At 56.7% G+C, this 57,671-nt stretch carries 45 protein-coding genes (2 of these 45 only partly in view); 22 read left to right on the top strand and 23 right to left on the bottom strand.

Translation table 11 applies throughout. The features are described 5' to 3' along the window. From EDB95_RS10935 to EDB95_RS10920, 4 genes are all read right to left on the bottom strand, one after another. On the bottom strand, nucleotides 1–101 hold the 5' end (the start) of the coding sequence (locus EDB95_RS10935) for a hypothetical protein (RefSeq protein WP_133993515.1). 733 nt of this gene lie to the left of the window's left edge; 101 of the gene's 834 nt are visible here — the first part of the coding sequence; the start codon lies at nucleotides 99–101; its stop codon lies off the left edge, out of view. A 62-nt stretch (nucleotides 102–163) separates the two neighbouring features. Then, nucleotides 164–820, bottom strand: a complete 657-nt coding sequence (locus EDB95_RS10930) for a hypothetical protein (protein WP_133993513.1) — start codon at nucleotides 818–820, stop codon at nucleotides 164–166. Between the two features lie 135 nt (nucleotides 821–955). Next, nucleotides 956–1,759, bottom strand: a complete 804-nt coding sequence (locus tag EDB95_RS10925) for an acyl-CoA desaturase (RefSeq protein ID WP_211352076.1) — start codon at nucleotides 1,757–1,759, stop codon at nucleotides 956–958. Nucleotides 1,760–1,854: 95 nt separating this feature from the next. Then, on the bottom strand, nucleotides 1,855–3,498 hold the full coding sequence (locus EDB95_RS10920; RefSeq protein ID WP_133993511.1) for an ABC transporter substrate-binding protein: 1,644 nt from the start codon (nucleotides 3,496–3,498) through the stop codon (nucleotides 1,855–1,857). A 13-nt stretch (nucleotides 3,499–3,511) separates the two neighbouring features. Between EDB95_RS10920 and EDB95_RS10915 the strand changes: the two genes are divergently transcribed. After that, on the top strand, nucleotides 3,512–5,209 hold the full coding sequence (locus tag EDB95_RS10915; RefSeq protein WP_133993509.1) for a M1 family metallopeptidase: 1,698 nt from the start codon (nucleotides 3,512–3,514) through the stop codon (nucleotides 5,207–5,209). A gap of 18 nt (nucleotides 5,210–5,227) precedes the next feature. After that, the gene (locus EDB95_RS10910; protein WP_133993507.1) at nucleotides 5,228–6,739 is read left to right on the top strand and encodes a polysaccharide biosynthesis C-terminal domain-containing protein; all 1,512 of its coding nucleotides are present in this window, start codon (nucleotides 5,228–5,230) and stop codon (nucleotides 6,737–6,739) included. A 4-nt stretch (nucleotides 6,740–6,743) separates the two neighbouring features. Here the strand turns inward: EDB95_RS10910 and EDB95_RS10905 are convergent, their stop codons facing one another. Continuing rightward, on the bottom strand, nucleotides 6,744–7,166 hold the full coding sequence (locus EDB95_RS10905; protein WP_162852550.1) for a C40 family peptidase: 423 nt from the start codon (nucleotides 7,164–7,166) through the stop codon (nucleotides 6,744–6,746). A 316-nt stretch (nucleotides 7,167–7,482) separates the two neighbouring features. On the opposite strand from EDB95_RS10905, the gene dnaE reads away from it, so the two are divergent. From dnaE to EDB95_RS10890, 3 genes are all read left to right on the top strand, one after another. Continuing rightward, complete coding sequence (dnaE, locus tag EDB95_RS10900) at nucleotides 7,483–11,124, top strand: DNA polymerase III subunit alpha (RefSeq protein WP_133993503.1); 3,642 nt, start codon at nucleotides 7,483–7,485, stop codon at nucleotides 11,122–11,124. Between the two features lie 72 nt (nucleotides 11,125–11,196). Next, complete coding sequence (gene trxA, locus EDB95_RS10895; protein WP_133993501.1) at nucleotides 11,197–11,517, top strand: thioredoxin; 321 nt, start codon at nucleotides 11,197–11,199, stop codon at nucleotides 11,515–11,517. Between the two features lie 226 nt (nucleotides 11,518–11,743). Beyond that, nucleotides 11,744–12,754 (top strand): hypothetical protein, encoded by a 1,011-nt coding sequence (locus tag EDB95_RS10890; RefSeq protein ID WP_133993499.1) that lies wholly within the window; start codon nucleotides 11,744–11,746, stop codon nucleotides 12,752–12,754. Nucleotides 12,755–12,827: 73 nt separating this feature from the next. Here EDB95_RS10890 and rpiA read toward each other — a convergent pair whose 3' ends face one another. Beyond that, nucleotides 12,828–13,520, bottom strand: coding sequence for a ribose-5-phosphate isomerase RpiA (gene rpiA / locus EDB95_RS10885; protein WP_246073603.1), 693 nt, complete (start codon nucleotides 13,518–13,520; stop codon nucleotides 12,828–12,830). Next, on the bottom strand, nucleotides 13,517–14,761 hold the full coding sequence (locus EDB95_RS10880) for a nucleoside permease (protein ID WP_133993497.1): 1,245 nt from the start codon (nucleotides 14,759–14,761) through the stop codon (nucleotides 13,517–13,519). The genes rpiA and EDB95_RS10880 overlap by 4 nt, the downstream gene beginning before the upstream one ends. Nucleotides 14,762–14,813: 52 nt before the next feature. Here EDB95_RS10880 and mqnE point away from each other — a divergent pair, with 52 nt between their 5' ends. Then, nucleotides 14,814–15,989 carry an aminofutalosine synthase MqnE gene (gene mqnE, locus EDB95_RS10875; RefSeq protein ID WP_133993495.1) on the top strand — a complete coding sequence of 392 codons (1,176 nt, stop codon included), beginning with the start codon at nucleotides 14,814–14,816 and terminating at the stop codon, nucleotides 15,987–15,989. Between the two features lie 5 nt (nucleotides 15,990–15,994). Then, complete coding sequence (locus EDB95_RS10870) at nucleotides 15,995–16,381, top strand: hypothetical protein (protein ID WP_133993493.1); 387 nt, start codon at nucleotides 15,995–15,997, stop codon at nucleotides 16,379–16,381. A gap of 4 nt (nucleotides 16,382–16,385) precedes the next feature. On the opposite strand, the gene EDB95_RS10865 is transcribed toward EDB95_RS10870, so the two are convergent. Beyond that, entirely contained in the window at nucleotides 16,386–17,816 is a 1,431-nt protein-coding gene (locus tag EDB95_RS10865) for an L-serine ammonia-lyase (protein ID WP_133993491.1), read from the bottom strand. Further along, entirely contained in the window at nucleotides 17,813–18,160 is a 348-nt protein-coding gene (locus EDB95_RS10860; protein ID WP_133993489.1) for a hypothetical protein, read from the bottom strand. Before EDB95_RS10860 ends, EDB95_RS10865 begins: the two co-directional genes overlap by 4 nt. 81 nt (nucleotides 18,161–18,241) lie before the next feature. On the opposite strand from EDB95_RS10860, the gene EDB95_RS10855 reads away from it, so the two are divergent. Then, nucleotides 18,242–19,177, top strand: a complete 936-nt coding sequence (locus EDB95_RS10855; protein ID WP_133993487.1) for a hypothetical protein — start codon at nucleotides 18,242–18,244, stop codon at nucleotides 19,175–19,177. A 66-nt stretch (nucleotides 19,178–19,243) separates the two neighbouring features. On the opposite strand, the gene groL is transcribed toward EDB95_RS10855, so the two are convergent. Together groL and EDB95_RS10845 are read right to left on the bottom strand one after the other, a co-directional pair. Continuing rightward, nucleotides 19,244–20,884: a chaperonin GroEL gene (gene groL, locus EDB95_RS10850; protein WP_133993485.1), complete on the bottom strand. Its 1,641-nt coding sequence runs from the start codon at nucleotides 20,882–20,884 to the stop codon at nucleotides 19,244–19,246. Between the two features lie 18 nt (nucleotides 20,885–20,902). After that, nucleotides 20,903–21,184: a co-chaperone GroES gene (locus EDB95_RS10845; protein WP_133993483.1), complete on the bottom strand. Its 282-nt coding sequence runs from the start codon at nucleotides 21,182–21,184 to the stop codon at nucleotides 20,903–20,905. A gap of 1,124 nt (nucleotides 21,185–22,308) precedes the next feature. Between EDB95_RS10845 and EDB95_RS10840 the strand changes: the two genes are divergently transcribed. The 3 genes from EDB95_RS10840 to EDB95_RS10830 all read left to right on the top strand — a co-directional run bounded on the left by EDB95_RS10840 (nucleotide 22,309) and on the right by EDB95_RS10830 (nucleotide 25,961). Next, a complete protein-coding gene (locus tag EDB95_RS10840; RefSeq protein ID WP_133993481.1) occupies nucleotides 22,309–24,735 on the top strand; it encodes an ABC transporter permease in 2,427 nt (808 codons plus the stop codon). Nucleotides 24,736–24,794: 59 nt separating this feature from the next. Beyond that, a complete protein-coding gene (locus EDB95_RS10835) occupies nucleotides 24,795–25,247 on the top strand; it encodes a hypothetical protein (protein ID WP_133993479.1) in 453 nt (150 codons plus the stop codon). A gap of 75 nt (nucleotides 25,248–25,322) precedes the next feature. Continuing rightward, on the top strand, nucleotides 25,323–25,961 hold the full coding sequence (locus EDB95_RS10830) for a hypothetical protein (protein WP_133993477.1): 639 nt from the start codon (nucleotides 25,323–25,325) through the stop codon (nucleotides 25,959–25,961). A 76-nt stretch (nucleotides 25,962–26,037) separates the two neighbouring features. Here the strand turns inward: EDB95_RS10830 and EDB95_RS10825 are convergent, their stop codons facing one another. From EDB95_RS10825 to EDB95_RS10800, 6 genes are read right to left on the bottom strand one after another with little or no spacing between them, the layout of a single operon-like run. Continuing rightward, complete coding sequence (locus tag EDB95_RS10825; RefSeq protein WP_133993475.1) at nucleotides 26,038–28,002, bottom strand: cellulase family glycosylhydrolase; 1,965 nt, start codon at nucleotides 28,000–28,002, stop codon at nucleotides 26,038–26,040. Between the two features lie 14 nt (nucleotides 28,003–28,016). Beyond that, nucleotides 28,017–29,213, bottom strand: coding sequence for a family 16 glycosylhydrolase (locus EDB95_RS10820; protein WP_133993473.1), 1,197 nt, complete (start codon nucleotides 29,211–29,213; stop codon nucleotides 28,017–28,019). Nucleotides 29,214–29,229: 16 nt separating this feature from the next. Beyond that, the gene (locus tag EDB95_RS10815; RefSeq protein WP_211352075.1) at nucleotides 29,230–30,702 is read right to left on the bottom strand and encodes a glycoside hydrolase family 30 protein; all 1,473 of its coding nucleotides are present in this window, start codon (nucleotides 30,700–30,702) and stop codon (nucleotides 29,230–29,232) included. 34 nt (nucleotides 30,703–30,736) lie between these two features. Further along, entirely contained in the window at nucleotides 30,737–31,591 is an 855-nt protein-coding gene (locus tag EDB95_RS10810) for a hypothetical protein (RefSeq protein ID WP_133993471.1), read from the bottom strand. 18 nt (nucleotides 31,592–31,609) lie between these two features. Then, a complete protein-coding gene (locus EDB95_RS10805; protein WP_133993469.1) occupies nucleotides 31,610–33,112 on the bottom strand; it encodes a RagB/SusD family nutrient uptake outer membrane protein in 1,503 nt (500 codons plus the stop codon). Between the two features lie 19 nt (nucleotides 33,113–33,131). Beyond that, nucleotides 33,132–36,272 (bottom strand): SusC/RagA family TonB-linked outer membrane protein, encoded by a 3,141-nt coding sequence (locus EDB95_RS10800; protein WP_133993467.1) that lies wholly within the window; start codon nucleotides 36,270–36,272, stop codon nucleotides 33,132–33,134. 269 nt (nucleotides 36,273–36,541) lie between these two features. Between EDB95_RS10800 and EDB95_RS10795 the strand changes: the two genes are divergently transcribed. The 5 genes from EDB95_RS10795 to coaE all read left to right on the top strand — a co-directional run bounded on the left by EDB95_RS10795 (nucleotide 36,542) and on the right by coaE (nucleotide 41,850). Further along, on the top strand, nucleotides 36,542–39,418 hold the full coding sequence (locus EDB95_RS10795; RefSeq protein ID WP_162852549.1) for a triple tyrosine motif-containing protein: 2,877 nt from the start codon (nucleotides 36,542–36,544) through the stop codon (nucleotides 39,416–39,418). Nucleotides 39,419–39,458: 40 nt separating this feature from the next. Then, nucleotides 39,459–40,382, top strand: a complete 924-nt coding sequence (gene nusB, locus EDB95_RS10790) for a transcription antitermination factor NusB (RefSeq protein ID WP_133993463.1) — start codon at nucleotides 39,459–39,461, stop codon at nucleotides 40,380–40,382. Between the two features lie 23 nt (nucleotides 40,383–40,405). Continuing rightward, entirely contained in the window at nucleotides 40,406–40,819 is a 414-nt protein-coding gene (locus EDB95_RS10785) for a DUF1573 domain-containing protein (RefSeq protein WP_162852548.1), read from the top strand. A 25-nt stretch (nucleotides 40,820–40,844) separates the two neighbouring features. Then, the gene (yajC, locus tag EDB95_RS10780) at nucleotides 40,845–41,186 is read left to right on the top strand and encodes a preprotein translocase subunit YajC (RefSeq protein ID WP_133993459.1); all 342 of its coding nucleotides are present in this window, start codon (nucleotides 40,845–40,847) and stop codon (nucleotides 41,184–41,186) included. 61 nt (nucleotides 41,187–41,247) lie between these two features. Then, entirely contained in the window at nucleotides 41,248–41,850 is a 603-nt protein-coding gene (coaE, locus tag EDB95_RS10775; protein ID WP_133993457.1) for a dephospho-CoA kinase, read from the top strand. On the opposite strand, the gene EDB95_RS10770 is transcribed toward coaE, so the two are convergent. The 4 genes from EDB95_RS10770 to EDB95_RS10755 form a co-directional block, all read right to left on the bottom strand. Beyond that, the gene (locus EDB95_RS10770; protein ID WP_246073602.1) at nucleotides 41,819–42,760 is read right to left on the bottom strand and encodes a class I SAM-dependent methyltransferase; all 942 of its coding nucleotides are present in this window, start codon (nucleotides 42,758–42,760) and stop codon (nucleotides 41,819–41,821) included. The two genes, coaE and EDB95_RS10770, sit on opposite strands and share 32 nt — an antisense overlap. After that, nucleotides 42,760–43,950 carry a pyridoxal phosphate-dependent aminotransferase gene (locus EDB95_RS10765; protein WP_133993455.1) on the bottom strand — a complete coding sequence of 397 codons (1,191 nt, stop codon included), beginning with the start codon at nucleotides 43,948–43,950 and terminating at the stop codon, nucleotides 42,760–42,762. The genes EDB95_RS10770 and EDB95_RS10765 overlap by 1 nt, the downstream gene beginning before the upstream one ends. An 83-nt stretch (nucleotides 43,951–44,033) precedes the next feature. After that, the gene (locus EDB95_RS10760; RefSeq protein WP_133993453.1) at nucleotides 44,034–44,783 is read right to left on the bottom strand and encodes a DUF4397 domain-containing protein; all 750 of its coding nucleotides are present in this window, start codon (nucleotides 44,781–44,783) and stop codon (nucleotides 44,034–44,036) included. A gap of 46 nt (nucleotides 44,784–44,829) precedes the next feature. Beyond that, nucleotides 44,830–46,029, bottom strand: coding sequence for a serine hydrolase (locus tag EDB95_RS10755; RefSeq protein ID WP_162852547.1), 1,200 nt, complete (start codon nucleotides 46,027–46,029; stop codon nucleotides 44,830–44,832). A gap of 106 nt (nucleotides 46,030–46,135) precedes the next feature. Here EDB95_RS10755 and secDF point away from each other — a divergent pair, with 106 nt between their 5' ends. The 3 genes from secDF (at nucleotide 46,136) to EDB95_RS10740 (ending at nucleotide 51,934) form a co-directional block, all read left to right on the top strand. Further along, on the top strand, nucleotides 46,136–49,165 hold the full coding sequence (secDF, locus tag EDB95_RS10750) for a protein translocase subunit SecDF (protein WP_133993449.1): 3,030 nt from the start codon (nucleotides 46,136–46,138) through the stop codon (nucleotides 49,163–49,165). 182 nt (nucleotides 49,166–49,347) lie between these two features. Beyond that, on the top strand, nucleotides 49,348–51,378 hold the full coding sequence (locus EDB95_RS10745; protein WP_133993447.1) for an OmpA family protein: 2,031 nt from the start codon (nucleotides 49,348–49,350) through the stop codon (nucleotides 51,376–51,378). A gap of 52 nt (nucleotides 51,379–51,430) precedes the next feature. Beyond that, entirely contained in the window at nucleotides 51,431–51,934 is a 504-nt protein-coding gene (locus EDB95_RS10740; protein WP_133993445.1) for a DUF7935 family protein, read from the top strand. Here EDB95_RS10740 and EDB95_RS10735 read toward each other — a convergent pair. After that, the gene (locus EDB95_RS10735) at nucleotides 51,903–53,222 is read right to left on the bottom strand and encodes an O-acetylhomoserine aminocarboxypropyltransferase/cysteine synthase family protein (RefSeq protein ID WP_133993443.1); all 1,320 of its coding nucleotides are present in this window, start codon (nucleotides 53,220–53,222) and stop codon (nucleotides 51,903–51,905) included. The two genes, EDB95_RS10740 and EDB95_RS10735, sit on opposite strands and share 32 nt — an antisense overlap. Before the next feature lie 118 nt (nucleotides 53,223–53,340). Between EDB95_RS10735 and EDB95_RS10730 the strand changes: the two genes are divergently transcribed. The 3 genes from EDB95_RS10730 (at nucleotide 53,341) to EDB95_RS10720 (ending at nucleotide 57,465) form a co-directional block, all read left to right on the top strand. Next, on the top strand, nucleotides 53,341–54,579 hold the full coding sequence (locus tag EDB95_RS10730) for an acyl-CoA dehydrogenase family protein (protein ID WP_246073601.1): 1,239 nt from the start codon (nucleotides 53,341–53,343) through the stop codon (nucleotides 54,577–54,579). 65 nt (nucleotides 54,580–54,644) lie between these two features. Then, nucleotides 54,645–56,159, top strand: a complete 1,515-nt coding sequence (locus EDB95_RS10725; RefSeq protein WP_133993439.1) for a serine hydrolase — start codon at nucleotides 54,645–54,647, stop codon at nucleotides 56,157–56,159. Between the two features lie 4 nt (nucleotides 56,160–56,163). After that, the gene (locus EDB95_RS10720) at nucleotides 56,164–57,465 is read left to right on the top strand and encodes an amidohydrolase (RefSeq protein WP_133993437.1); all 1,302 of its coding nucleotides are present in this window, start codon (nucleotides 56,164–56,166) and stop codon (nucleotides 57,463–57,465) included. Here the strand turns inward: EDB95_RS10720 and EDB95_RS10715 are convergent. Next, nucleotides 57,462–57,671, bottom strand: the 3' portion of a protein-coding gene (locus EDB95_RS10715) for a YggS family pyridoxal phosphate-dependent enzyme (protein WP_133993435.1). The gene runs 423 nt beyond the window's last position; the window shows 210 of its 633 coding nt (coding positions 424–633); its start codon lies beyond the right edge, outside the window — the gene reads right to left on this strand; it ends in the stop codon at nucleotides 57,462–57,464. The two genes, EDB95_RS10720 and EDB95_RS10715, sit on opposite strands and share 4 nt — an antisense overlap.

Below are 57,671 nucleotides of genomic sequence, written 5' to 3'. Positions count from 1 at the left end.
GGCGCCCGCCGCTGGACGGCGATTCCTCCCCTTTGCCGGGAAACGGCGTCGGCTACCGACCGGCTTTCTCCGCCGGCCGCGGCATGGGCATGTTGCTGCATTCCTGAATATAAAAAAAAGCGGCCAGGGTATGGCCGCTTTTTTTATGTACAATATCTTCTACTTATTGCACCGTATACGACTTCAACGTCTGCGTGAAGCTCAGATTCGTGTGCGTCAGCGTACTATCCGATTCATAGTCTTCAATCCGAACGACGCCGACACCGGGGGCGATATACGTGTTGATCTGCTCCACGGTGAAGTTGTTACAGTTGAGAGCGGTCTCGACGTTTCTCAGACAGGTATGGCCGTTGACCACGACGCTGGTGGCAAATCCGTAAAGGTCGTAGGTGATCGGACAGGAGGGGTTGGTCGTGTTGTCCTCGCTGGACCCAAGGACTTCACCGTCCTGGGTGGCGGTCCCGAAATAGACGTAAGCGTTGGCATTGAGGCTGTCGAGGCCATAAACGACCGTATTGCTAGGATCGACACCTAAGTAAGAGCTCCCAAACCAGCCGGTGGGGTCATTCAGCTGATAAAATTCCACCGTTCCGTTGGGGCCGGTAAATTCGGCCGTTTGGCCGGTCAGGCTTACGGAATCGGTCCAGGCGGTGTCAAATGCCCCGCCGTTATTGTTGTTGAATACCGAATCGACGTAAATCCATGAGTTCCCCGACGTTAGGGGGATAAGGGGTTGAGAGGGCGTTCCGGTATTGTAGTGACTACTGGGCGTACAGGCTGCTGCAATCAAGAGCGGCAGGACGAAGATCAATTTCCGCATATGGGTCATTTTAAAAAAGGGTTTTTCCGGAGTTGGACCGTAAAAACCGGCAATCGTTTAACGCCTTGTAACGCCTATTATTGCGCACGCCGCGGGGGGCACCCATGCCGCGGGTGCTCGCGCACCGCAGGGGGCTTATCGCGCATGCCGCCTGGGCGTCCACTGCCGCACCACGCCCTGCTGGAGCCCTCCGGCCACCGGCTGAAGGACGGGCTTGAGCCGGATGATCCGTACCGAATGCATGGCCCGCATCACCAGGAAGGTGGGATCGAACTCGAACCACTTCTTGGCAAAATTGGGGTTGGTACCGTACTTGTGGTGGTTGTTCTGAAAAAGCTCGCCCATCAGGATGATCCCCCAGGGGGTGGTATTTTTCGATTGGTCGCCGTTGCTGAAGTTGCGGTAACCGTACTTGTGGCCGCACCAGTTGACGATGGCGCCCTGGACGGGGCCCATCAGGAAATGGATCGGCAGCAGGAGGAACCACCAGAAGCTGGGGGCAAAATACCAGTAAAAGGCGATATATCCGAGCATAAAGCTGATCCTGACGATCATGCGGTCTCCAAACCGGTCGAGCTTTTCCCAGACGGGGATATAGTCCTTGGTGAACTGGGGATCGACCACGAGCTTGCCCGTCCGGTATCCGTCGTACATATTCCGCGTATGCCACATCATCTGCCAGACGTCTTTGAAAAAGTGGGGGCTGTGGGGGTCCTTCTCGGTGTCGCTATAGGAGTGGTGCATGCGGTGCATCACGGCGTAAGCCCGGGGAACGAGGTAGGAGGAGCCCTGGGCGAACCAGGTCAGGAAATAAAAGATCTTTTCACGTTTGCTTCCGGTGGTATACATCTGGTGGGAAGCGTATCGGTGCAGGAAAAAAGTGTGGAAGAACAAAGAAACAAACCAGTGCCCCACAAAAAACAAAAGGATCGCGATCATCACAAAAATTTACTATATGTGCGCCCGCGCCGTTGAGAATATGCGCTTGCGCCGTGAGAAATATCGGGCGCAAAGTTAGGGGTGGAAAATGGAATTCACTTGTTAAAATGTGCGGCCTTGTAGCAGTACCTCAACTCCAGGAGGTTTAACCCATTGGGATATAACCCCTGCACGCCCGGACGGACCAGCCGGAGCGCTTCGTCGTACCACAACGGCACCACGGGCGCCCGTGTCATGACGAGGCTGTCCATGCGGTTGTACAGCAGGCTGCGGGAAGACGAATCCCGTTCGGCGAGCGCCTGTTCGTACAGCCTGTCGAAATAAGTGTCATGAAAACGCGTATAGTTGGGCGGGGCGGGGTTTTTTGAATAAAAAACGCTTAAAAAGTTTTCGGCGTCGGGGTAGTCGGCCACCCAGCTCCCCCGGAAAAACAACGCCTGGGACTTGGCGGTCTCCTCCAGGAGGAGGCTTTTTTGGACGACTTCCACCTGGATCCGGATGCCGACCTCCTGTTCCTGGCGGGCGATAAAGGAGGCGAGGTCGGCGTATGTGGGGATGGTCAGCAGGTGGATCACGGGCAGGCCGGCGCCACCGGAGAAGCCCGCGGCCGTCAAAAGGGCGGACGCCTTGTCCGGTGCATAGGTGTACCCGGGAACCGCGCCAAACCCGGGCAGGGCAGGCGGAACAAATCCATGCTCCGCGGGGATACCGATGGAGTTCCGGAGGTACAACAACATCTTCCGCCGGTCAAAGGCCATGTTGATCGCCTGCCGGACCGCCTCCAGCCGGAGGGGGGACGCCTTGACGAGCGGGCTTGCTGTGTCCACGAGGATCCCCAGGTACTCCATGTCGAGCTGGGCGTGGCGGCTCAACACGATTTTGCCGTTCCATTCGGGCCGGAGCGTGCCCTGGCGGGTCAGCACCTCGTCTTTATACGCGGGATCTATGTCGTTGACCATGTCCAGTTGCCCCTGGAGGAACTCCAGGAATTCCGTGGCCTTGCTGTCAAGAAAGGTGATCTTTACGGCGTCTAAGTGGGGCAAGCCCTTTTCGAAATAGTGCGCGTTCCGCACGAGGATCAGCGCCTGGCCCTCGTCCCAGCTGTCGATCCGGAAAGGTCCGGTGCCCACGGGGTGGCGGCGGAAGTCGGCCCCATACCGCTGGATCGCTTCGGGGGGAATGACCGAGCAATATTCCATGCTGAGGATCCCAAGGATGGGCCGGAAGGGTTGGGTCAGGGTCAACACAAAGGTGCTGTCGTCGGGCGCGCGGAAGCCGGTGTCGGGGTCGACGTGTCCTTGGAAGATCCAGGCACCGGGGCTGGCGGTGGCGGGGTCCATCAACCTGCGAAGGCTAAAGACCACGTCGGAGGCTTTCAATAAGCGGCCGCGTCCTCCGGGGAAACAGGGGTCATCCTGGAAAAAAACGGAGCGCCGTAAAAAAAACGTATATCGTTTTTGGTCCGCGGACACTTCCCAGCGCGCGGCCAGGGAGGGCACGAGGTGGAGGGCCGTGTCGGTTTCCACGAGGGTGTTAAAGAGTTGGTGGGTCGCCCACTGGATGGCCTCGTTCCGGGCAAAGGCCGGGTCGAGGGTGGCGATCCCTTCGGATTGATTGTAGCGAAAGACCTGTCGCTCCCCGGACGGCTGCCGGGCGCAGCCCAGCCACCCAACCACGCATATCCACCACAGGTGGAAATAGCGTCCGCCCGGGAAGCAAAGTCTTTTATCATTACGCATCGAAGTCAAAACTATGGTAAAACTGTCAGTTGCCCTTTTACTGTGTGCCGCACCGGCGCTTTCCAACGCCCAGCTCATGGCCCCGAAGACGACCTTTACCCATGCCGATACGTTGCGGGGAACCATCACCCCCGAACGCGCCTGGTGGGACCTGCTTCACTATGACCTCCGCGTCGAACCGGACCTGGCGGCCCACACGATCCAAGGCAGCAATACCATTACCTATAAAGTCCTCAAACCCTACCAGGTCATGCAGATCGACCTCCAGGCGCCCCTGACCATCGACAGCGTCCTGCAAGACGGCCGGAACCTGCAGTGGACCAGGGACGGGAACGCCTGGTTGATCCACCTGGTGGAACCCCAACGGACCGGCGGCAAAAACAGCCTCACCATCTGGTACCATGGCGTCCCCCGGGCGGCGGTCCACGCCCCCTGGGACGGTGGCATCGACTGGAAAACCGATTCTTTGGGCAATCCCTGGGTCAGTTCCGCCTGCCAGGGCATGGGGGCCAGCACCTGGTGGCCCACGAAAGACCACCAGTATGACGAACCCGACAACGGTTGCGACATGTACGTGACGGTTCCCGACAGCCTGATGGATGTGTCCAACGGCCGTCTCATCGGGGAAGACCCCGCCGGACCTGGCAAACACACCTATCACTGGCAGGTGAAGAACCCGATCAACAACTACGACATGTCCATCAACATCGGTAAATACGCGCATTGGAGCGATACCCTGATGGGCGAAAAGGGTGTCCTGGACCTGAACTTCTATGTCCTCGCCTACAACCTCGACCGCGCCAAAGAACACTTTGCCGCCAACGTCAAACCGATGATCCATTGCTTCGAATACTGGATGGGCCCCTACCCCTTCTACGAAGACGGATACAAACTCGTCGAAAGCTATAACCTGGGGATGGAGCACCAGAGCGCCACCCAATACGGGAACCGTTTTGTCAACGGCTACCGCACCACGCACCGGGACGGCACCTACGAAGGCATAGACCTTTCGCACACCGGCTGGGGCCTCAAATGGGATTTTATCATCATCCACGAGAGCGGCCACGAATGGTTTGGCAACAACATCACGTCCAAGGACCTCGCCGATATGTGGGTCCATGAAGGATTTACCAACTATTCCGAAACCCTTTTCGTCGACTGTCAGTACGGCAAAGCCGCCGGAGACGCCTATTGCCAGGGGACCCGTAAGAACATCCGCAACGACCAGCCCATCATCGGCCCCTACAATGTCAACAAGGAAGGCTCCGGCGACATGTACTATAAGGGCGGCAACCTGATCAACACCATCCGGTGCATCATCGGCGATGACGAGGCCTTCCGGCAGATCCTCCGGGGCCTCAACAAAACCTTTTATCACCAGACCGTGACCACGGCCCAGATCGAACATTACATCAGTGAAAAAAGCGGGATAGACTTTTCCAAAACCTTTGACCAGTACCTCCGCACGACAAAAGTGCCGGTCCTGACCTATACGATCAAAGACCAGGGGGGCAAAAGCGTCCTGAACTGCCGTTGGAGCAACTGCATAGAGGGCTTCGACATGCCCGTCCGGATCGACCTCCCGAACGGCCAGACCCAGGTGGTCAAGGTCACCGCCGTCGGGGTGTCCACCACCTTGCCCTTTGCGGCCGGCGACCTGCCGAAGACCCTGGTGGATTCCAATATTTATGTCACCGTTAAAGCGGAGTAACCCTATCTTTGGGTTTGCATGGGCCAGATCCGCCGTCAAACCATTCTTTCCAGCCTTTCGACCTATTTCGGCTTCCTGATCGGGGCCCTGAACACCTACTTTTTTGTATACAACGGTTCCGTTTCCTTCAGCGCGGATCAATACGGCCTTACCCGGATCTTTACCGACGTGGGCGCCATGATCTACGCCTTTGCCAGCATGGGCACGCCCAGCGTCTTGTACAAGTTTTATCCTTACTACAAGGACAACCTGTCAAAGGAAGACAACGACCTGCTGACCTGGGCGCTCGTCCTTCCGCTCGTGGGTTTTGTTTTCGTCGCCATAGGCGGCTGGGTGTTCGAACCCCTGATCGTCCGGAAGTTCTCCGAGCGTTCCGCGCTGTTTGTCGTGTATTACAAATGGGTCTTCCCTTTCGGGCTTGGTTTTTTGTTGTTTTCCGTCCTGGAGGCCTTTGCCTGGACCGTCAAACAATCGGTCTTTTCTACCTTTTTGCGAGAAGGCGGCGTCCGCCTCTTTATCCTGCTGCTCATCATCCCGTACCTCCTCGGGTGGATCCCCTTCGACGTCTTCATAAAGCTTTTTACCCTCCAATACATCCTGGCCGCCATCGCCCTCTGGGTCTTTCTTTCCAGACGTCACCTGACCAATGTCCGCTTCAAGGTCAGCCGGGTCACCCGGCGTTTTCGCAAAAAGATCGTGTCCATGCTCACGCTGACTTACGGGGGCATCATCATCAGCATCGTCGCCCAGGCCTTTGACGGCGTTCTTATCGCGGGGTTCATGGGTCTTAAATACGCCGGGATTTACGCCTTCCTGCTCTATATCGCCAACGTGATCCAGGTTCCGCAACGCAGCGTCCAGGCCGCCGCCATCCCGCACCTGGCACAAGCCTGGAAGGACAAGGACTACGGTCGTATCGACCGCATCTACCACCGGACCTCGATCAACCTGTTGCTGATCTGTACCACCCTGTTTTGCCTCATCGAATTGTGCGCGCCCGCGGCGGGGAGCCTTTTCGGCATCAAAACCGAGTACCAGGCGGGACTGGGGATGTCCGCCCTTCTTTTGCTGGGCATTGCCCGCATTGTCGATGCCGGTACCGGTGTCAACGGGCAAATCATTGGGACCTCCGTCTACTGGCGTTTTGACTTTTTCACCGGCGTGATCCTCCTGGCCCTTCGCATCCCCCTCAATGTCGTGCTCATCAAGGCATACGGCATCAACGGCTCGGCGACGGCCGACCTCATTTCCCTGGTCGTCTACAACGCCGTCCGGATGATCTACCTCGCCCGTAAATACAAGATGCAACCCTTTAACTGGAAAAGCCTGCTCGCCGTGGTGTACGCGATCGTCGCCTATGCGGTCGCCTTTTTCGCCAGCCGCTCCCTTCACGGCTGGACAGAATTAGTGGCCAGGGGTGTCATTTTCGTGGCGCTTTACGGCGGCGCGGTATTGCTGTCGAACCTGACGCCCGATACAAAACAAGTGTGGGATGGTGTGCGAAAAAAGTTCGGGGCGCACGTCCCCTAACGCCTTACCCGGGCATGCGCCCCCCGCCCCTGAAGCGTTGCGCCCAATATTCTTCCCCCAGGTCACTGATCATCACCCCGAAAGAGGTGGAGGCGTGGACGAATTTGTTGTTCATGAGGTAAACGCCGACGTGCGTGATCCCTTTTTTGGTCCCGAAGAAAACCAGGTCTCCTTCCTGCAACTCCGGCACGGGGATCTTGTGACAGGCCGCGTATTGTTCCCGCGATGTCCGCGGCAATTCGAGGTGAAAAATCGTTCCTTCCAGTTGCTGGCTAAACCCCGAACAATCCACCCCGTCACGGGTCGTACCACCCAGGTGGTAAGGCGTGCCCCACCAGTCGTCGATAAAATGATACAACGGGAGGTTGGTAATCAGCTCCACCGGAACGTCCAGTTGCTCCGCGTACTTGAAGTTCAACGCGTCCACAAACTCGATGTCCAGCCCTTTGGTGTTGACGTAATTGTACCCGGGATTGGTCAGGGGTTGGCCAATGACCCTTTCCCTGTAGACCGTCGTCCCGCCCGCAGGGGTCCGGTGAAGGGAAGGCGGCGGCGCAGCGGGGGTCGTGCGCGCGCGTCTGGACGCACTGCAACTGGCCAGGAGCAGCGCCAGGCAGAAGGTATATAGGGTCTGGCGTTGAATGAATTAGTAAGTTTTACGGGGTAAAATTAAGGAATTTCCACCGCCGGTGGATAACACGCTGGCGCGCGGGCGGCAAAACTTTCGGAAATTTGCCGTTACCATGAAATTTTCCCACCTACATACCCACACCCAATATTCCCTCCTGGACGGTGCCGCGAGCATCAGCTCGTTGTATAAAAAGGCCATCAAGGACGGTATGCCGGCACTGGCCATTACAGACCACGGGAATATGTTCGGGGCGTTTGAATTCGTGAGCGAGGCATACAAGCACAAGAACGAGGATGGGTCGCTGAAGGTAAAGCCGATCGTGGGCTGTGAGTTCTACGTCGTAGAAGACCGGACAAGAAGGACGTTTACAAAGGACCAGAAGGACGAACGCTTTCACCAGGTGCTGTTGGCCAAAAACAAAACGGGGTACCAGAACCTGATCAAGCTGACCTCGGCGGGGTACATGGAAGGGATGTACGGAAAGTACCCGAGGATCGACAAGGCACTGCTTGACCAGCACAGGGAGGGGTTGATTGCCACCACGTGTTGCCTGGGGGCGTATGTACCCCAAACGATCATGCAGAAGGGCGAAGCCGCCGCAGAGGTGGAATTTGCCTGGTGGCTGGAGCGTTTTGGCGAGGACTATTATGTGGAGCTGCAGCGACACGGGTTGAAAGAACAGGACCAGGTGAACGAGGTGTTGCTGCGTTTTGCAAAAAAGTACAACGTAAAGGTCATCGCCTCCAACGACAGCCACTATACGGACAAAGAGGACTACGACGCCCACGACATCTTATTGTGTATTAATACGGGGGAAAAGAAGGCGACGCCGGGGTATGACGACTTCGTCAACGACGACGTACAACTGAAGAACCGCCGCTTCAAATTCCCGAACGACCAGTTTTATTTCAAGGATACGCGGGAAATGACGGCGTTGTTCAGCGACCGGCCGGACGCGATCGACAATACAAACGAGATCGTGTCGAAGGTGGACGTGCTGAACCTTAAAAAGGACATCCTGCTGCCGAACTTCCCGGTACCCCTGGAATTCCAGGTGCACGCGGACAGCACGCTCAACCAGTGGGAGTACCTCAAGCACCTGACGTACGAGGGCGCGCGCAAACGGTATAGCGAATTGACGCCCGAGATCACGGAACGGCTGGACTTCGAATTGTTTACGATCAAGACGATGGGGTTTGCGGGGTACTTCCTGATCGTGAGCGACTTTATCCGCGCGGGCCGGGAGCTGGGCGTGTTCATTGGACCGGGTCGCGGCTCGGCGGCGGGAAGCGTGGTGGCGTTTTGCATCGGGATCACCAACATCGACCCGATCAAATACAACCTGCTGTTCGAACGCTTTCTGAACCCGGACCGGAAGAGCATGCCGGATATCGATACGGACTTTGACGACGCGGGTCGCCAGAAGGTGATCGACTACGTAGTGCAAAAATATGGCCGCAACCAGGTGGCGCAAATCGTCACTTATGGTACGATGGCGGCGAAAATGAGCATCAAGGACGTGGCCCGGGTGATGGACCTCCCGCTGGCGGAAGCCAACGCCCTGGCCAAGCTGGTGCCGGAAAAACCGGGGATAGAGCTCAAACGCGTGCTCCACGCGCCGCTGACGGAAAAGGACGGGGAAAAATCATTGTCGGAAAAAGAGGGCCTCATCCCCGACGACCTGGAGAACGTCCGGAAGATCCGGCAGGTCTACAACGGCAACGACCTTCACGCCAAGGTGCTCCACGAAGCGGAACGCCTGGAGGGGTCGGTCCGCAATACGGGGTTGCACGCCGCGGGGATCATCATCGCCCCCGATGACCTGATGAACATCATCCCGGTTTGTACCGCCAAGGACTCCGACCTTCTCGTGACCCAGATCGAGGGCAGCATCATCGAAGAAGCGGGTGTCATCAAGATGGACTTCCTGGGGCTAAAGACCCTGACCATCCTCCGGGATGCCCTCAACCTGATCCGGGAGAACCATGGGGTCGACATAGACCTAGACACCATACCGCTGAACGATGCCGATACTTTTGCGCTCTACCAGCGTGCCGATACGATCGGTACGTTCCAGTTCGAAAGTCCCGGGATGCAAAAGTACCTGCGCGAGCTCAAACCCGACCGGTTTGACGACCTGATTGCCATGAACGCCTTGTACCGCCCGGGTCCCCTGGAATACATCCCCAACTTTATCGCCCGTAAACACGGGACGGAGGCCATCGTCTATGACCTTCCCGCCATGGAGGAGTTCTTGAACGAAACCTACGGGATCACCGTCTACCAGGAACAGGTCATGCTCCTCAGCCAGCGCCTGGCCGGCTTTACAAAGGGAGACGCCGACGTCCTCCGGAAGGCGATGGGGAAAAAACAGAAGTCCGTCCTGGACAAAATGAAAGGCCAGTTCCTCAAAGGCGCCGCCGAAAAAGGCCACCCTGCCGACAAGCTGGAAAAGATCTGGACCGACTGGGAAGCCTTTGCCCAGTATGCCTTTAACAAATCACACTCGACCTGTTATGCCTTTGTCGCCTATCAGACGGCGTTCCTGAAGGCCCACTATCCCAGCGAATACATGGCCGCGGTCCTCAACAACGCCGGCTCCATCGAAAAGATCACGTTTTTCATGGAAGAATGTAAACGAATGGGGCTCAAAGTATTAGGACCCGATATCAACGAATCCAAGGCGGGTTTTGCCGTCAACAAAAAGGGAGAGATCCGGTTTGGCCTGTCCGGGCTCAAAGGCGTGGGCGAGGCTGCGATCGACTCCGTCCTTGAAGAAAGGGCCAAAAACGGGCACTTTGCCGACATCTGGGACCTGGTCAAACGCACCAACCAACGTACGGTCAATAAAAAGTCCCTGGAATGCCTTGTAAAGGGCGGCGCGTTCGACTGTTTCCCCCAATTCCACAGAGCGCAATTCTTTTTCGTCGCCCCCGGCGAACAGCTCAACGGCCTCGAAAGGATCATCCGTTTCGGGAACCAATATCAGACCACCCAGACCTCCCAGGCCAATACCCTTTTCGGGGATATGAGCATGCCCGCCGTCCAGCCGCCAAAGCTGCCGGACAGCGAGCCCTGGACCCTGACCACGCTCCTGGAACACGAGAAGGAGGTGACCGGGATCTTCCTAAGCGGTCACCCACTGGATCACTTCCGCTTTGAGATGCAGCACTACGGCATCACGACCATCGCCGAGTACAACGAATTCAAGGAAGGCATCACCCTGCAGCCCAATCCGTTCCGGCCTTTCCGCCTGGCCGGCCTGGTCGCCGACGCCCAGCACCGGATCTCCAAAACCGGGAAGCAGTTTGGCATTTTCGGCGTGGAAGATTATACGGGGAAAATGGAGGTGCCGCTGTTCGGTGAGGACTACATCAAATTCAAGGACTACTTTACGCCCGGGACGGTTATTTACCTGACCGGCAATTTCAAGAACCGGTTCAACAAGGCCGACGACTATGAGTTCAAGTTGGGCGGCATCCTGCTCCTGGAGACCATCAAACGGACCATGACCCGGCAACTCCAGCTTGACATTCATCCCATGCTGCTGACCGAGGAGATCGTACTTTTCCTCGAAAAACAGATCGAAAAATACCCCGGGAAAACCGCCCTGCGCATCCAGCTCAAGGACGATAAAGCCCAGAGAAAGATCGGGTTACAGCGCATCGGCGCCGGCCTGGAAATGAATGACGAAATGACACAGTTTCTCTTGTCAAACCCTGACGTAGAAGTCAATGTCGTGACAACGGCATGACGGTCGGATGCCAATTTATCAACATATACCGATTGGTCGTATCTTTGCACCATACAAACAAACCTATACTATATGGCACAAGAATTCACAGACAGCAATTTTCAGGAAACCGTTTTGGGTTCCGATAAATTAACGGTGGTAGACTTTTGGGCAGAGTGGTGTGGACCCTGTCGTGCGATCGGGCCGGTCATCGAAGAACTCTCTAAAGACTATAACGGTAAAGTAAACGTGGGCAAGGTCAATGTGGACAACAACCCTCAGGTAAGCATGAACTATGGCATTACGTCCATCCCCGCCATCCTCTTTATCAAGGACGGTAAGGTCGTGGACAAGCTGGTGGGCGCACAGCCGAAAAGCAACTTCGTAAAGAAGATCGAAGCGCACCTGGCGTAATCAACACGCAGTTTTTTTGTAAACATAAAGGTTCAAGGCCGTCCTTTTTTCAGGGACGGCCTTTTCAAATTCAGTAATGAAGGTTACTGAAACTCAAATAGGTCGCATTTTCCCTCCGGAATCTGGCATCCGTATTTATACTGATTTCTTTGTGAAGAAATCATGTATTGACATAAACGGCCTGTTAAGTCAATAGATTTGAACTCCAAACATTAAACTTTAACTTATGAACCTGAAATCGTTCCTGTCCCCGGCGGCCGGCCTGGTCCTGCTGGGTTGTTTTTCTTTTGCCAGTTGCTCTAAAAAGGCGGAATCCACGACGCAGCCTCAATTACCGCCCTCCCCCAGTGCCTTCCCTGCGGGGACCAATCGTAGCGAGGTCTGGGACATCACCTTACCGGCCACGGCGACCAGTGGAGCCATGGAAGTAACCGAATGGGTTTCTTACCAATACGGGGAGATAAACCTCGGTGTCACGACCAGCGTAGACCCCGGCTATGTGATGGTCGGCGGCGGGGCACAGGTAAGAGATCCGAACAACACCCCCAACAACGTGGACGCCGTGTTGACCGCAGCCTACCCGGTCCCCGACGGGAACTTTGCCACTTACGCGGCTTCCGACAAGGACCATGGGGGGATCTTTTACAATTCCGACCTGTATGTCTATGTCATCGGGATCAAGCTGTTTAGCCAATCCGGCACCGTCATTCCCACGTCTTCCATTACAAACAACTTGGCTATTATATCCGGCACCTCGGGTTCGGCCGAGCACCCATTTATCACGCTACCGGTCACTTCCGGTTATACCCTCATATCTGGCGGCGCCCAGGACAACTATGGTACGGGGTATGGAAACCTGTTGACGGAGAACAACTATGACGACGGGGCCTCTTATGCGGGCGGCAAAGACCAAAAGGAGCCGGATCCTTGTACGATTACCGCTTACGCGCTGGAATGGAACAACCAACCTATTCCGGGCTATGGGAGTTTCCTGCTGACCTATCAAAACGGACAGGCTATTGTCAATCAACGCCTTATGAGTTTGTCTGTCGGCGCCCTGGGGGGCTGTGCCGTGGCGGGCGTAGGCGGCGTCTCCACCTATACCGGATACGGACGGCTTTTGTATGGTGTCTATTCCCCTGCTTATAATGTCGGGGAGTTCCAGAGCAAGGACCAGGACGTCAGTGACATTTCCGGCGCCCTTGGCGGGGTCGTAACTTCCATTGCGCCCAAATAGCGGTCTTGAACCTTTCTACATAAAAAGGGCGTCCCACCTTCCAGGGACGTCCTTTTTGTATTTTAACGGCGGGCTATTTTCGCAGCTCCTTGACCGTACCGTCGGCATAGCCCACCAACACCTCGGTGGCGAGCCCGATGAACAACCCGTGCTCCACGACACCCGGGATCTCGTGCAACGCATGACCCAGCGCCGGTGCGTCGGCAATCGCGCCGAAGTGGGCGTCGAGGATGTAGTTGCCGTGGTCGGTGATCCAGGGCTTGCCGTCGCGCTGACGGATCTCGCTGGAAGGGCAGCCCAGGGCGGCCACGCGGCGTTGAACCTGTTTCCAGCCAAAAGGGATGACCTCTATGGGGAGGGGAAATTTGCCGAGGCGGTTGACCAGCTTTTGTTCATCTGCAATGACGATCATCCGGTCCGAAGCGGCGGCGACCATCTTCTCCTGGAGGTGGGCGCCACCCCCACCCTTGATCAACTGGAAGGCAGGGTCGACTTCGTCCGCCCCGTCGATGGTGAGGGCCAGCCGGTCGACGTCGTTTAGGGTGGCCAGGGGGATGCCCTGGGCCTGGGCCAGCTCGACAGTCGCCCTGGAGGTGGGGACCGCGGTGATTTGGAAACCTTCGCGAACCTTGGCGCCCAGCGCCATGATCATCCAATACGCGGTGGAGCCCGTACCGATACCGATGGCGGTACCGTTTTGTATAAACGTGGCAGCGTACTCGCCCACCTTTTTCTTCATCTGGTCTTTATCGGAAAGTGCGGTCATACGTGTTTGGGATAGGCAGTTTCGGGGGTGTGCTTGTAACGGAATACTAGCGGGAACACGATGCCGAGGAGCAATGCGTAACCGGCAAAAGTGAACCAGATCGGGGACCAGTGACGGACGCCGGCCACGGTAAAGTGATCGATCACCCAGCCGCTGCCGTAGCCGCCGATATACGCCCCGATACCGTTGGTCATGATCATGAACAAGCCCTGGGCGCTGGCGCGGATGCGCATGTCGGCTTCGCGTTCGACGAACAGGGACCCGGAGATATTAAAGAAGTCGAAGGCCATGCCGTATACGATCATCGACAGGGCGAGCAGGGGGAAACCCGTGCCCGGATCTCCAAGTCCGAAAAGGCCGAACCGGAACACCCAGGCAAAGATGCTCAGGAGCATCACGCGCTTGATCCCAAAGCGTCTTAGGAAAAAGGGGATGGCCAGGATAAACAGGGTTTCCGACACCTGCGAAACAGACACGAGGATGTTGGGGTGCTTCACCGCGAATGAATCGGGGTACACCCCTTTGAAATCTTCCAGGAAAGTCGTCGCCCAGGCATTCGATATCTGTAACGCGGCACCAAGAAGAAGGGCGAACAGAAAAAACAGTGCCATCTTTTTGCGCCGGAACAATACGAAGGCGTCGAGTCCAAGCGCCGAAGACAGGGAGCGCTTCTCGCCCGTGCCTCCGGGCGGAGCGCAGGCGGGCAGGGTAAACGCGTATACACCGAGCACCGCAGCCGCCCCCGCGCTTAAGTAAAGCTGGGTCGACGTCACGGTCCAGTGGTTCAGGTCGACGATCCACATCGCCACGATAAAACCGATGGTCCCCCATACGCGGATGGGTGGAAAATCCCGGACGACGTTATAATCCCTTTTTTCCAACACATTATACGAGACCGTATTGTTCAACGCAATAGTCGGCATGTACACAAAGGAGTTGAAGAGCATGATCCAATACAACAGACCGTAGTCCGTGACGGTGGCCGCCCAAAACAACAACCCCGCACCCGCCAGGTGGCAAAGCCCAAGGACGCGTTCGGCATTGACCCAGCGGTCCGCCACAATTCCGAGAAGCCCGGGCATGAACATAGCCGCTATGCCCATCGTGGCGAAGATGGAGCCGATCTGGACGCCGGTAAAGTGAAGGTGAGTAGAGAGGTATGCCCCCAGGGAAGTCAGCCAGGAACCCCAGACAAAAAACTCCAGGAAATTCATGACCAACAGTCTAAACTTGATATTCACGCGGGGAAATGGTTTTAGATCGGAAGGTATAGAATAATCCGTAATTTTGACTATGCAAACATCGACGCAGGGACTCGAAACCCTTTTTGAGACGGTAGACGAAGCATTGCAATCCATTGGCAAAAAGATTCTTTCCGGCGGGCGGATCACCCCCGAAGAAGGGATCGCACTTTTTGAGCGGGCGCCACTGCCCTTTGTGGGCGCTCTCGCTAACCACGTCCGGGAAACCAGGCACGGCGACAAGACCTATTTCAACCGGAACTTCCATATCGAGCCCACCAACGTGTGTGTCTTCACCTGCGCGTTTTGTTCCTATTCCCGCCTTTATGCCCACCGGGAAGAAGGCTGGGAGCTGAGCATCGAACAGATGATGGACATCGTCCGGTCCTACGACGGCAAACCCGTGACCGAGGTACACATCGTGGGCGGCGTCCATCCGAAGATGAACCTGGCGTATTTTGCAGACCTCCTCCGCCAGATCAAAGCACACCGGCCCGACCTGCACCGCAAGGGTTTCACCGCGGTGGAGCTGGACTATATGTTCCGTAAAGCAAAGGTCAGCGTCGAAGAAGGCATGGCCCTGCTCAAGGAAGCAGGTCTCCAGTCCCTGCCCGGTGGCGGAGCAGAAATTTTCCACCCCGACGTCCGCGCCAAAATCTGCGCCGACAAGGTAGATGCCGAGGGCTGGCTCCACATCCATGAAACCGCGCACCGCCTGGGTATGCACACCAACGCCACCATGCTCTACGGACACATCGAAACGTATGCCCACCGGATCGACCACATGGAACGGCTGCGCCAGCTCCAGGACAAGACCGGCGGCTTTAACACCTTTATCCCGCTGAAGTTCCGCAACAAGGACAACGATATGTCGGACGTGGCCGAGGTCAGCGTGGTCGAAGACATGAAGATGTATGCCATCGCCCGGTTGTACCTGGATAATTTCCCCCATCTGAAAGCCTACTGGCCCATGCTCGGCAGGCAAAAGGCGCAGCTTACCTTGGCCTTCGGGGTCAACGACCTGGACGGCACCATCGACGACTCCACCAAGATCTATTCCATGGCCGGGGCCGAAGAACAAAAACCCGCCATGAGCACCGCGGAGCTCGTCGCCCTGATCAAACAAGCCGGCCGCGCCCCCGTGGAACGCGACACCGTGTACAATACCATTCATGACTACAGCGGGGTCGAGCTCGACACGCTCCTGGCGGACCCCACCCTGAACTAATGACCATGAAACGTCTTGCGATCGCACTGTTGGTGCTGGCGGCCTGTCACACCAAACCCAAAGGCCTTGGTTATCTCGAACAATACGCCGGCCAGGCACCGGGCGCTATTTGGGGAACGGAACCGCTGCACAGCCAGCTCAAGGACCTCTTAGGAGATCGCTACGATCCTTTTGTGAAGGACATGGCGGGTGCCGGAGCGCTCACCAAAGACAAATACCTTTATACCTACGCAACCATCGACAGCGGTTACGCCTATATCCTGATCGATACCCATACGGATAAGATCGCGGCGGCCATTTATACAAAGGCGGCTATCGAGAATTTCCAGTCGCCGGGGGAGGCGTTTGATGTGCCGGCTGTGCTCAAGAGCCAGCTGGACTCGCTGAAGTAGTTCGTTAGCACTCCGGCAGGCTCAACGGTATGTTCACCGCAAGCCCACCATCCGCCGTTTCCTTATACTTGGTATTCATATCCAGCGCGGTATCCCACATGGTCTTGACGACCGCGTCCAGGGAGACCTTGGCATAATCGGGTGCGCTTTGAAGGGCGAGCTGCGATGCGGTGATGGCCTTGATGGCCCCCATCGTGTTTCGCTCGATACAGGGGATCTGGACAAGCCCGGCGATGGGGTCGCAGGTCAGCCCCAGGTGGTGTTCCATGGCGATTTCCGCTGCCATCATCACCTGGCGCTGGGTGCCCCCCATGACCTCGGTCAGGCCCGCCGCCGCCATGGCGGAGGACACGCCGATCTCGGCCTGACAACCACCCATGGCCGCTGAAATGGTGGCGCCCTTTTTAAAAATGCTCCCCACTTCGGAGGCGGTGAGCAGAAAGGTCATGATCTTTTCGTCCCGGAACCCGTCGCAGAACGTCACGAAGTATTGAAGCACGGCCGGGATAACGCCCGCGGCCCCGTTGGTGGGCGCGGTGACCACGCGGCCGAAGCTGGCATTCTCCTCGTTGACTGCGAGCGCAAAACAGCTGACCCAGTCGAGGGTATATTGAAAGGAGGCGCCCCCCGCGCGGATCGCATTCAACCATTCCTCAAAACCGTTGTACGTACGTCCCTGGAGGAGTTGGCGGTTCAAACCCGACGCCCGCCGTTTTACCTGAAGGCCGCCGGGAAGGGAGCCCTGGGCATGACAGCCGCGGTATATGCATTCCCGCATCACCCTCCATATATTCAGCACGCCGGCCCGGGTTTCGGTCTCCGGCCGCCAGGTATTTTCATTTTCCATCACCACTTCGGAAATGCTCATCCCGGTCTTCATGCACCAGTGGAGCAGGTCCCCCGCGTGGTCGATGGGAAAAGGCAACTGGACGGTCGCGCTCCCCGCGGGTGTTTCCCCTTCCTGCTGGATAAAGCCCCCGCCAATGGAATAATAGGTTTCCGCCACGGGGTCAAACCCTTCCCCTTCCAGCAAAAACGTCAGTGCGTTGGGATGGTACGGCAGGGTTTCGGAAAACAGGAACACGACATCGGTGGCAGGGTCAAAGGGCACGGCGTGCTTCCCAAGCAGCCGCAAGGTCTTGTTTGCGTCAATGTTTTCTACGTAAGACCCGATGGCGGCGGTATCGAAGGTAACAGGGTCTTCCCCGCCCAAACCCAGCAATACGGCAATGTCCGTCCCATGGCCTTTACCCGTTTTGGCGAGCGAGCCGTACAGGAGAACGCGGACGCTGTGCGCTTTGGCGAGCAGGCCGCGGCGGTCCATGTCCATGGCAAAACGCTGGGCCGCCCTCCAGGGTCCCAGGGTATGGCTGCTCGACGGGCCAACCCCGATCTTGAACATGTCAAATACGGAAATCGATTCTCTTGCGTTCATTCGTTATCGTTATTTAACCCTGAGGGTTTTTGGGCGCCGGGCGCCCCGGCCCGGGCCGAAATTTCTTTGTATTGCTGTTCCTTCCGGTCCCACAGGTATTGCTGCCGGAAGATAGAATAGAAAAGCACCACGCAAAACACCCCGATGGCCACGACCAGCAACTCCTCCCCCGATACAAAGGGAAGCCATTTGTACCAGTCCCGGAACAGAAAACAAATAAAGATCGGCGCGCCAAAAATGATCCCTTGGGGTAAGCCGTGAAGGAGCCGGTAGGTGAAACGCCCCTCCTTTTCCCGGTTCACCTCCCAGTAATGTAAAAAGTCTTTTTCTTGCTGAGTGAGCATTCCCCAAGATTTCGGCAAAGATATTGATTACTGGAATTCGGCTTTTTTCCTGTAGGTTTGTTTATAAACACCACGTGCAGAATGAAAATTTCCGATTTGCTCAGCCAATATCTGTATCAGAACAAGGAACTGGTATTGGAAGGTTTTGGCGTATTTCACCTGGACCCCTCTGTAAATGTGCAAGACGCCAAGGAACCACAGCAGGTCTATCAGGGCATTACTTTTGACAACAACAATAAGCTCAAGTCGCCCCCCGAGCTCATCGATTTTCTCGTCCAGCATTCGGGCAAGATGAAGCCCCTGGCCATATCCGACCTGGAGGCCTTCCTGACCACCGGCAGGGAGCTCTTAAATCTCGGCAAGCCGCTGATTTTGAATGGCATAGGCACATTGACCGGGATCCGCCAGACAAACCTGGAATTTACCCCCGGGCCCTTTATTCCCGTTCGCCTCGAAAGGGAAGGACAGTTCAAGGAACGCGTGGCCACCAGCGAAGAGGAGCTGTTCCATGCCGAAGACGTCCCGGGTGCGCCGGGATCCTCCACAAACGGCCGCCGCCTCATGCTCATCATCGCCGGCGTTCTTGTCCTCCTGCTGGCCGGCTGGGGGCTTTACCATATCGCCTTCCAGCATAAAGCCGGGACCGGCACCGATACTACCGGTCAGATACAACCGGTGGAGGGGGAGGCGCCCGCCGCCCACAAGGATACAACAACCACTTCGGATACTACGGCAAAGGCGCCGGTAACGGCCCCGGCCGCTGCGCCGGTGGCGCCTGCGGTCAACGGTCCCGTCACCTTCCGGGTGCTGATACGTACCTACTCCGAGGCGGGAAGAGCGCACCGCCGCCTGGACTCCCTGATTAAATGGGGGCATAAAGTCGTCCTGGAGTCCAGGGACTCCACCCATTTTGCCATCCTGATGCCGTTTACGCTTCCCCTTTCGGATACCACCCGGGTCAGGGATTCCCTGGCGGACTTTTTTGGAAGTAGGGTGCGGATCGTTCCGGCGCACTAAAGAAATGCATAAAAGAAAAAGGCCATCCTCGCGGACGGCCTTTTTTCTTTTGTATAGCGGAGGATATTAATAATCCATACCCATTCCACCACCCGGCATACCACCATGGGGAGCGGCAGCACCTTTGGGTTCGGGTTTGTCGGCGATAACGGCCTCGGTGGTCAGGAGCATACCGGCAATGGAAGCGGCATTCTCCAGGGCTACGCGGGTTACCTTCGTCGGGTCGATGATACCGGCGGAGAGCATCTTCTCGAAGGTCTCGGTCCGGGCGTTGAAACCAAAGTCACCCTTGTTCTCTTTCACCTTCTGGACGACGATGGAACCGTCGATACCGGCGTTGGCGGCAATCTGGCGCAGGGGCTCTTCCAGGGCGCGACGGACGATCTTGATACCGGTAGTTTCGTCGTTGTTCTCGCCTTCGAGTTTTTCGAGGGCTTCGATGGCGCGGATGAACGCGGTCCCACCGCCCGGTACGATGCCTTCTTCGATGGCAGCGCGGGTAGCGTGGAGGGCGTCGTCAACGCGGTCCTTCTTTTCCTTCATTTCCACTTCGGTAACGGCGCCTACATTGAGGACGGCAACGCCGCCGCTCAGCTTGGCCAGGCGTTCCTGGAGCTTTTCCTTATCGTAATCGGAGGTGGTTACCTCGATCTGGGCCTTGATCTGACCGACGCGGGCTTCGATGTCTTTCTTTTTACCGCTGCCGCCGACGATGGTCGTGTTGTCCTTGTCGATGACCACGCGTTCTGCACGGCCGAGATAGCTCAGGTCGGCGTTTTCCAGCTTGTAGCCTTGTTCTTCGCTGACAACGGTGCCGGCGGTGAGGATGGCGATGTCCTGGAGCATTTCCTTACGACGGTCGCCAAAACCGGGGGCTTTTACAGCGGCTACCTTCAGGGTACCACGCAGTTTGTTGACCACCAGGGTAGCGAGGGCTTCGCCTTCCAGGTCTTCGGAGATGATCAGGAGGGGAGCACCTTGTTGGGCGACTTTTTCGAGGATGTGCAGGATGTCCTTCATGGCGCTGATCTTCTTGTCGTAGATCAGGATATAAGGACGTTCCAGTTCCGCTTCCATCTTTTCGCTGTTGGTCACGAAATAAGCGGAGCTATAACCACGGTCGAATTGCATCCCTTCGACGACTTCGACAGTCGTGTCGGTGCCGCGGGCTTCTTCTACAGTGATGACGCCGTCCTTGCCTACTTTTTCAAAAGCTTCGGCAATGAGCTTACCGATGACTTCGTCGCTGTTGGCGGAGATGGCAGCCACCTGTTGGATCTTGGCGCTGTCGGTACCAACTTTCTCAGATTGTTTTTCGAGGTGTTTTACCACTTTGGCAACGGCCTTGTCGATACCGCGCTTCAGGTCCATCGGGTTGGCCCCTGCGGCGACGTTTTTCAGCCCTTCGCTGATGATGGCGTGCCCGAGCACCGTAGCCGTGGTCGTACCGTCACCGGCGATGTCGGCGGTCTTGGAGGCCACTTCCTTCAGCATCTGGGCGCCCATGTTTTCGATGGCGTCTTCCAGTTCGATTTCTTTGGCCACGGTAACACCGTCCTTGGTCACGGAGGGAGCGCCGAATTTCTTTTCGATAACCACGTTACGTCCTTTGGGACCCAGGGTGACTTTCACGGCGTTAGCCAGTGTATCGACGCCCTTTTTCATACGATTGCGGGCTTCAATGTCGAAGAATATTTGTTTTGCCATATTAGGTTTAATTAATGATTAGATGATAGCCAGGATGTCGCTCTCCCTCATGATCAGGTAGTCGTGGCCTTCGATCGAGATCTCGGTGCCTGCGTATTTGCCATAGAGAACAGTGTCGCCCGACTTCACGCTCATGGGCTCGTCCTTCTTACCAGGACCGGCGGCGATGACGGTGCCACGCTGGGGTTTTTCTTTTGCAGTGTCGGGGATAATGATGCCGCCTGCCGTCTTTTCTTCCGCGGGAGCCGGCTGTACGATCACCCTGTCATGCAAAGGGGTTACGCTTAAATTCTTAGCCATGGTGTATTTTATTTTGAGTTTTAAAGATTTGGTACGATCTGGCCACGAATGTCGTGCCATTGTCATCCGGATGTCCGGTATCGGTCAATTTTGCACGGATCCCCTCACCCCGGTCTGTCTTTGGTCTCCGTGTCAGGTTCCCCGGTCCGCAAAGATGGGCTAAAATGTCATTTTTTCAGGTGGTCGTTTGCGATTTCTGCCGGTTTTCGCACACGTTTGCGTTGAAGTTTTTCAAATTAAAAACGCTTTAATTTAGATATATTCAAATAAACATTCCCTTTTTGAATATTTTGAAAAAATAGAGCAAATAGGTGTAAAAAATACGGTTAACTGAAACCAATGTTAAAAGAAACTCGTAATATTATAACGGGTTGTTAATTCACCCTCCAAAACCTTACCTAATGAAACAAAAGTGTTATTCTCCCGTTGCAGCCTCGACTGCATGCCTCAAAGGCCACATTCCTCCAAATCTTTCTTATAATTATATATATGCTTTCATAAACCCATGAAAGTACATCCATCTGTATCCTAGGGCAAAACTTAATCCGTACCCCAGTCTGATCCGTATCCTGTAAAACCGAAGTGCTCGTTTTTTATCCGTATCCCAAAGAAATCCAGATCCAAGTATCCAAAACCCATTGAAAACCAGTATCCAAGTATCCGTTTTAAGCCAAGTTATCCAGTATCGTCTCTTGAAAACCCTTTATCCGAACATCCTTAGAAAACATTGAGTCCAAACATCCGTGAAAACCAAGGTTCCAGATCCTGAAAAACCCGCATCCATGTATCCCTAGAAAGCCGAATGGGTTAGCTACCCGCCCATAGTCCATCCAACAACGCACCTATTTTTTTTACATAAGTAGTATTTTGCCCTAAAGAATTGGCCCGGCCTTTTGGTCGGGCCTTTGTGTTGTTGCGCCGGAGGCTCCCCGTAGGAAATTTGTCGCCTCCGGCGCAACAACCTCTTATGCGTCGCGGCGAAGGGAGGCAAAGCCCCCCTTCGCAATCCCCCTTTGCGGACACCGTCCGTATCGAAACCGGACGAACCCACGGCGCCGCCATGGCGCAAGATATTGATATGCAACTTCTTGCAGAAGTGGCACAGCCTTGGAAGCGCTTGCCCTATGATCCGAAACTATCTAAAGGTCGCCTTGCGCAACCTGATGAGGAATAAAGTTTTCTCGACCATCAACGTCCTGGGGCTGTCGGTGGGGCTGACCGTGTGCACCCTTCTTTCCCTGTACATCTGGCATGAAACCCACTACGACGACTACCACCCGGACATCGATCGGCTGTACCAGGTGGGAACGATCGAGCACGTCCAGGGTAAGAAGATCCGTTTTCAGGGTTGTCCGAATACGCTCGCGGCGGCCTTCAAAGGGGTTTTTCCGGAGGTGGAGGCCACGGCGAGGATATGCCCGCTGTTGCTGGACGACCATACGCTGATGCAGAACGGTACGAGTTCCTTTTATGAAGACAAGGGTTTTGCGGCGGACTCCGGTTTTTTCCAACTCTTCAAATACGATTTCGTGGAGGGCAACCCGGCCACGGCCGTGAGCGGCCCCTACTCCATCGTCCTGTCCAAGGACATTGCCGACAAGCTGTTCGGTGGCGGTCCCGCGCTGAACAAGGTGATCCATATCTCCAGCGCGTTTGATGGGGACCACGATTATACCATTACGGGGGTCTTCCGGCCCATAAACAAACCTTCTCACATCGACGCCCGTTTTTTCGTCTCGATGTATGGCGGTGGGATCGGCGACCTTATCCGGACATGGAAAAAGACGACGTCCAATTACTTCTTCGTGACCTATGTACGGCTCAGGCCCTGGGCCAGTCCTGCACAGATCGAACCCGGGCTGAAGGCTTTCGTGGATATGTATGAAGGGAACGACCTGAAAGCGGCGGGCTATACCCGGGATCATTTTCTGATCAAAGTCCGGGACATACACCTCCACGCCAATATGGACTATGGGGACGTGACACCGGGGGGCAGCATCACTTACCTGTATATCCTTGGCTCCATCGCCTTGTTCACGCTGCTGATTGCCTGTATCAACTTTATGAACCTGTCCACGGCGCGCTCAACCAGGCGGTCCGCCGAAGTCGGGGTCCGGAAAACCCTGGGCGCGCGACAATCCACCCTTGTCCGGCAGTTCCTGGGCGAGTCCCTTCTGATGGCGCTGCTGGCTTATGTTGTTTCCATACTGCTCGTCTGGATGCTGCTACCGGGTTTTAACCTTCTGGCCGGTAAACACATCACCCTTACGGGGGCCCAATTGTTCGTGTTGGGCGCCGCTTCCCTGGTACTTGCTGGGCTGACCGGGCTTCTGGCGGGCAGCTATCCGGCGCTTTACCTTTCTTCTTTCAAACCCGTAAAGGTCCTGAAGGGTAAGTCGGCCAATTCCCTGGCGGTAGCCTCGGTGCGAAAAGGCCTGGTCGTCTTCCAATTCGGCATCGCGATCATCCTGATCGTGGCAGTGGCGATCATCGTGCGGCAGATGCAGTACCTCCGCAACGCAGACCTTGGGTTTACAAAAGACCAGCAGCTCATCATCCCGCTGCAGAGCGAAGGCGCCTGGAAATTGTATACGCCTTTGAAAGCCGAGTTGCAAAAGCAGGCCGGTGTCGAATCGGTAGGGGCCTCCTTTCTTTACCCGGGACACGTCGGTTGGTCGGGTACCTATTACGCCGACGGGCAACCTAGTACGGACAACCATCCCTTCCTGACCAACTATATCGACTTCGATTTTATGCGGACGCTGGGGTTGCAAACAGTAGCCGGGCATGCCTTTACCGATCAGTTCCCCTCGGACAGCGTGGATGGGGTCGTGATCAACGAGACGGGCGCCCGGGCGCTCGGGTACACGCCCGCTACCTGTATCGGTAAGGGTTTTCACAACGCCAACAGCAAGGAGATACTGCGGATCGTGGGTGTTATGAAGGATTTTCATTTCGAAGACCTGCACGTGCCGATCATGAGCGTCGCATTTTTTGTTAACAGCGCGCCCCGGTACAATTATATCATCGCCCATGTCAACGCGTCCAACATGGGTTCCGTGATCGCGGCGGCGAAAGCCTTCTGGCGCACATCGGACCCCAACGAACCCTTTGAATATTCCTTCCTCGACGGCGAATTTCAAAAACACTATGAAGAAGACAACCGCCTGGCGGCCCTGGTGGGGTACGCAACGGGTATTGCCATCTTCATCTCCTGCCTGGGGCTTTTTGGCCTGGCGGCTTTTAGCGCCGAACAACGCACCAAGGAAATCGGGATCCGGAAAGTCCTTGGCGCCAACGTCGCGGGAATCGTCGGTTTGCTCTCGGCCGATTTCATGAAGCTGGTGCTTCTGGCCGTGGTACTGGGTTCTCCTGTCGGCTGGTGGGCGACCCACCGCTGGCTCCAGGACTTCGCGTACCGGACAACCATCCCCTGGACGATCTTTGCCCTCACTACGGGCGCGGCCCTGTTGATTGCCTTTGCCACGATCAGCGTGCAGGCCTTTCGGGCGGCGATGGCGAGGCCGGTGGATTCCTTGCGGAATGAATAGACAATTTACAAGCTAACAGTCATTAGGCAATTCGCAAGAATTTGTTATTTTCGCGGGCTATGCTGGAATTGCCGCCATATGTCTTCCGTGGAACAACTAAAAATTGGCCTGGGAATCCAAGTGCTATTGAGGGGCCGTTCACATATACTTCAGTAAATCCGATTAAAGCACTTTGGTTCGCTCTTGAGTGTTATAAAAAAAACCCGGATGCGGCTGTCATATACCTGGCTAGACGTGAAAATTTAATCGATCTTGATATCCATTCAAATAACTATTTAAGCAAGGTGGAGGAAGAAATTAAGTTTACGATTACACCGGAAAAATTTTATACCCGTTGTGACGGGCATATTCATTGCCGTGATTTTCAATTTGTTGCAAACTCTTCAGGGTATAGTGTCTACAATATTGTCCGAATAGATAACCTAACTAGACTTTGCTATGAGACGGGAAAGCTCTCAAAAAAGGAAATTGAAAGGTTGGTTCAAGCTATTCGACCATTTCTAAAAAAATGAGTAATTTGTAGCTAGGTATTCTTATTAGCTATTGATTATATCCTATAGGTTTATTATAAGACGTGAATTTTCCAAATGCTTAAAGAGGGTGTCATAGTGTTAACGATTCAAGGAAGAGTGAAGAGCAAAGTCATCAAGAAAGTGACTAAGGATTATTTATTGGAGGAAAATCAAGGATGGTTCTTCATAGATTATGTAGTTAAAGAAGTTCCACTAAGTACAAAATTTGACGTTATACTAGAGGGCGAGAGCAAACGATTAATTTCAGGGCCAGGACTTTTTACTTGTAAAGTGATAACGTGTTTAGATCAAGATGGATATAGATTCAAGTCAATCCCAGAAGGATATAAGACTATTTGCAAATTGGAATTTAATCCAATTATACCCACTGTTGTCAAGAAATCTCCTTTATTAGATCATTGGGATTATAATCCCAAAGCTATTTCAATAGCAAATTCTTACGATATTGAACTAGGCATATCTGATTTTTTAATGGATGATATTTATAAAATTCTTTTCCCACAGATAAAAAGGACGCTCACTGAAAAAAACTTTGAGCATCAAATCTCAAAAAGTGATTTTATCAACATACTCCAAAAATCATATAAAACACACTTTAATAGTGCTATCACTATCTTAGAGAACCTGATATTATTGGGAAAAGTAACTCAAAAAGAAGATAACGAGCTTGAGCTCGCCGATGTTGAAGGATAATTTCTTTTACAATTTTAATTGGTATTACATCAAAAAAAGACGAATGGATTCTGAGCCCATTCGTCTTTTTTGATTTTTACTCAATCGCAATATAGCTAAAATTAAATCCTCCCGCTCGCGCCAATATACGCAAGTGATGCACTCCCGCCTTCAGATAGATCCGGTGTTTCCCGATACTGACCCAGGGCGCTGGCGATGCGCCGGGCACTAGCATCGCAGCGTCCGCCGGAAGTGTGCGTTCGTCAAGCAAGGCTTCGCCCCTCACGGGGTCGTAGTCCAACAGTTGCCAGGAGGGGGCGGCGTAGGCTGCGTCGGAGAGCAGGGCGGCATTTCCGTTGGTGGCCGCGCGGGCGGCGCCAGCGGCCGCGCCCGCCGGGGTGTTCGCGGGCAGGCCCGCGGTCGCGTTTGCCGCGGCCGCCGCGCTTGGCGTATCCGCCGACGATGGCTGCACGATGCGATGCCGGTGGATGGGTTCCACGGGCGCCGCTTCCACGCGATAGCTGACGGTATAATATCCGCTGCGGGGCACGCGAACCGTGTATTGCATCCATTCTCCGGGCTCGATGTCCGTCACCGCATATCCCATGGAACCGGTATCCGTGCAAAGGGTAATGTCTACCCCGTCGTTCCGGTAGTAGCCACCGCGGTTCCAGGGGGCGTTGATGCCGTTGGAGGTCCTGAAATTCGCGGTATCCAGATCATAGTAGGCAAAGCCGTTGCGACCCAGGTCGTAGTTGGCGCCATAGACGCGGGCGGGTATCGAGGCCGGCTGGAAGGGCAGCGTTTTGTCCGAATGCACCTGCCGGAACATCGCGTCGATGACATCCTTGTGATAGGTATTGCGCGCAACCGAAGATCCGGATGCCAGCTGCATCAATACAGCGTAGGCCTCCGTGGCGGAAGGCTTTGGCCCCTTCCCTTCCCAGTAGGCTATGATGTCCGGCCAGCCCGGGGGAAAGTGGAATTCCAAAGGATTGTTCACCCCGGCTTTTTTGAGGGGCCACCAGGTCCAGCTGATGTGGTTGCTTTCTACGAGGGCAATGGCGTCGGTGGTCCAGGTGTTGGAGTTTTCCCCGGACTCGCCCAGCCAAAGGGGGATGTTGTAACGGGTCCTGAGGTCGATCACGCCCTGGATGGACGCCTGGTCGTTGTAGTTCCAGTATTTATGGAAGCTGACGGCCATATTGCTGTCCCAGGGTGGCAACAGGCCGTGAAAATTGTTGGCCCAGCAGTTGCCTTCGATAAAAATAAGGTGTTGTTTATCGACCGCGCGGATGGTGTCGGTGACCCGTATGAGGAGGCTGCGCAAGGGACCATTGTCCTTTTCGGAACAGCCGTGTTCATCGGCGGGATCGCTAAAACCCCAGTTGGTTTCGTTGAGCAGGTCATAGCCGCCGATCCAGGGATCCCGCCCATAGCGCTCGGCGAGCTTTCGCCAAAGGGCCACCGTTTTCTGTTGGTTATAGGGGCTTTGCCAGAGGGAGGGTTTTTGCTTGTCCCGGTCGGAGATGGCGATGTCGTTGCCTTGTCCGCCGGGGGCGGCGTGGAGGTCCAGGATAAGGTAGATGTGGTCGACCCGGCACCAGCGCAACAGGCTGTCCAAAAGCGTAAAGCCGGTGGGTAGCCAGGTGTTCCGGCCGGGAACGGGCTCCTGGTCGATGGGCAGGGTAAATAGGTTGAAGTGCAGGGGTACCCGCACTGCGTTAAAACCCCAGGAAGCCAGCGAATCGATGTCGGCCCGGGTCGTTTGGTGGGCTCTCCAGGAGGCGTAAAAAGCATCGGTTTTTTCCGGCCCGACCAGGTCCGAAATACGCGCGCGGATCTGCGTCTGGTTCACCGCGACACCCGCTACCCGGAGCATATACGGCTCCTGCAGCATCCATCCTCCCAACCCGATCCCCCTCAGAATAACCTCGTGGTGACGGCCGTCGGCGATCCGGTCTCCTTCCCGGTGAAGAAATCCCTGGCAGCGGGCCTGGCCGGCACCAAGGCCGGCCAGGGCTACCCATAGGATAAGGCTAAGACGCGTTGCTTTTTTCATTTTGATTCCTAATTCTATTGATAAACCCTTACATAATCCACAAACATCCGTTGCGGGAACACGGTCGTGCCGTCGGGCGGCCCGGGCCAATTCCCACCCACGGCCACGTTGAATATGAAAAAGAAAGGACTGTTAAATGGATTGACGCCGCTGGTGACGTTGGTGGCGTAGCTGGCCTGGACGTACACCTGGTTATCGACGAGGTAGGTCACGCTGTCCTGGGTCCAGACTTCGCTAAAGGTGTGGAAGGCCTGCGAGAAGTTCACGCCAGACAGGTTGTAGTTATTGTTGAAGGTCCCTTCGGTATTGTTGGCCTGTTCCCAGTGGATCGAGCCGGTCACCCGGCTGGGATAGGTACCGATGAGCTCCATGATGTCCATTTCCCCGCAGGCGGGCCAGGCGGTACCGGTATTGATGTTGTTCCCCAGCATCCAGAGGGCGGGCCACATGCCGGTGGACACGGGCAGCTTGGCGCGGATATCGATGCGGCCGTGGGTAAAGGAGTGTTTACCGTAGGTGTCCAGCCTTGCGGAAGTATAGTTGTTCCCACCATAGCTTTCCTGGCGGGCTTCGATCACCAGGACGCCGCTGCTTAGAAAGGCATTCTGGATGCGGTTGGTATAGTTTTCGAGTTCCTGGTTCCCCCAGCCGCTGCCGCCTTGTTCATAGTTCCAGCTATTGGGATCAAGCGTATGACCCGTATTGAACTCGTCGCTCCAGGCAAGGGTATATCCGGGATAAGACGTAGGAGTATGATCCCCCGTGGTGTCCACTGGGAGATAGGTCCCGTCGTTGATGATGGTTGCAGCCGCAGTGGCAGTGCCGAGGGCCGCGCCCGCCGGGTTGCTGAGCACGGCGTGAAAAACCTGCGGGTTCTGGCGGAGGCTGTCCCCCGTGATGACCACGTCGAAGTAGCCTTCGGACGTCCCGGCTTTGATGGTCAGCGTACCGGTGGCGGCGACATAGTCTGTTCCGCTTTTGGCGGTGCTGTCCTGCGTCGCATAGCTCACCGTCACGTCGCTGGTGGCCGCGGCGCTCAGGTCCACAAAGAACCGGGCGTGGGTGGCGGTGTCCTGGCGGTTGACGGTAGTGGAGCTGATGCTCACCGTGATCGAGGGGGTCGTCGTACCGCCGCCACCGCCGCTTGATTTTTTGGTACAGCCAGCCGTCAGAAACAAGGCCAGATAAGGTATCGCTCGTGTCAAAAGCATAGTCGTTTATTGAAGATTACCATACGTAGGTGCCCACCGATCCCCCATTGAGGCTGGTGGAGACCCATTTCCCGTTGAACTGGATGTTGAATGTCTGCGCGCCCGTGTTGTCGTTCTCCACGATCAGGACCTTTTTGCCGTCGGGCCTCAGAAAGGCGACATTGTTAAGGTTGTTCGCCGCGCCGGAGGATATCCGGACGGAGCCCGGGAGCACAAACTTGGAAGCGTGTGCGATGATGTAATAAGAAACGTTCCGGGTCACCGAAGTACCGATCGTCAGCGCGCCCTTGCAGGTGCTGCAGCCGCCTTGCGTATGCGGTTGGTAGTTCGGGTCGCTGGCCAGGTTCCACTCCAGGGCATTCCGGCTCCAGTTCTGCGTGGAACCGATGATGATGTTCTTGAGGTGGTAGGCCAGGTCGGCCGCGAAGTCGCCCGTGGAAGCGGTATAGAATTCGGTAAAGTACACATTCTTGCCCGGGAAGGCGTTATGTACGACCGACAGGGCCGAAATGCTGCCTGCGTAAAAGTGCCAGGCCGAACCGTCCACATATTTATCCGTGGCCGTATCCTCAAATATCGTTTCCGGGTAGGTGGGCACGTCACAGTTATGGTCCCACACGATGATCTTCGTCGCGATGCCATTGGCGGCGAAGGTGGGCCCGAGGTAAAACCTTACCAGGGTATCTTCGGTCACTGCCTGTACCACCATGGCCGGGTTGTTGTTGGCGTTCAGGGGTTCATTTTGGGGCGTAATCGCGTCGATATGAATCCCCTGGGCCTTCATCGCCTGGATGTACTTGACGAAATAGTTTGCATACACCTGGTAATACTGCGGCAGAAGCGATCCGCCGGAAGTACTCTGGTTGGTTTTCATCCAGGCCGGGGCGGACCATGGACAAGCCAATATCTTGATGTTGGGGTTGATCGCGAGGATCATTTGCAGGACGGGGACGACGTTCACGTCACCCGCCAGCAGGTTAAAGTTGGACAAGGTGGTATCCGTTTGGCCGTTCCCTACGTCGTCGTAGGAATACGCCGAACTGCTGAGGTCGGAAGCCCCGATCGTGACCCGCAGATAGCTGATCCCGATGGAATTACTATCCGAGCCGAAGAGCTCGTGGAGGAGGGAGGTACGGGTGGTGGGATCCATACGATAGATCAGGTCCGCACTTCCGCCGGTGAGGCAAAAGCCGAAGCCGTCGATCGACTGGTACTGGGTCGTCGAATCCACGGTGATGCTGGGACCCGTGCCCGGGACGCCACCGAAGTTGAGTGCTACGTTCTGTTTTGCCAAGAGTGCGGACTGGTCACCATTGGTGAGCCAGAAACTGACCTGTGTCGCCACCGCGGTCTTACCGGAAGTATCCGGCGGAGTGACGGGGGGCGGCTGCGGGCTTGACTTCTTCCCGCAGCCGGTCACCACCGTTCCGCTGTATCCGATGAACATCCATACGCACAAAACTGAAATCCGGATAAGCTGTTTCTTCATATACGATTGGTTCTTCTTAATCTCTGGTTGTATGCTAGGGGGTGGGTTCGTTGAGCGTGATGCTGGACACGGTAATGCCCCCGGTACCCATCGACCCGCCGGACACGCCGGCCTTGATCATGACATACACGGTGCCGGACGTTTTGAAGGTCATCGAACCATTCTGGCCAACATTCGTGCCGGAGCAACCGATCACATTGATGCTGGCGTTGGTGAATGCCGACACGCCGCAACCGGACCAGGTGTTCAGCGAATTTACCTTGTTATCGGTGTAATCCTTACCCTGCGTAGGCACCGTGGCACCGATGTAGAATTCAAACCAGCAGTTGGAGGCGCCCGGGCCGCTCAGGACGGCATTAAAAATATAGGGCGTATTCGCCTTCACCTGTACGGCCTGGTAAACGCCGCCGTTGGTGCCGGAACTGGCGCCGTTGGTGACGTTCAGACCACTGGCCCCAAATGTAAACTGCGTCTGGGTGCCGCCGGTATTGAGCACGGTCCAGTTGGTAGCGCTCGTGAGGCTGCTGTTCTGCAGGATATTGACCCCGGGGTCGGTGGTCGGGACGCTAATGACCTGGGTGGCGGTGTCGTACCCGCCCTTGCCGATCACGATGAGTTCCGCGGAGTACGTGCCCTGTTTGTTATAATAGACCGTATCGCTGGTGCCACCGTTCACGGTGCTACCGCCGGTACCCTGGTTCCAGTAGTACGAAAAACCGCCCGAAGACGTGGAGGTTAAGACGTACTGGTTAACGGCGCCGGCCAGCGGGGTGACGGTAAAGGAAGCTTTGGGCAGGGGGCCCAACCCGCTGGGCCCTTTGGCCGGGGTACAGGAAACCATCCCCATGATGACGAGGGCGGCAGACCCCCAAAGTATGTTCAATTTCATATAGCAATGATTTGATGATTATTTGTAACCGGGGTTTTGTTTCAGCTTGGTATTGTTCAGTTCCACCAGGGGAATAGGCAGCACATTGTTAACGCCTTGCTGGTACCCTTTGAGCGGCCCGAGGATCGCGGCGGCCTGCCCGGTACGGACGAGGTCGAACCAGCGGTGGCCTTCGGTGGCCAGCTCCAGGCGGCGTTCGTGATAGATGTTGTCTAAGGTAGCGGGGACCGAGGGAAGACCGACACGGGCGCGCACCTGGTCCAGGTAGGACTGGGCTTTGGTCAGGTCTCCACCACCGCGTACCAGCGCTTCGGCTTCCATCAGGTAGGTATCGGCCAGGCGGATCTCGATATAGTCGTTGGGGAAGTTCAGCTCGGTTTGACCGGCGGCCGCTACTTCGGTGGCCCGGGGAGCAAATTTCGCCATGAAATAACCGGTGTTGGCATAGCCCGGTGTGTAGGAGGCCTTCCCGGCCTTGACCAGGCTGTCCACGTTCATGATCGTGGCGCTGTACCTCGGGTCGCCGTAGAGGTCGGCGACCAGCGTGGGCATGATGGGATTGAAGCTCCAGCCGCCGGACCAATAGAGCGGACCGCTATAGGAACGGGGGCCTGTCATTTGCGCATACACATTCCCCAGGAAGTTGGGCCAGTTTCCCCAACCGGATGCCGCCGCGGCCGAGTGATAGATCTCGAAGATGGACTCCGAATTAAACTTGTTGGCCGGGTCGAAGATCTCGGCGTAATTGGTTTGCAGGGAATACAAACCCGAGCTGTTGACGGCTTCCAGGTAGGTAGCCGCGGTCTGCATACGGGCGGTATTGTTTTCGGTCAGGATCACCTTCCCCATCAGGGCGTTGGCGGCTCCCTTGGTTACCCGGCCCAGCTCCGTAGCGGCTACGGTGGCAGGCAGCACCGGGATGGCGGCCGTCAGGTCGGCTTCGATCTGGGCATACACGGTGTCCGGAGTCGTTTGTACCTGGTTGTACAATTCATCCGTGGACAGGCTGTGTAAGATCAGGGGGATGTTCCCGAACTCGCGCACCAGGTCGAAATAATAATAGGCGCGGAGGAATTTGGCTTCCGCAACATACCGTGCCTGTGTGGCCGCATCCAGACCGGGGACATTCACCGTGTTCTCCAGGACGAGGTTCGCCCGGTAGATACCGGTATAGTTCCGGTCCCAAAGACTGGCAGAGGGGCCGACGGCGCCGCTCATGGTATAGGTATTGAATACCTGCCAAACCTCCATGTCGGTGGGACCGCCACCGCCGGCATAGCATTCATCGGCGCCGCTGTTGAGCGAGCCCAGTTTATCGATATAGGTATTGTCCGTACTGCCACACTCCCAGCCCAGCGGGTTATAGGCCGCGGTCACGGCCGCAAATGCCTCGGCGGGGGTTTTGTAATAGTTGGACTGTAGCTGCAACCCGTTTGGGGTGGGCGACAGAAAGCTCTTGGAGCAAGACGAGAAAAAACCCGCCGCACCCACAAAAAGATATATCAGATGTTTCCTTTTCATTTTCATTCGTTTTATGGGATTAGAAACCAACGTTCAAGCCGACGGTGAAAGTCCGCGCAAGGGGATAGATACCGTTGTCCACGCCATAGTTGTTGGCGTTACCCGATCCACCCTGGCCAAAGCCACCCCCGATTTCGGGATCGAAGCCGTTGTATTTGGTAAAAGTGAGCAGGTTGTCACCGGCTACATAGATATACAGTTTCTGGAAACCGGCCCTGTCGACGATGCTCTTCGGCAGGGTATACCCAAGGCGGAAGGATTTCAGCTTCAGGTAAGCGCCGTTCTGAAGATAGAAGGAGGTCGGGTTTGTAAAGTTACCGTTGGGGTCTCCGTCCACCAGCCGGGGGAAGTCGTTGGATGTACCGGCGCCGGTCCAGCGATTGAGGGCAATGCTCTGGTAGTTGGCGTTCGTGATGTCCAGGCGGCGGTACCCCTGGAAGATCTTGTTGCCGGCTTGCCCTTGCATGAAGAGGGTCAGGTCAAACGACTTGTAGGTAGCACCGGCGGTAAAGCCAAATACCCAGGTCGGTATGGGACTGCCCAGCCAGGTACGGTCGGCGCTGGAAATCGTGCCGTCACCGTTGAGGTCGGCAAATTTGAAGTCACCGGGTTTTGCATTCGGCTGGATCGGACCGTTTTTACCGACATAGTTGTTGACGTCGGCCTGTGTCTGGAAGATGCCCAGGGTTTTGAACCCGTAGAATTCATCCAGGGGTTGGCCCGGCTGGATGCGGTTGATCTCGTAGGAGCTCGCCTGGAAGGAGGCCCCCGTGAAATACTGGGTCGTACCCAGGGTGGTTACCTTGTTGATAATATGGCTGACATGGCCGCTGAAGTTGAGGTTCACAGCGCCTACGCGTTGATTGTAGCCCAGGTCCAGTTCCACCCCGCGGCTGTACATGTTGCCCACGTTACCCGTCGGGTTGCCGGCAGCGCCGGAGTAGCCGGGGATCTGGATCTGTTCCAGCATACCCGTGGTATTTTTGTTGAACCAGTCGAAGGTGACGGTGTAGTGACGGTAGACCGTGGCGTCAAAACCGAGGTCGGTTTGCGTCACGCGTTCCCACTTCAGGTCGGGGTTGGCCGGGGCGTTGGGGCTGTAGCCAACGTCGACGCCGCCGCCGGGACCGAAGGGATAGTTGCGGCCGCCGCCGATGGTCGATACGTAAGAGAACGGGGAGATGGCGTCGTTACCGTTTACGCCGAAACCGGCGCGGATTTTCAGGTAGTCGACGGCCGTAATGGTGTTCCAGAAGTTTTCCTTGGAAGGCACCCAACCCACGGAAGCGGAGGGGAAGTTCCCGTATTTGTTGTTGGAACCGAAGTTGGAGGAACCGTCCCGGCGGAAGTTGGCCGTCAAGAGGTACTTCTCGCGGAAGTTGTAGGTCAACCGGCCGATGTAGGAACTACGGGTGACGACCTGGCCCTGGTAACCGCCGGCAATCCGGTCGGTCGTCGGCAGGGAATAGTTGGTCGATGCAGCGCCGTAGGTGGACACGGGCAGCGCATAGAAGGTGCCGTTCAGACCGTCGTTCGCGGCGTCTTCTTCCGAGCTGTAACCGGCCATCACCATCAGGTTGTGGCCATTACGGTTGTAGGTATAGGACAGGTAGTTGTCCCAGTTCCAGCGCATCCCCTGTTCGTAATCCTCGTAGAGGTTGTTGTTGGTCAGGTTGTTGGTCGAGCTGTTCAGGTAATAGATCGGGGTAAAGCTCCGGCTGCCCCAAAAGGCTTGTTTGGCGTGGAAGTCGGTGGTGAATTTGACGCCCTTGATGGGTCCTGCGCTCAGGTAGGCATCACCCACCAGGTTGTGGGACCAGCCGTAGTTCCCCTGCTGCGTTTGGATAAAGGCTACGGGGTTGGTGATTTCCTGCCCGACCTGGGTGGAAATACCATAAGGACGGCCAAGACCGTCTTTAACCACCGGCTGGGTGCTGTACGGCGCCGCGGCCAGGACCGCCGGATCTGTTTCAATCACCGGGGTCGTCGGGTCGAGGTTGATGGCGGAGCTCAGCGGTCCACCGAACTCGCTGTTCGTATTCAGGCCACCCTGACTTTTAATATAGGAGTACCCGAAGTTTTCGCCTATGCTCAACCAGGGACGCAATTTGGCTTCCGTATTGATGCGGACGGTCAGCCTTTTGTAATTGGATATAGAGGTCGCCACGATCCCTTGCTGGTCATAGTAACCGACAGAGGTATAAAACGTGCCTTTTTCACTGCCGCCGCTGTAGGCCAGCTCGTGATTTTCGGTCAGGGCGTGGTTGTTAAAGATCTGGCTCTGCCAGTCTGTCCCCGCGCCCAGGGACTGGGGGTTCTGGAAAACGATGCCCTTGCCGGCGGCCATGGAGGATTCGTTCCTCAGCGTGGCATACTCGGTGGCATTCAGCAGGTCCAGCTTCCGGACGGGAGCGGAGCTACCAAAAGACCCGGTATAGGTAATATGCCCCTGGCCGGCCTTCCCTTTTTTGGTCGTGACCAGGATGACACCGGGACCGCCCCGCGCCCCGTAAATGGCGGTGGACGCAGCGTCCTTCAGTACTTCGATGGACTCGATGTCGGCCGGGTTCAGGTAGTCGATACCGCCCTGGTCGACGATGGTACCGTCTACTACATATAAAGGAGTGTTTGCCCCTTCGTTGATGGAGGTAACCCCCCGGATCATCACCGTAGAAGACGCCCCGGGAGCACCGGTGTTTTGGACGATGATCGTACCGGACGTCCTGCCTTTCAAGGCGTCGTCCACGCGGCTGACCGGCATATTGTCCAGGTCGGACGCTTTCACCGAGGCAATCGACCCGGTTACCACGCTTTTTTTCTGGGTACCGTAGCCCACGACAACCACATCTTCCAGGTTGCCGGCTTTATCGACCAGGGCCACCATCGGGGAGTTATCGGTGCCGACTTTCAGCTCCTGGGTTTCTTCACCCAGGTAACTGATGACCAGGACTTCTCCGCGTTTGGCCTGAAGGACGAATTGTCCCTCCCCGTTGGTCACCGTACCACGGTCGGTTCCCTTGATACGCACGGATGCACCGGGGAGCGGGGTGCCCGTCTTTTGGGATACGACTTTTCCGGTGATTTGGGTGGTCTGCGCCCATAGAACGTTGGGGAGTGACCATAGGCAGGTAAGAAAAAACAACGCAATCGCTTTTTTCATACACAAGCAGTTTAATAGAATTGAAGGTTTAAAAATTAGCTTTCCCTTTCTGGAGAAAAATATGGAAACAAACCTAGGCCTTCCTATTCGTCAGGGGAAAAATACTGCTACATCATCACTACAACATCCAAAACTATATTATTGATTATCAATACTAATCAACTACAGCAACGGTACATCATAATATTTTTTTGTGTAGCTTGCTACTTGTAAACGATTGTATGCGTATGAGACAATTGCTGCCCGTAATACTAGTCATATTTTCACCTATGGGGGTTATTAAGGGTCAAAACACGATCGGCCTCCCCCAGATCATCAACTATCCAAAAGAGGTCTACCAGGCCGGCACCCAAAGCTGGGATATCGCACAAGACCATAACGGGATCCTTTATTTTGCCAATAACTCCGGGCTCCTCACCTTCAACGGGCACTACTGGCACCGGTACCCGATGCCCAATGAGACCATCGTCCGGTCCGTCCAGGTAGCCCCCTCAGGAAGGGTTTTTGTCGGGGCGCAGGACGAGATCGGTTATTTTTTCCCCGGTGCAAACGGGGACCTTGTCTATACCTCCCTGAAAAGCCTCGTCCCCGCTGCCGACCGGAAGTTTGCCGACGTCTGGGACATCTCTATTATAGGTGACCAGGTCTTTTTCCGCGCCGAAGACAAGATTTTCCTGTATAAGGACCAGACCGTAGCCGTGTATCCCGCGCCTTCGGAATGGCGTTTTATGGGGAATGTGGGGGAGGAAGTGTTTGCCCAGGACAAAGCCAAGGGCCTGATGCGCTTCAGGGAAGGGCGGTGGGAGCCCCTCCGCCAGCCGTTTGGTGGACCGGACACGCTGGTGACCACTCTTTTGCCTTTTGATAAGGATACGCTCCTGATCGGCACCAACCGTCACGGTCTTTATCTATTGACGGGGGACCGGGTGACCCGGAAAAGGACCCAGGCGGACGTGTGGCTGGAAAGCAACCGTATCTACAGCGGAAGCGTTGCCAGCGAAGGCGACTTTGCCTTGGGGACCAGCTCCGGGGGGTGTATGATCCTAAACAGGGACGGCCGGGTGATCCAGACGCTTTCCCGTCCGGAGGGTATCCAAAACAACAACGTCCTGACCCTTTTCCTGGACCGGGACCACAACCTTTGGATGGGACTGGACAACGGGATCGATTTTGTGGCATACAATACAGCCATTACCCATATTTTCCCCGACCAGAACAACCAGGTGGCGGGGTATGCCGCCCGGATCTACCAGGGCAAACTCTTTATCGGCACCTCCGATGGCCTGTACAGCGTCCCCCTGGACTTCCGGGAAAGCGACCTGGCCTTCTCCAAAGGGCAATTCACCCAGGTCCGGGGAACCGACGGACAGGTCTGGAACCTGACGGAGGTCAACGGCCAGCTCCTCATGGGGCACCACGAAGGGGCGTTTCAAATAAAGGGGGACGCGGCTTATCCCCTCCTCCCGGGGGTGGGAAGCTGGTTGTTCGCCCCCCTCTCCTCCGTCTATCCTTCTCCTCAGGTCATCGTCGGCTCCTATTCAGGTCTGGACCTCCTGGATTACCAGGGGGGAACGTTCCGCTCCGAAGGAAAGCTCCCCGGTCTTACCGAATCCCTGCGTTTCCTTGCCATCGACAATGACAACCGCATCTGGACCTCCCACCCTTACCGCGGGGTGTTCCGGATCGACCTCTCGCCCGATCACCACAGTTTTACCGCCCGGCTGTATACCTCCAAGGACGGCCTCCCCGGGGACCTGAACAACTATGTATACCGCGTCAAGAACCGCGTCGTCGTCGCCACCGAAAAAGGCATCTTCGAGTACGATCCCGCGCGCGACCGTTTTGTCCTGTCCGACTTTATGGAACCCGTTTTCCACCACCAAAAGGTCCGTTACCTCCGGGAAGACGACAACGGCAACATCTGGTTTGTCTCCAGCGAACGCGTGGGGATCGTCGACTTCCGCAAACCGTCGGGGGGGAATGCCTATACCATCGTCTATTTCCCCGAGCTCACCGGGGAGACCGTGGGCGGTTTCGAATTCCTGTACCCGTATAACGACGAGAATGTCTTTATCAGCTTCGACAAAGGTTTTTTCCACCTCAATTATAACCGCTACCTCCGGTCCAAACCCGAGCTCACCGTCATGATCGGCCAGGTCAGGACCACCGCGCGCAAGGACAGCCTTCTTTTCGGGGGGTATTTCACCAACGGCGATCGGGTCGCCGACGTCCAGACCGCCATCGCCCACCTGCCCAACCTGGTCAATTCCTTCCACTTCGAATACGCTTCCCCGCTCTATGAACAAAAGGACAACATCAGCTACAGCTACCAGCTCACCGGTTTTGACAAAGGCTGGTCCGACTGGACCCGGAAGACCGAAAAAGACTACACCAACCTCCCCGCCGGTACTTATACGTTCCAGGTCAAGGCCCGCAACAATTTAGGCAACGAATCCAAGGCGGCGTCTTATACCTTTACGGTCGAACCGGCCTGGTACCAGACGGTTTGGGCCTACATCGGCTATATCCTCATTTTGTGCGGTATCCTTTACCTGGTTTCCCGGTACCAGCGCCGGAAATTCGCCAGCCAGCAACAGAAGTACGAGGAAGAGCAGGACCGGCTTCGTTACCTCCACCAGTTGGAACTCGAAGCCAACGAAAAACAAATCGTCCAGCTCAAAAACGATAAGCTGGAGTCCGATGTCAATTTCAAAAACAAGGAGCTGGCTTCGGTGACGATGCACCTTGTCCAGCGCGGCAAGCTCCTCTCCAACATTAAGGAGGACCTGGTCCGGCTCCAGCGCCACATCGACAACCCCACGGGCGCCCAGGAGTTCAAAAAGGTCATCCGCCTGCTCAATGACGACGAGAGCAACGAGGAAGACTGGGAACACTTTTCCATCCATTTCGACCAGGTCCACAGTAATTTCCTCGCCAACCTGAAGGGCCGCTACCCCACCCTCACTTCCACCGACCTGAAGCTCTGCGCCTACCTGCGTATGAACCTTTCCTCCAAGGAGATCGCCCAGCTCATGAACATTTCCCTGCGGGGGGTGGAGATCAGCCGGTACCGGCTTCGGAAGAAGCTGAATGTGCCGTCGGATGCCAATTTATATGACTACCTGATCACGGTGACGGGGCATTAGGGCCCATTTGGCGGGAAACCCCTATTTTTGCGCCTCTAAGATGATCAGCAGAAGAAACATCCGGGTCAAGGTGATGCAGACCCTCTACACCATAGAGGCCCTCGACCATAGCACTAAACCCGGGGAAGAAGTCAAGATCCTGGACACGCACCTGGAACAATCCCGGCAGCTCTTTGTTTACCTGGTCTGGTTTCTGACCGAGGTCGCCCGGTACGCCGAGATCGACGCACGGCACCGGGCCTCCAAACACCTTCCCTCACCCGAGGACCTGTCCGTGTCTACCAAGATCGCCGGCAACACCCTTTTATGGGCCATCCTGGAGCACGGCTCTTTTCTCCAGGCCGTGGCCAAGGACAAGCCGCAGTTGATCGACTCCCAGGACTGGGTCCGCAAGATCTATCTGCGACTGGTGGAGACCCCGCTGTACCGGGAATACATCAGGATCCAGGACCGGGACAAAGACGCGGAAAAGGACATCCTCGCCTTTATTTTTACCGACCTGATGCTGCCCGACGATGACTTCGTGTCCCACCTGGAGGAACAGTTTGTGCATTGGGACGACGACGCCGACATGATGAACCTGCTGATGCTGGGCTTTCTGCAAAAGCCGAAGGCCTACAACTTCCAGGACTTTTTGGGGAAGGAAAAGGGGCAGTTTGCCCGGGAGCTTCTCCAGACGGTCCTGTCCAAGGAAACACAGCTCACGGAGCTGATCACGCCCCGTCTCCAGAACTGGGACGCCGAGCGGATCGCGATCCTGGACATGATCCTGATGAAGATGGGAACGGCCGAATTTCTTTTTTTCGAGACGATCCCGACAAAGGTGACGATCAACGAGTATATAGACCTGGCCAAGGAATACAGCACGGCACAAAGCGGACAATTTGTCAATGGCATCCTGGACAACATCCACAAGGAGCTGCTGACGGGGAACAGGATCCACAAAACTTCGCATAAAAATTGATGCAAGCCTGTAACTTCGCGCTTATGCATAAAGCAATACTTTTCTCTTCCATCGCGCTGATCGCCCTGTCCTGCGGGATGGGCAGCGGCCGGAATGGAGCGGGTGGACCGGTAAAGGACTCCACCACGGTCCAGATCCTCGACTCTGCCTACGACTTCGGGAAAGCCACCGAAGGGGAGAAGGTGGACTTCGCCTTCCGCTTCCGGAATACCGGCAACCACCAGTTGATCATCCAGGACGCAAGGGCCAGTTGCGGCTGTACAAAACCCACCTGGCCAAAGGAACCCATCCCCCCGGGGGCTACGGCGACGATAAAGGCCGAGTTCAACACCGAAGGCAGGATGGGACCGGCGTACAAGGTCATCACGGTCACGTCCAACGCCAGCCCGGCTTTCCCGCCCCTGAAACTGACCGGCGTGGTGGTCAGGAAAAATTAATAATTCAAACATTCAATAATTAGCAATGCAGCATTCTGTTTTCTTGATGGCACAGCCCGGCGGTAACAGTTCAGTTCTCCTGATCTACCTGGGGCTTATGTTTGTGGTTTTCTATTTCTTTATGATCAGGCCCCAGTCTGCCAAGGCCAAAAAACAAAAGGCCTTCCTGAGCAACCTGCAAAAGGGGGACAAGATCGTCACCATCGCGGGTATCCACGGCACCGTATACAAGGTAAACGACGATAACACCACGCTTCAGCTGGAAGTCAGCCCCGGCAGCTACCTCAAGATCGAGAAGAGCGCCATCAGCATGGAGTGGACATCGAACCTGCAAAAGGCCGCGGGGACCGCTGAGACCAGCAAATAAGATACGCACCGCACATAAAATGCCGGGCCTTTCGGTCCGGCATTTTTTTTATCTTTCCGGCATGCTAAAAGTGGGTCTCACCGGCGGTATTGGCAGCGGCAAAAGCACCGTAGCCAAGGTTTTCGGCGTATTGGGCATTCCCCTATACTCCTCCGACCTGGCGTCCCGCCGGTTGATGCAGGAAGACGCAGCGCTCATCCGGGAGATCAAGGAGGCCTTTGGCGAGCAGGCCTATACCGGGAACCAGCTCAACCGGGCTTACTTAGCCTCCATCGTTTTCAAGGACAAGACACAGCTCACCCGCCTCAACGCCCTCGTCCACCCCGCCACCATCCGCGACGGGGACGCGTGGATCGCCCGCCAGACGGGGCCCTACGCGATCCGCGAGTCATCCCTCATCTTCGAGGCAGGGATGCAGGGCCAGTTCGACGTCATCATCGGTGTCAGCGCGCCGGGCGCGCTGCGCATCAAACGCGTCATGGACCGGGATCGCGTGGAAGCCGAAGCCGTACGCGAACGCATGCGCCACCAGATACAGGAGCGGATAAAAATGTTGCTGTGCGACGAGGTCGTCGTCAACGATGATCAGCATGCGGTGATACCGCAGGTGCTGGCGCTGCATGAGAAGCTACTCACTTCTGCAGCAGGTAACACCACCGCTTGAGCTTCCCCTCGAAATCGAAGGGCGTCGTTGCCCGGGTAATGTCCTTGACCCCGGCAGCAGCGATGGCTTCACGATCCAATACGAACCTGGTGAAGTTGGTGCTGAAATACACGGCACCCCCTGGTCGCACGGCGCGAAGCACCTCGTTGAGCAGCGGGACATGATCCCGCTGGATGTCGAGAAAATCTTTCATGCGTTTGCTGTTGCTAAAAGTGGGCGGGTCCATGACGACCAGGTCGAAGGCTTCCCCGGGCAGCGTGCCGAGGTACTGCTTGACGTCCGCATGGATGTAAGTCCGTCTGGGATCCTGCAACCCGTTGAGCTGCATGTTCCGCTCCGCCCAGCCCAGGTAGGTCTTGGAAAGGTCCACGGTGGTCACGCTCCGGGCACCGCCCGCCGCGGCATACACGGAGAACGAACCGGTATAGGCAAAAAGATTGAGGACGTCTTTGCCTGCGGCTTCTTCGCGTACACGCGCACGAGTCAGGCGATGATCGAGGAAAAGACCGGTGTCCAGGTAGTCGGTCAGGTTGACCAGGAACGACAATCCCCCTTCCGGCACGGTAAAAAATTCCCCTTCCTCCGACTGGCGGGTGTATTGTCCCTGACGGCCCGCCTTGCGCTCGCGCTGCCGCCAGTAAATCTCATCGACGGGCACGCCCAGTACGGTAGAGATGACAGGCAGACAGGTGTACAGCCATTCGTCGTGCTGGTCTTCATCCATGCCGTGGCGGCGGCGGTACTCCGCTAGGTACAGCCGCTCGCCGTAAAACTCAATACAGAAAGGGAATTCCGGCAGATCGTGGTCATAGACCCGATAGCACGAAATTCCCTGTCTTGCCGCCTGTTTCCCGAGGTGTTTGTACACCTTGGTGAGGCGGTTGAAAAACATATCTAGCTTTTCGCTCACTATTTCAGTTTGGCCAACGCCTCCTTGATCCTCGCCCAGGCCTTCTCGATGTTCGGAAGGCTGTTGGCAAAGGAGAAGCGGACACACTTGGGTTCGCCAAAGGCATCACCCATCACGGACGACACGTGCGCCGTGTTGAGGAGGTACATGCAAAAATCCGAGGCGTTGTTGATGGTGGTCTGCCCATCCGATTTGCCGTAGTAAGACGATACGTCGGGGAAGATATAAAAGGCACCCTGGGGCTCGAAACACTTCACCCCGGGGATTTCCTTCACCAGTTCCAGCACGCGTTTGCGGCGGCGGGTGAATTCTTCCACCATCTCGTGGGAGGGCTTCAGGTCCCCGGTCAGGGCCTGTACGGCCGCCTTTTGAGTGATGGAGCTGGTCCCGCTCGTAAACTGGCCCTGGAGCTTTTCACACCCCTTGGCAACGGGCACGCTGGCGGCGATATACCCCAGGCGCCAACCCGTCATGGCAAAGCCCTTGGAAAGGCCGTTGACGATAATGATGCGCTCCTTCAGGTCGGTGAACTGCGCGATGCTTTCGTGTTTGCCCACGAAATTGATATACTCGTAAATCTCGTCGGAGATGATAAAGATGTCCGGGTATTTGCGGAAAACACCGGCCAGTCCTTCCAGTTCCGCCTTCGTATAAACGGCGCCGGAGGGGTTACAGGGGGAGGAAAAAAGGAACGCCTTCGTCTTTGGCGTAATCGCCGCTTCGAGCTGGGCGGGGGTGATCTTGAACTGTGCTTCGCTGGTCGTGCGGATCTCCACGACTTTCCCGTCGGCGATCTTGACCAGCTCGGAATACGTGACCCAGTAAGGCGTGGGAATGATCACCTCGTCGCCTTCGTCCACCAATGCAAGGATGGTGTTGGCGAGGCTTTGTTTGGCGCCGGTGGATACGACGATATTCTCGGGGGCATAATCCAGGTTGTTGTCCCGCTTCAATTTGACGCAAACCGCTTCGCGGAGGTCCAGGAAGCCCGCCACGGGCGTATAGTGGCTCCAGTTGTCGTGGATCGCTTTGATGGCGGCCTCTTTCACGTGGGCAGGCGTATCAAAGTCGGGTTCGCCTAAGGAAAGGTCGATTACGTCAATTCCCTTTGCCCTTAGCTCGCGGCCGAGTTTGGCCATCTTCAAGGTTTCCGGTTCGTTGAATTTCTGCAGGCGGGAAGAAAGTTGCATCTCGTTGTGTCTTTTTTGTGCCGCAAAATTACAAAGTTTTGCGTTGCCGCGGCGCCAAAATCAAAGACTATCGAGCGTTAGCGCTAGTTCATCTTGATGAGCCCCTTCTTAAAAGGTCCCTTCCCCGAAGTATCCAGGAGACCGGTGACGAACATCGTATAGGCCCGCCCCGACTGCAACGTGACGTTGAAGCTGTCGATGGCGGTGCCGGTGGTATAGTTGGTAAAAGTGAAGGTGTAATTATTGGGCGACAGCGCGATGTATTGAGACAAAGTAGCCGTGGAGGCGCCATTGCTGCCCACGTATTGCTGGTTGGTGAGAATGGCGTTGGTGTCGACGGTGAGCGGCAGCCAGACGTTGAGCGACGGGGCGTTCGGGCCAAAATTCAGAAACCGGAACAGGCAATAGCCATAAGGGATGGAGTCATAGCTGTCCTGCAACTGTACCGCGTTAAGCCCCGTGGCGGTCAGCGTATCGTAGAGGAAAATACTGTACTTCGTGTTTTTGGAGAATTGTGTTTCGCCGCTGACCAGGATCTCGTCCGCCGAATCTTTAAAGGCAATGGAATGAATGCCGGCATACAACGACTCATAATGCATACCGCCATCCGTCGAACCGGCCGAATCGTAACTGGCGTAGGGGAAAAGGCTCTGGTTGCCGACGGAGTCGCCGTCCAGAAATACGCCAAAGCGGGGGCCATACGGCGCAAGATTCACAAAAGCAACGCCGGCCGGGTTTGTCGAGTTATTGTTCGTCACCGTTTTCAGACAGGACGCCAGACCCAGGACGACCAGGGTGGCGGTCAATAAAACGGTAGGGTTTAATCTTCGCATACGTCTATAGTAACGTGCAAAATACTCAATTGTTGGGTCTCTCTATTCATTTATCGTATAGACAACGGAAAACGGACAAGTCCGGCCGCACGCGCCGGGGCCGGCTCAGCTCATAGGAATAGATTACTTCCCCCAGGTGTTGAAGGAACGGGAAACCCGTTTGTGCGTAGGTATAATGCCCGTCCCCCAGTTCCCGGTCGGGGTTGCAACGGATCACCGCGCTCAGCATAAACTCCACGCCCTTGTCCAGGTCCGCGATGTAGGCGACGTCTATGAGATAGCCGTATGCCTCCCCGATCTTGTTAAAGATCCGGACCGACGGGGGCAGGCTGCCCTTGCGACACCCGAACATCAGGTATTTGACATAAGCGTCCCAGACCTCCGACGTGTCATACGCGGGCGAGCGTGTCTGGCTGGGCAGCTCCGACATCACCCGGTAGAGGAAGCGGCAGTCGTCCGCGCCAAGGTCAAATCGCCGGGAAGCGGGTACCGAGGCGGGGAAAAGCGCACTTTTTAAAAGGTCGTGCAGGTCTGCCAGCGACAACCGGTTTTTCCTGCTAAAATCCACTCCGTCCACGACGTCCGTCCGGGGCGCATAGCGGGTGCTGTCCACCCGCAGGGGCCAGGCGGCGAGGGTCCGGTTGACATAATCCACAAACCGGCCGGGGTTGGCCCTCCGGTTCTGGTCCTCCCGCAGGATGACGTCCAGGCGGTGCCGGATCTGGACATTTTTATAACCCAGCGTGTCCAGGCGAGCGTTTATATACGCGGGCCCCAGCCACTCATACAGACGGTTAAAGGCGTCATTGTCGCTGGTAAGGAAGATTTCCTTTATATATTGTCCCACGGTTGGCCGCCCGTCCGGGCTGGTGGGGTCGTTCGATGCCGGTGTCTCCCCCTCGTAACCCGTTTCCGTCAGCAAGGTCGTATTCCGGTCGATCCCCAGCTCGTGGAGCCGCTCCAGGGCCAGCAGGGCCACGGGCAGCTTGACCGTAGAGGCGGGATAAAAATAGCGCCCGGTATCCACGTGGTAGAAAAAGTCCTTAAAAACGGGGGTATTGTTCCTGCTCCGGTCGATCTGGGTATACATGATTTGTATGCCCAGGGAGTCGCTTTCCCGGAGGGCGGTGTCGAAATAGGCCGGGTAGCGGCTCATTAGTTTGTCCAAAAAGCCTTGCCCGCGAGCGGAGATCACGGACAGGCAGGCGGCCAGGATGATCCAATATCGTAGGACGGAAAAGGACATGGATGGCCCAAAAATAGGCGTTCCGGCAGCTTTTTTAACATTTTTCGACTTTTTCCTGTAGGTTTGCCGACCTATATAAAAATATATTGCGTAAACCCGAAAAAGTATGCAACTGAAAGGTTTGGTGTGGTTTTTCACCATTGCACTTATTGTTATCTCTCTGTACCAGCTCAGCTTCACCTGGATTGTCAACAGCCATGAACGTCAACTGAAAGCAAAGGCGGATCGCTTTGTAAAACTGAATTATGCGGACGCCAGCGCCGATACCAAGGACTCGGTTTTCAATGCCCGTTACCATAAGCTCCAGGACAGCACCCAGGACCAGGTCATTGCCAACTTCCTGTTCTACAAGGTGTCTTACCTCAAGGCCAAAGAACAGGAACTGAGCCTGGGTCTCGACCTGAAGGGAGGCATGAGTGTGACCCTGGAAGTAGGCCTGGACGGTCTCATCCGCTCCATGAGCAACAACCCCAAAGACTCCCTGCTGAACAAGGCCCTGGCCCTGGCCGTACAAAGAAGGGCCAACGGGAACGCCGATTTTATCAATCTTTTTGCCCAGGCCTATAAGGAAGTCAACCCCACCGGCAAGCTGGCCGGTCTTTTTGCCGGCGCCAGCCAGCACAAAATAAAGGTGACCGCCAGCGACGACGAGGTACTGGCAGCTATCCGGGACGAGGCCAACCAGGCCATCGACCGGACCAACGAGGTCATCACCACCCGTATCGACCAGTTCGGGGTGGCGCAGCCGAACATCATCCCCGACAAGGCCAAAGGAGACATCACCGTTGAACTGCCCGGGGTAGAGAATAAGGAACGCGTCAAAAAACTTCTCCAGGCCACCGCCAAACTGGAATTCTGGGAAACTTACACCGTAGACCAACAATTTTATACGCAATACATTGCTCCCCTGGACAGCAAGTTGAAAGACTACCTGGCCGGGAAGCCCCTGAACGATACCGCCAAAACCGGCGATACGGCAGCAAAAGCCGCTGCGGACACCGCACAACAGGCCTTTGTAAAAGCCAACCCGCTGCTGAGCCTTCTGAACGTCACCCCCGCCACCACGGAATCCGGCAGGGACGCCCGCACGTCAAAGGCTTCCTTAGGTTTTGTAAAGGCGAGCGATACCGCCACCTTCTCCGAATACGTCAACTCACCCGCCGCCAAGGCAGTGCTGCCGTCCAACCTTCGTTTCCTTTATGGCGCCAAAGCGCTGAAGGCAAAGAACAACGCGGACATCCTGGAAGTGTTTTGTATCAAGACCCGTCCCGGAACCGAAAAAGCGGAACTGGACGGTGAACACGTGACCGACGCCCGCCAGGACAACGACCAGACCACCGGCCGCGTCGTGGTGAGCATGCAGATGGACAACATCGGCGGCCGTCTCTGGGAAAAAATGACGACCGAAAACGTGGACCACGCGATCGCCATCGCCCTGGACGGCCTGGTGTACTCCGCCCCCAACGTCGAGGGTCCCATCGCGGGCGGGAACTCCCAGATCAGCGGCAACTTCACTCCCGAAGAAGCCCAGGACCTTTCCTCCATCCTCAAAGCCGGTAAGCTGGCCGCCCCCGCCCGGATCATCGCATCGGTGGAAGTCGGGCCTACGCTCGGTGCCGAAGCCATTTCGGGTGGCCTGAAAGCCTTCGCCCTGTCCTTCATCGTCATCTTTATCCTGATGCTGGTGTATTACAACACCGGCGGTTGGGTAGCCAATATCGCCCTGATCCTAAACCTGCTCTTTACCGTCGGGGTACTGACCTCGCTGGGCGCCTCCCTGACGGCCCCGGGTATCGCCGGTCTGGTACTGACCGTCGGTATGGCCGTGGATACAAACGTCATCATCTTTGAACGTATCAAGGAAGAGCTGGCGCGGGGCCGGGCCTATCCGTCCGCCGTCCAGGAAGGCTATCGCCGGTCGATGCCGCCCGTACTGGACGCCCACGTTACGACCCTGTTGACCGCCTGTATCCTGTTGTACTTCGGTCTCGGCCCCATCAAGGGCTTTGCCACCACCCAGATCATCGGTATCCTGTTGTCGCTGTTCTGCGGCATCCTGGTCAGCCGCCTGGTCACCGATACCTATACCAACCGCCAGCGCCACTTCATCTACCTCACCAAGATCTCCACCCGGATCTTCAAACACGCGGCCTTCAAGTTTATCGAATACCGCAAGGTGGCTTATGGCATTTCCGCCGTCGTCCTGATCCTCGCCGCTTACTCCGTCTTCATACACGGCTTTAAATACGGCATCGAATTCAAGGGTGGCCGGAGCTATACCGTCCAGTTCTCCCAGGCTCCGTCCAGCAATGCCGTTTTCGACGCCGTCAACAAAGAGTTCCAGCCTGCTTCGGCGCCCTCGATCAAAACCGTGGGCGATGCCAAGCACCTGGACATCGTGACGGACTATATGATCACCGAATCCGGGTCCAACATCGACTCCCTCGTGGAGCACAAGATGTACCACGCCCTGATCCCCTTCCTGCCGCAAGGAACCTCCTACGAGCAGTTTGACAAGGTGAACAGGCTGCAAAGCCAGACCGTCCTGCCGACGATCTCTTCCGACCTGAAGAAGGGGGCCGTCAAGGCGATCATCTTTGGTTTATTGATCATCTTCGTCTATATCTTCATCCGGTTCCGCGACTGGAGGTACTCGCTGGGTACGATCATCGCCCTTTTGCACGACGTATTCGTCACCCTGATCGTGTTCTCGTTGTTCGCGGACATTGTCCCCTTCCCCCTGGAAATCGGGCAGCACTTCATCGCCGCCGTGCTTACGGTGATCGGGTACTCGATGAACGATACCGTGATCGTCTTTGACCGTATCCGTGAAGACAGCCATATCATGATCGGGGCGTCGAAGGAAAGCATCATCAACAAGGCCATCAACGACACGCTGAGCCGTACGATCATGACCTCCCTGACGGTGTTCCTGACCATCCTCATCCTGTTCATCTTCGGGGGTGAGGTCACCCGCGGCTTTGCCTTCGCGATGCTGATCGGGGTCATCACCGGTACCTACTCCTCCATCTTCGTTGCCGCCCCCGTGCTGGTCGACCTCGACAGGAAGAGAGGGCTGGCCGAGCACCATGCGCATGCGCCGGCTGCGGCTCCCGCGAAAGCCAAGACTGTATAAGATAACGCCAACGTATAATCGAAGGGCCGCCTCTACCAGGGCGGCCCTTTCGTTTTGGCGAGGGCCGCGCCCACAGCGGGCCGCCGGCCATTGCGGCGCGGCCGCTGCCGCACTTAACAAGCCCGTAACACCCTCGATTGGTTAACGATCTTAATTTCGTTCCGGTATTATCCAATATCGCCATGTATTGCTTACTTCTGTTACCTGACAACGTCCGGAGGCGCGTGCACCGGCGTATTCCTGGTCCAGTCTCATTGCTCACCCTGGCGCTGATTAGTTACCTTCCCTCCATTGCACAGGAGCGGTATCCTACAGTCATGCTCGCCGAAGTGGCTTTTACCCGCCAGGAATATGCCCGGGCCGCCCATTTATACGAACGGGTCCTCACCTTCCATCGTATTCCAGCGAACGCAGAAACGCGGCTCGCGGAGTGTTATTACCGTCAGAACGAACTGGCCAGGTCGGCGGCGCTGTACGACAAGATCACCCGTCACCAGCCCGGCAATGCCGGCGCCTGGATCGGGTATGGTGAAGTGCTGAAAAGCATGGGCCGCTACCCCGAGGCAAAAGCGGCCTTTCGCCAGGTACCCGACAGCCTGAAGGACCTGGTCGTGGAAAAGATCGCCGGGTGCGACTCCGCCGTGTTGTGGATGGCCTCCCCGGTGTCCTGTATGGTCACCAACCTGGCCGCCGTCAACACCGTCAATTCCGACTGGGGTGCCCAATGGTATGGGGAACACTCCGTCGTTTTTGTGTCCGACAGCGCGCGGTTGCAAACGGCTTACCACAAGATCTATATCGCCGACAGCACCGATCATGGGCTGGAGAACATCCGCGGGTTTGCGGACCAGATGAACACCTATTCCTACCACGACGGTCCCGTGTCGTTTTCGTCGAAGGGCGATACCGCCTATTTTACGGTGGCCAATCCCGAAGACCTGACAAAGACCGGGGACACCCTCCGCGTCACCATGGGAAGGCGCTCCATTTCCTGGGCATTGCGCCGCCTGGAAATTTTCTGGATCGTCCGCGACAGCAGCGGACACTGGGGTGCCGCGCACTCCCTGACCGCCAACAATACCGAGCTGTACTCCAACGGGCACGCGGTCCTTTCCCGGGACGGCCGGGTCTTGTATTTCACCAGCGACATGCCCGGTGGGTTCGGGAAAACCGATATCTGGTTTATCGAGCGCCGCGACGACGGCTCCTGGACCGCGCCGGTCAACTGCGGCCCGTCCATCAACACTGCCGACGAGGAAGCCTTCCCGACGTTTGGTGTCGACGGCACCTTTTATTTCGCCAGCAAGGGCCACGTGGGGATGGGGGGCTTTGACATCTTTGCGGCCACCGGGACGCGCGCCGACTGGGCCCCAGTACGCAACCTACGTTATCCCATCAATACCCCTTCAAACGACTTTTACCTGACGACCCGTTCCCTCCGCAGGGGTTTTCTTTCTTCTGACCGGCCTGGCGGGAAGGGCAGCGACGACATCTATACGTTTACGTACAGGGCCGTGCCCCAAAGTGTGGCCGGCAAGCTCATCCTGCACACGCGCGTGTTGGATAGCTTCACCGGTAAGCCGGTGCCCGGGGCCGTCGTGGTCGTTCGCCAGCCGTCGAAGGACCGGCAGTATACGACCATCACCGGGGACAACGGCGAGGCCAGCCAGCCCGTGGAGCCGGACGCGGCGTATGTCGACAGCGCCTCCGGGCAAGGATATGCGGGGCGCGCGGTCACGGCAAAAACCGGGGCGGCGACGGCGGCAACCGGCGAGGCCGGGGCCGTGGCGACGGCGGCGTTCCCCCAGGACACCCTCCACATCCGCATCCTCCTGCAAAAGAACCCCGCCATCGGCGACATCTTTGTCCTGAGGAACCTCTACTACGACTTTGACAAGGCGAACATACGGCCCGACGCGGCCCGGGTGCTCGACGGGCTGGTGGACTACCTCAAAGAATACCCCGGGGTAACCATCGAGTTGTCCTCACATACGGATTCCCGGGGAAGCGGGGACTACAACCTTGCCCTGTCCCAAAAAAGGGCGGTGTCGGCTAAAAACTACCTCGTTGCCCACGGCATCGACCCCCGGCGGGTAACCGCCCAGGGCTACGGGGAAACCAGGCTGGTCAACGGTTGCAGCGACGGCGTCCCCTGTGCGGAAACACAACACCAGGCAAACAGGCGGACAGAGGTACGGGTGGTGCATCCCTGACGGATGCAAATCCCTATTTTTGCTGACAACTTAAATACCCTTAGCCTGTTTTATGTACGTTGACAATTCCGTGATCATCGCGATCGCCGTCGTTTTCCTGGGGGGCATGGCCTATTTTCTTTTCCGGCCGAAAAACAAACCCGCGGAAGCGAAAAACCCAGGTCCGTCCACCCTGCCCCTGCAACTCCAGGCGTACGAGCGCCTTGTCATTCTCGCCGAGCGCATCGGTCTGCGCAGCCTGATCGGGAACCAACCCACCGACGGTCTTAGCGCCAAAGAGTACCAGGCCCTCCTGGTAGACGCCATCAAACGTGAATACGAATACAACGTCAGCCAGCAGATCTACGTAGCCCCCAAAGCCTGGGAGGCCGTGCAGAACCTGAAGGAGCAAAATATCTACGTCATCAACCAGATCAGCAGCTTCCTCAACGGCGAAGCAGGGGGCCGGGACCTGGCCAGGGCCATCGCGGAATACCTGTCCGGCCCCGAAAACGCCACCCTCCAGCAGATCGTTATCGAAGGCCTCAATATTGAAGCGAAGAAATTGATGCACTGATCTTCTTGAAGGCATGTTCGAGGTCCGCTTTCAGGTCGTCGATGTGCTCGATGCCGAGGGAAATCCTGAGCAAACCCGGCTGTACACCGGCGGCTTCCTTCTCTTGCTCCGACAATTGCTCGTGGGTGGTCGTATAAGGATGGATGATCAATGTTTTGGCATCCCCTACATTGGCCAGGTGGCTGACGAGCTTTAACGCATCGACAAACGCGTCCCCCGCCTCTTTCCCCCCTTTGACCGTAAAGGACAGGACGCCCCCGGCGCCCCTGGGCAGGTACTTTTTGGCCAGGGTGTGGTATTTGCTGGAGGGCAGCCCCGGATAATTGACAGAAGACACTTCCGGACGCTTTTCCAGCCACTCCGCCAGTGCCTGGGCGTTTTGGACCGTACGATCGACCCGCAAGGAGAGCGTCTCCAACCCCTGTAGGAAAAGGAAAGAATTGAACGGACTCAGCGAGGGTCCCCAGGTCCTCAGCCCGGTTACGCGAAGCCGGGTAATGTACGCGATGTTCCCAAAGGGGCTGTCCGAGCCAAACACTTCCCAAAACTTCAACCCGTGGTACGCCTCGTCCGGGGAAGTGAACTGGCTGAACTTGCCGTTGCCCCAGTTGTAGTTGCCACCGTCCACGATCACACCCCCGATGCTGTTGCCGTGTCCGCCGATCCATTTGGTGGCCGACTCGACGACGACGTTCGCGCCGTGGTCGAAGGGACGGAAAAGATAACCCGCGGTACCAAAGGTATTGTCCACCACCAGGGGCAGGTCGTACTTCCGGGCAAGGGCGGCAAATTTTTCGAAGTCGGGTATGCTGAACCCGGGGTTGCCGATGGTTTCCAGGTAGACGGCCTTGGTCTTTTCGTCTATCCGGCTTTCGAAGCTTTCAACGTCATCGACGTCGGCGAAACGCACCTCCACCCCGATGCGCTTAAAGGACACCTTGAATTGGTTATACGTGCCCCCGTACAAGTGGGAAGAAGCGACAAAATTGTCACCGGGTAACAGGATGTTGTGCAGCGCCAGGTGCTGGGCCGCCTGGCCCGACCCGACGGCAACGGCCCCTACGCCGCCTTCCAACGCCGCGATCCGCTTTTCGAACACGTCGGACGTCGGGTTCATGATCCGGGTATAGATATTCCCGAACTCCCGGAGTCCGAACAAGTTAGCCGCGTGTTCGGAACTGTTGAAAACATAGGAAGTCGTCTGGTAGATCGGCACCGCCCGGGCGTTGGTGGCGGTGTCGGGTTCCTGCCCTGCGTGGACTTGCAGGGTGTCGAAATGTAGTGGCATAGTCTATAAATTTGGTGGACTAATGCAAATGTAGGGGTTTCGGTTTAAAAATGGTAGATTGCCTTTTATGGCATCTATTTTTTCTAAACTCAGACAAGCATATCATCTATTCAAAGATATGGATGAAAAACAGCTTCATCAGTTGATGAAAATGGTGGGAGGTGGAGACCACAAACCCAGGGAGCTCCCTCCTATCGAGGGCGACTTTTACCACCTGGGCCATACGCTGACGGACGACCAGCGCGCCCTCCAGCTCAAGGTGCGGACATTTATGGAAAACGAGGTCAAGCCCCTTGTCAACCGGTACTGGCTAAAAGGCGAATTCCCCTTCGAGATCATCCCCCGCCTGGCGGAGCTGAACGTCTGCGGGGTCACCTATGAAGGGTACGGCTGCCCGCACCTGCCCTTCCTCATGGAGGGCATCCTGGCGATGGAAATGGCCAGGGTAGACGCCAGCATCGCGACCTTTTTCGGGGTGCAAAGCGGGCTGGCGATGGGGTCGATCTACCTGCTGGGGTCCGAAGCCCAGAAGCAGGAGTGGCTCCCCCGGATGCAAAAGCTCCAAACCATCGGCGCCTTTGGCCTTACGGAACCCGAGGTCGGCTCCGGCGCCGCAGGCGGGCTCACGACCACTGCCAAAAGACAAGGCGACGGATGGGTCTTAAACGGGCAAAAGAAGTGGATCGGCAACGCCACCTTTGCCGACGTCATCATTATCTGGGCCAAAGACCTCGACGACGGACAGGTCAAGGGGTTCCTCCTGAGAAAGGATACCCCCGGGCTGGATGTCGAAAAAATCGAGGACAAAATGGCGCTGCGCATCGTGCAGAACGGTCTGATCACCCTGCGCAGCTGTGTGGTACAGGAGTCGGACCGGCTGCAAAACGCCAACACTTTTAAGGACACCGCCAAAGTCTTGCGCATGACCCGGGCCGGGGTCGCGTGGGAAGCGGTGGGCTGCGCCCGGGGCGCCTACGAAAGCGCCCTGGCCTATACACGCCAGCGCAAACAGTTCGGCCGGCCCATCGCGTCCTTCCAACTCATCCAAAACCACCTCGTGGAAATGCTCTCCAACCTGACGGCCATGCAAACCATGGTCTTCCGGTTGTCCCAGCTCCAGGACGAGGGTAAGCTCACCGACGAACACGCCTCCTTAGCCAAGGTTTTCTGCACCCTGCGCACCCGGGACATCGTCAGCCGGGCCCGGGAGGTCATGGGGGGCAACGGGATCCTGCTCCAGTACGACGTGGCGCGTTTCGTAGCGGACGCCGAGGCAATTTACAGCTATGAGGGGACCAAGGAGATCAATACCCTGATCGTGGGCAGATCGATCACCGGGTCGAGCGCCTTTGTCTAGCCGGTCGATTTGTATATATTTACCCTATGGCGCCTGCGGCGCCGCCGCAACTCAAAACACTGCTTATGCTCCGACGCTCACTTTATGCCGTGCTGCTGGCAGCGCCCCTGTGCGCCCGCGCACAGACCCCTGCTTTTATCAGCGACAGCCTGGACGCGTATATACACAGGGGCATGCAGGACTGGCAGATACCCGGTATGGCCGTCCTTATCCTCAAGGACGGGCAACCCGTCGTCATGAAGGGATACGGCACCCGCGAACTGGGGAAGGACGAGCCCGTGGACGAGCACACCCTTTTCTTTATCGCCTCCAATACCAAGCTATTTACCGGCACCGCCATCGCAGCGCTCGACGAAGAAAAGAAGCTATCGCTGACCGACCCTGTGACCAAATATATGCCGGGTTTCCGGCTCTATGACACTACTGCCACCCGGCTCCTGGACGTACGCGACCTGTTGTCCCACCACCTCGGGACCAAGACGTTCCAGGGGGACTTTTCGTTTTGGAATTCCAACCTGAGCCGGGAGGCCATTATCGCCAAAATGCGGCTGCTGCAACCGCCGGGACAGTTCCGCCAGGACTATGGGTACTGTAACTCCTGTTTCCTCACCGCGGGGGAGCTCATCCCCAAGGTGACCGGCGAACGCTGGGAGGACTTCATACAACAACGCTTTCTGGACAAGCTCGGGATGACCCATACGCACACCTCCACCGAGGGCGCGGCTTCGTACCCCGACATGGCCCATCCTTATACCAGTTTTTTCGGGGACCCGGTGGCCCTGCCCTTTGACCACATCGACAACCTCGGCCCCGCGGGCAGCCTCGTCAGTTGCATCAGCGACCTGTCGCATTGGTTGCAGATGCAGTTGGACAGCGGCCGCTATGGGGGCCAGCAGGTATTCAGCTGGGACGTAATCCGGAAAACGCGGATGGGGGGCACGATCGTCCGCACAGTCAAAAGCAGCGTCCTCCCGATGCACTTCGCCCTCTACGGCCTGGGTGTGCTGACGGCGGACTACAACGGACGCCAGGTTTTCTGGCATACCGGGGGCGCCTTCGGGTTCGTGACCAATACCTGTTTCGTACCGGAGGAACACCTGGCCATCGCCATCCTGACCAACAACGACGATCAGGGCTTTTTCGAAGCCTTGCGCTACCAGATCCTGGACGCTTATGTAGGGGTCCCCTACACCGACCGGAGCGCCCAGTTCCTCGAAGGCGCCCGTACCGACAAGGCAAAGCGCCTCAAAGAACTGGACGACTGGAAAGCCCAGGTGCGGGCCGGCGCCCGTCCGGCGCTTCCCCTGGAAGCCTTTGCAGGCAGCTATTCCAATGCCTTGTACGGAAAGATCCGGATCACCGTCCGGGGCAAGGGGCTGCTCGTCCGTTTCGAACACCACCCGGACCTGAGCGCGACGCTGGACTACATGGGCGGAGACAAATTCCTGATGACCTATTCCAACCCGGCCTACGGCATTTTCCCCACTCCCTTTACCATCAAGGGGGGCAAGGTCAAAAGTGTTACCGTCAAGGCCTCGGACTTTGTAGAATACGATCCTTATGTCTTTGTAAAAGATTAACCTTATGTCCCTCAAACCACTGCTCCTCCTCCTTGCCTGCTTGCCCCTGGCCGCGGGCGCCCAGGACCTGACCAAGGTCCTTCGTGATCAGGCGACCAACCTTCTTCCCCAGGTGATCGAATGGAGACGGGCGCTCCACCAACACCCGGAGCTTTCCGACCAGGAGGTCAAGACCTCCTCCTTTGTGGTGGACCACCTCCAGCAACTCGGGATGGACATCCATACCGAGGTCGGCGGTCATGGCGTGGTTGCCGTTCTCCAGGGCAAAAAACCGGGCCCCGTCATCGCGCTTCGGGCCGACATGGACGCGCTGCCGGTGACGGAAAAAGTAGACCTCCCTTTCGCCTCCCACGACAGCGCGGAGTACAATGGACAAACTGTGGGCGTCATGCACGCCTGCGGACACGACGCCCATACCGCCATGCTCCTGGGTGTCGCCACCATCCTGGCCAATATGCGGGACAAGCTGCCCGGGACCGTGGTGTTTATCTTCCAGCCCTGTGAAGAAGGCGCCCCGGCAGGGATGCCGGGGGGCGCCGCGCGGATGATCAGCCAGGGCGCCCTAGACAACCCTAAGGTTGACGTGATCTTCGGGCTCCACATCCAGGCCGCCATCCCCATCGGGGACATCGTTTATAAACCCGGTTCCTTTATGGCGTCCGCCGACCAGTTCAACGTCCACATCACCGGGAAGTCTGCGCACGGCTCCCAGCCATGGCAAAGCATAGACCCCATCGTCGTGGCCGCGCAAATTATTACAGGACTCCAAACCATCGTCAGCCGGCAGGAAGACATCAGCAAGGCACCCGTGGTGATCAGCGTGGGCTCCATCCACAGCGGACTCCGGTTCAACATCATCCCCGAAACCGCCGACCTCGTCGGGACGATCCGCACCCTGGACCCCGCGATGCAACAAGACGTACACGAACGGCTCCAACGCACGGTCACCGACATCGCGGCCGCTTCCGGCGCCAAGGCCGACGTGGCCATCGACACCAAAACCCTCGTCACCGTCAACGACTCCTCCCTCACCTACCAGATGCTGCCCTCCCTCGAAAAAGCGGCGGGTGCGGACCACGTACACCTGGCACCCGCGGGTTTTATGTTTGCGGAAGACTTTTCATTTTACGGACAGAAAGTGCCGGCGATGTTCTTTTTCCTCGGGGGGCTACCCGCGGGGGCGGACCCGGCCAAGGCGGCGCCCCACCATACGGATAAGTTCTATATCGATGATTCGCGGCTGGATGTGGGCGTATTGGCGTTTTGCCAGTTGGTGTTTGACTATGCGAAGTTACACCGGCGCTAACGGCTGCCGAACAGCAGGCTTCCGATCCGCACCATGGTGGACCCACACTCGACAGCGATCCCGTAGTCTGCGCTCATACCCATGGACAACGTGTCCCAATCGGGGCGGCGATACTGCCGGTATAGCTCCGCCAGCCCCAGGAACTCCTCCCGGACGAGCATCCGGTCGAGGCTGTTGGACGCCATCCCCATCAGGCCGCGGAGCCG

This window comes from Dinghuibacter silviterrae (assembly GCF_004366355.1).
Taxonomy (GTDB): Bacteria; Bacteroidota; Bacteroidia; order Chitinophagales; family Chitinophagaceae; genus Dinghuibacter; species Dinghuibacter silviterrae.
The sequence above is the reverse complement of the archived record's forward strand: the minus strand, read 5'-3'. Positions and strand labels throughout refer to the sequence as shown.

Coding starts and splice junctions, on each gene's coding strand:
- EDB95_RS10930 (WP_133993513.1), bottom strand. CDS start 820: ATGCGGAAATTGATCTTCGTCCTGCCGCTCTTGATTGCAGCAGCCTGT.
- EDB95_RS10925 (WP_211352076.1), bottom strand. CDS start 1,759: ATGATCGCGATCCTTTTGTTTTTTGTGGGGCACTGGTTTGTTTCTTTG.
- EDB95_RS10920 (WP_133993511.1), bottom strand. CDS start 3,498: ATGCGTAATGATAAAAGACTTTGCTTCCCGGGCGGACGCTATTTCCAC.
- EDB95_RS10915 (WP_133993509.1), top strand. CDS start 3,512: ATGGTAAAACTGTCAGTTGCCCTTTTACTGTGTGCCGCACCGGCGCTT.
- EDB95_RS10910 (WP_133993507.1), top strand. CDS start 5,228: ATGGGCCAGATCCGCCGTCAAACCATTCTTTCCAGCCTTTCGACCTAT.
- dnaE (WP_133993503.1), top strand. CDS start 7,483: ATGAAATTTTCCCACCTACATACCCACACCCAATATTCCCTCCTGGAC.
- trxA (WP_133993501.1), top strand. CDS start 11,197: ATGGCACAAGAATTCACAGACAGCAATTTTCAGGAAACCGTTTTGGGT.
- EDB95_RS10890 (WP_133993499.1), top strand. CDS start 11,744: ATGAACCTGAAATCGTTCCTGTCCCCGGCGGCCGGCCTGGTCCTGCTG.
- rpiA (WP_246073603.1), bottom strand. CDS start 13,520: ATGACCGCACTTTCCGATAAAGACCAGATGAAGAAAAAGGTGGGCGAG.
- mqnE (WP_133993495.1), top strand. CDS start 14,814: ATGCAAACATCGACGCAGGGACTCGAAACCCTTTTTGAGACGGTAGAC.
- EDB95_RS10870 (WP_133993493.1), top strand. CDS start 15,995: ATGAAACGTCTTGCGATCGCACTGTTGGTGCTGGCGGCCTGTCACACC.
- EDB95_RS10865 (WP_133993491.1), bottom strand. CDS start 17,816: ATGAACGCAAGAGAATCGATTTCCGTATTTGACATGTTCAAGATCGGG.
- EDB95_RS10860 (WP_133993489.1), bottom strand. CDS start 18,160: ATGCTCACTCAGCAAGAAAAAGACTTTTTACATTACTGGGAGGTGAAC.
- EDB95_RS10855 (WP_133993487.1), top strand. CDS start 18,242: ATGAAAATTTCCGATTTGCTCAGCCAATATCTGTATCAGAACAAGGAA.
- groL (WP_133993485.1), bottom strand. CDS start 20,884: ATGGCAAAACAAATATTCTTCGACATTGAAGCCCGCAATCGTATGAAA.
- EDB95_RS10845 (WP_133993483.1), bottom strand. CDS start 21,184: ATGGCTAAGAATTTAAGCGTAACCCCTTTGCATGACAGGGTGATCGTA.
- EDB95_RS10840 (WP_133993481.1), top strand. CDS start 22,309: ATGATCCGAAACTATCTAAAGGTCGCCTTGCGCAACCTGATGAGGAAT.
- EDB95_RS10835 (WP_133993479.1), top strand. CDS start 24,795: ATGCTGGAATTGCCGCCATATGTCTTCCGTGGAACAACTAAAAATTGG.
- EDB95_RS10830 (WP_133993477.1), top strand. CDS start 25,323: ATGCTTAAAGAGGGTGTCATAGTGTTAACGATTCAAGGAAGAGTGAAG.
- EDB95_RS10825 (WP_133993475.1), bottom strand. CDS start 28,002: ATGAAAAAAGCAACGCGTCTTAGCCTTATCCTATGGGTAGCCCTGGCC.
- EDB95_RS10820 (WP_133993473.1), bottom strand. CDS start 29,213: ATGCTTTTGACACGAGCGATACCTTATCTGGCCTTGTTTCTGACGGCT.
- EDB95_RS10815 (WP_211352075.1), bottom strand. CDS start 30,702: ATGAAGAAACAGCTTATCCGGATTTCAGTTTTGTGCGTATGGATGTTC.
- EDB95_RS10810 (WP_133993471.1), bottom strand. CDS start 31,591: ATGAAATTGAACATACTTTGGGGGTCTGCCGCCCTCGTCATCATGGGG.
- EDB95_RS10805 (WP_133993469.1), bottom strand. CDS start 33,112: ATGAAAAGGAAACATCTGATATATCTTTTTGTGGGTGCGGCGGGTTTT.
- EDB95_RS10800 (WP_133993467.1), bottom strand. CDS start 36,272: ATGAAAAAAGCGATTGCGTTGTTTTTTCTTACCTGCCTATGGTCACTC.
- EDB95_RS10795 (WP_162852549.1), top strand. CDS start 36,542: ATGGGGGTTATTAAGGGTCAAAACACGATCGGCCTCCCCCAGATCATC.
- nusB (WP_133993463.1), top strand. CDS start 39,459: ATGATCAGCAGAAGAAACATCCGGGTCAAGGTGATGCAGACCCTCTAC.
- EDB95_RS10785 (WP_162852548.1), top strand. CDS start 40,406: ATGCATAAAGCAATACTTTTCTCTTCCATCGCGCTGATCGCCCTGTCC.
- yajC (WP_133993459.1), top strand. CDS start 40,845: ATGCAGCATTCTGTTTTCTTGATGGCACAGCCCGGCGGTAACAGTTCA.
- coaE (WP_133993457.1), top strand. CDS start 41,248: ATGCTAAAAGTGGGTCTCACCGGCGGTATTGGCAGCGGCAAAAGCACC.
- EDB95_RS10765 (WP_133993455.1), bottom strand. CDS start 43,950: ATGCAACTTTCTTCCCGCCTGCAGAAATTCAACGAACCGGAAACCTTG.
- EDB95_RS10760 (WP_133993453.1), bottom strand. CDS start 44,783: ATGCGAAGATTAAACCCTACCGTTTTATTGACCGCCACCCTGGTCGTC.
- EDB95_RS10755 (WP_162852547.1), bottom strand. CDS start 46,029: ATGTCCTTTTCCGTCCTACGATATTGGATCATCCTGGCCGCCTGCCTG.
- secDF (WP_133993449.1), top strand. CDS start 46,136: ATGCAACTGAAAGGTTTGGTGTGGTTTTTCACCATTGCACTTATTGTT.
- EDB95_RS10745 (WP_133993447.1), top strand. CDS start 49,348: ATGTATTGCTTACTTCTGTTACCTGACAACGTCCGGAGGCGCGTGCAC.
- EDB95_RS10740 (WP_133993445.1), top strand. CDS start 51,431: ATGTACGTTGACAATTCCGTGATCATCGCGATCGCCGTCGTTTTCCTG.
- EDB95_RS10735 (WP_133993443.1), bottom strand. CDS start 53,222: ATGCCACTACATTTCGACACCCTGCAAGTCCACGCAGGGCAGGAACCC.
- EDB95_RS10730 (WP_246073601.1), top strand. CDS start 53,341: ATGGATGAAAAACAGCTTCATCAGTTGATGAAAATGGTGGGAGGTGGA.
- EDB95_RS10725 (WP_133993439.1), top strand. CDS start 54,645: ATGCTCCGACGCTCACTTTATGCCGTGCTGCTGGCAGCGCCCCTGTGC.
- EDB95_RS10720 (WP_133993437.1), top strand. CDS start 56,164: ATGTCCCTCAAACCACTGCTCCTCCTCCTTGCCTGCTTGCCCCTGGCC.